Annotated in this window: 53 protein-coding genes and 1 pseudogene (1 of these 54 running past the window's edge); 37 read left to right on the forward strand and 17 right to left on the reverse strand. The window is 70.7% G+C overall.

What is annotated here, in order from left to right:
- The first annotated feature begins 521 nt into the window (after positions 1-521).
- From ACTG9Q_RS21170 to ACTG9Q_RS21195, 6 genes are all read left to right on the forward strand, one after another.
- Positions 522-1,328 carry an AfsA-related hotdog domain-containing protein gene (locus ACTG9Q_RS21170; RefSeq protein ID WP_455574572.1) on the forward strand — a complete coding sequence of 269 codons (807 nt, stop codon included), beginning with the start codon at positions 522-524 and terminating at the stop codon, positions 1,326-1,328.
- Between the two features lie 13 nt (positions 1,329-1,341).
- Positions 1,342-2,010, forward strand: coding sequence for an HAD family hydrolase (locus tag ACTG9Q_RS21175; RefSeq protein WP_455574573.1), 669 nt, complete (start codon positions 1,342-1,344; stop codon positions 2,008-2,010).
- Positions 2,011-2,015: 5 nt separating this feature from the next.
- A complete protein-coding gene (locus ACTG9Q_RS21180) occupies positions 2,016-3,713 on the forward strand; it encodes an acetyl-CoA carboxylase carboxyltransferase subunit alpha (RefSeq protein ID WP_455574758.1) in 1,698 nt (565 codons plus the stop codon).
- A gap of 3 nt (positions 3,714-3,716) precedes the next feature.
- Positions 3,717-4,217: an acetyl-CoA carboxylase biotin carboxyl carrier protein gene (locus tag ACTG9Q_RS21185; protein ID WP_455574574.1), complete on the forward strand. Its 501-nt coding sequence runs from the start codon at positions 3,717-3,719 to the stop codon at positions 4,215-4,217.
- A gap of 8 nt (positions 4,218-4,225) precedes the next feature.
- Positions 4,226-5,602 carry an acetyl-CoA carboxylase biotin carboxylase subunit gene (locus ACTG9Q_RS21190; RefSeq protein WP_455574575.1) on the forward strand — a complete coding sequence of 459 codons (1,377 nt, stop codon included), beginning with the start codon at positions 4,226-4,228 and terminating at the stop codon, positions 5,600-5,602.
- A 247-nt stretch (positions 5,603-5,849) separates the two neighbouring features.
- Entirely contained in the window at positions 5,850-6,251 is a 402-nt protein-coding gene (locus ACTG9Q_RS21195; RefSeq protein ID WP_455574576.1) for an Imm1 family immunity protein, read from the forward strand.
- A 95-nt stretch (positions 6,252-6,346) separates the two neighbouring features.
- Here the strand turns inward: ACTG9Q_RS21195 and ACTG9Q_RS21200 are convergent, their stop codons facing one another.
- From ACTG9Q_RS21200 to ACTG9Q_RS21210, 3 genes are all read right to left on the reverse strand, one after another.
- Positions 6,347-6,940 (reverse strand): hypothetical protein, encoded by a 594-nt coding sequence (locus ACTG9Q_RS21200; RefSeq protein WP_455574577.1) that lies wholly within the window; start codon positions 6,938-6,940, stop codon positions 6,347-6,349.
- On the reverse strand, positions 6,928-7,557 hold the full coding sequence (locus tag ACTG9Q_RS21205) for a NucA/NucB deoxyribonuclease domain-containing protein (RefSeq protein ID WP_455574578.1): 630 nt from the start codon (positions 7,555-7,557) through the stop codon (positions 6,928-6,930). The genes ACTG9Q_RS21200 and ACTG9Q_RS21205 overlap by 13 nt, the downstream gene beginning before the upstream one ends.
- Positions 7,558-7,668: 111 nt before the next feature.
- Complete coding sequence (locus ACTG9Q_RS21210) at positions 7,669-9,372, reverse strand: ElyC/SanA/YdcF family protein (RefSeq protein WP_455574579.1); 1,704 nt, start codon at positions 9,370-9,372, stop codon at positions 7,669-7,671.
- A 318-nt stretch (positions 9,373-9,690) separates the two neighbouring features.
- On the opposite strand from ACTG9Q_RS21210, the gene ACTG9Q_RS21215 reads away from it, so the two are divergent.
- Together ACTG9Q_RS21215 and ACTG9Q_RS21220 are read left to right on the forward strand one after the other, a co-directional pair.
- Positions 9,691-9,888 carry a hypothetical protein gene (locus ACTG9Q_RS21215; protein WP_455574580.1) on the forward strand — a complete coding sequence of 66 codons (198 nt, stop codon included), beginning with the start codon at positions 9,691-9,693 and terminating at the stop codon, positions 9,886-9,888.
- Positions 9,889-10,257: 369 nt separating this feature from the next.
- Positions 10,258-11,076, forward strand: a complete 819-nt coding sequence (locus ACTG9Q_RS21220; protein WP_455574581.1) for a helix-turn-helix domain-containing protein — start codon at positions 10,258-10,260, stop codon at positions 11,074-11,076.
- On the opposite strand, the gene ACTG9Q_RS21225 is transcribed toward ACTG9Q_RS21220, so the two are convergent.
- Positions 11,044-11,829 carry an AfsR/SARP family transcriptional regulator gene (locus ACTG9Q_RS21225; RefSeq protein ID WP_455574582.1) on the reverse strand — a complete coding sequence of 262 codons (786 nt, stop codon included), beginning with the start codon at positions 11,827-11,829 and terminating at the stop codon, positions 11,044-11,046. The genes ACTG9Q_RS21220 and ACTG9Q_RS21225 overlap by 33 nt on opposite strands.
- A 219-nt stretch (positions 11,830-12,048) precedes the next feature.
- Between ACTG9Q_RS21225 and fabI the strand changes: the two genes are divergently transcribed.
- From fabI to ACTG9Q_RS21320, 19 genes and pseudogenes are all read left to right on the forward strand, one after another.
- Complete coding sequence (fabI, locus tag ACTG9Q_RS21230; protein ID WP_455574583.1) at positions 12,049-12,861, forward strand: enoyl-ACP reductase FabI; 813 nt, start codon at positions 12,049-12,051, stop codon at positions 12,859-12,861.
- On the forward strand, positions 12,858-13,328 hold the full coding sequence (locus ACTG9Q_RS21235) for a MaoC family dehydratase (protein ID WP_455574584.1): 471 nt from the start codon (positions 12,858-12,860) through the stop codon (positions 13,326-13,328). Before fabI ends, ACTG9Q_RS21235 begins: the two co-directional genes overlap by 4 nt.
- A complete protein-coding gene (locus tag ACTG9Q_RS21240; RefSeq protein ID WP_455574585.1) occupies positions 13,325-13,903 on the forward strand; it encodes a flavin reductase family protein in 579 nt (192 codons plus the stop codon). The genes ACTG9Q_RS21235 and ACTG9Q_RS21240 overlap by 4 nt, the downstream gene beginning before the upstream one ends.
- On the forward strand, positions 13,900-14,937 hold the full coding sequence (locus ACTG9Q_RS21245; RefSeq protein ID WP_455574586.1) for a beta-ketoacyl-ACP synthase III: 1,038 nt from the start codon (positions 13,900-13,902) through the stop codon (positions 14,935-14,937). Before ACTG9Q_RS21240 ends, ACTG9Q_RS21245 begins: the two co-directional genes overlap by 4 nt.
- An 18-nt stretch (positions 14,938-14,955) precedes the next feature.
- On the forward strand, positions 14,956-16,218 hold the full coding sequence (serS, locus tag ACTG9Q_RS21250) for a serine--tRNA ligase (RefSeq protein ID WP_455574587.1): 1,263 nt from the start codon (positions 14,956-14,958) through the stop codon (positions 16,216-16,218).
- 249 nt (positions 16,219-16,467) lie between these two features.
- A complete protein-coding gene (locus ACTG9Q_RS21255) occupies positions 16,468-17,988 on the forward strand; it encodes a sugar ABC transporter ATP-binding protein (protein WP_455574759.1) in 1,521 nt (506 codons plus the stop codon).
- Complete coding sequence (locus tag ACTG9Q_RS21260) at positions 17,988-18,992, forward strand: ABC transporter permease (RefSeq protein ID WP_455574588.1); 1,005 nt, start codon at positions 17,988-17,990, stop codon at positions 18,990-18,992. Before ACTG9Q_RS21255 ends, ACTG9Q_RS21260 begins: the two co-directional genes overlap by 1 nt.
- A 41-nt stretch (positions 18,993-19,033) precedes the next feature.
- Positions 19,034-20,080: a substrate-binding domain-containing protein gene (locus ACTG9Q_RS21265; RefSeq protein ID WP_455574589.1), complete on the forward strand. Its 1,047-nt coding sequence runs from the start codon at positions 19,034-19,036 to the stop codon at positions 20,078-20,080.
- Positions 20,081-20,121: 41 nt separating this feature from the next.
- A complete protein-coding gene (locus ACTG9Q_RS21270) occupies positions 20,122-21,309 on the forward strand; it encodes a Gfo/Idh/MocA family protein (protein ID WP_455574590.1) in 1,188 nt (395 codons plus the stop codon).
- 153 nt (positions 21,310-21,462) lie between these two features.
- A complete protein-coding gene (locus tag ACTG9Q_RS21275; protein ID WP_455574591.1) occupies positions 21,463-26,610 on the forward strand; it encodes a ThuA domain-containing protein in 5,148 nt (1,715 codons plus the stop codon).
- Between the two features lie 62 nt (positions 26,611-26,672).
- The gene (locus ACTG9Q_RS21280) at positions 26,673-27,839 is read left to right on the forward strand and encodes an inositol-3-phosphate synthase (RefSeq protein WP_455574592.1); all 1,167 of its coding nucleotides are present in this window, start codon (positions 26,673-26,675) and stop codon (positions 27,837-27,839) included.
- Positions 27,836-27,982, forward strand: coding sequence for a hypothetical protein (locus tag ACTG9Q_RS21285; RefSeq protein ID WP_455574593.1), 147 nt, complete (start codon positions 27,836-27,838; stop codon positions 27,980-27,982). Before ACTG9Q_RS21280 ends, ACTG9Q_RS21285 begins: the two co-directional genes overlap by 4 nt.
- Positions 27,979-28,809, forward strand: a complete 831-nt coding sequence (locus tag ACTG9Q_RS21290) for an SCO3242 family prenyltransferase (protein ID WP_455574594.1) — start codon at positions 27,979-27,981, stop codon at positions 28,807-28,809. Before ACTG9Q_RS21285 ends, ACTG9Q_RS21290 begins: the two co-directional genes overlap by 4 nt.
- A complete protein-coding gene (locus ACTG9Q_RS21295) occupies positions 28,806-30,194 on the forward strand; it encodes an EboA domain-containing protein (RefSeq protein ID WP_455574595.1) in 1,389 nt (462 codons plus the stop codon). Before ACTG9Q_RS21290 ends, ACTG9Q_RS21295 begins: the two co-directional genes overlap by 4 nt.
- Positions 30,191-31,048, forward strand: a complete 858-nt coding sequence (locus ACTG9Q_RS21300; RefSeq protein ID WP_455574596.1) for a TatD family hydrolase — start codon at positions 30,191-30,193, stop codon at positions 31,046-31,048. Before ACTG9Q_RS21295 ends, ACTG9Q_RS21300 begins: the two co-directional genes overlap by 4 nt.
- A 124-nt stretch (positions 31,049-31,172) precedes the next feature.
- Positions 31,173-32,177, forward strand: a pseudogene (gene eboE, locus ACTG9Q_RS21305) (metabolite traffic protein EboE); the annotation flags it as partial.
- 287 nt (positions 32,178-32,464) lie between these two features.
- A complete protein-coding gene (locus ACTG9Q_RS21310) occupies positions 32,465-33,817 on the forward strand; it encodes an alkaline phosphatase family protein (protein ID WP_455574597.1) in 1,353 nt (450 codons plus the stop codon).
- The gene (locus tag ACTG9Q_RS21315) at positions 33,814-34,818 is read left to right on the forward strand and encodes a sugar phosphate isomerase/epimerase family protein (protein WP_455574598.1); all 1,005 of its coding nucleotides are present in this window, start codon (positions 33,814-33,816) and stop codon (positions 34,816-34,818) included. Before ACTG9Q_RS21310 ends, ACTG9Q_RS21315 begins: the two co-directional genes overlap by 4 nt.
- Before the next feature lie 12 nt (positions 34,819-34,830).
- Positions 34,831-35,661, forward strand: a complete 831-nt coding sequence (locus ACTG9Q_RS21320) for a sugar phosphate isomerase/epimerase family protein (RefSeq protein WP_455574599.1) — start codon at positions 34,831-34,833, stop codon at positions 35,659-35,661.
- Positions 35,662-35,708: 47 nt separating this feature from the next.
- Here the strand turns inward: ACTG9Q_RS21320 and ACTG9Q_RS21325 are convergent, their stop codons facing one another.
- The 6 genes from ACTG9Q_RS21325 to ACTG9Q_RS21350 all read right to left on the reverse strand — a co-directional run bounded on the left by ACTG9Q_RS21325 (position 35,709) and on the right by ACTG9Q_RS21350 (position 40,305).
- Positions 35,709-36,710, reverse strand: coding sequence for a glycoside hydrolase family 5 protein (locus tag ACTG9Q_RS21325; protein ID WP_455574600.1), 1,002 nt, complete (start codon positions 36,708-36,710; stop codon positions 35,709-35,711).
- Positions 36,711-36,989: 279 nt separating this feature from the next.
- Positions 36,990-38,174 carry an ROK family transcriptional regulator gene (locus ACTG9Q_RS21330; RefSeq protein ID WP_455574601.1) on the reverse strand — a complete coding sequence of 395 codons (1,185 nt, stop codon included), beginning with the start codon at positions 38,172-38,174 and terminating at the stop codon, positions 36,990-36,992.
- A gap of 550 nt (positions 38,175-38,724) precedes the next feature.
- Positions 38,725-38,898 carry a DUF397 domain-containing protein gene (locus ACTG9Q_RS21335; protein WP_455574602.1) on the reverse strand — a complete coding sequence of 58 codons (174 nt, stop codon included), beginning with the start codon at positions 38,896-38,898 and terminating at the stop codon, positions 38,725-38,727.
- Positions 38,899-38,904: 6 nt separating this feature from the next.
- Positions 38,905-39,066, reverse strand: coding sequence for a hypothetical protein (locus ACTG9Q_RS21340; protein WP_455574603.1), 162 nt, complete (start codon positions 39,064-39,066; stop codon positions 38,905-38,907).
- A gap of 207 nt (positions 39,067-39,273) precedes the next feature.
- Positions 39,274-39,447, reverse strand: coding sequence for a DUF397 domain-containing protein (locus ACTG9Q_RS21345; RefSeq protein ID WP_455574604.1), 174 nt, complete (start codon positions 39,445-39,447; stop codon positions 39,274-39,276).
- Positions 39,448-39,453: 6 nt separating this feature from the next.
- Complete coding sequence (locus ACTG9Q_RS21350) at positions 39,454-40,305, reverse strand: helix-turn-helix domain-containing protein (protein ID WP_455574605.1); 852 nt, start codon at positions 40,303-40,305, stop codon at positions 39,454-39,456.
- 219 nt (positions 40,306-40,524) lie between these two features.
- Here ACTG9Q_RS21350 and ACTG9Q_RS21355 point away from each other — a divergent pair, with 219 nt between their 5' ends.
- Entirely contained in the window at positions 40,525-40,815 is a 291-nt protein-coding gene (locus tag ACTG9Q_RS21355) for a hypothetical protein (protein ID WP_455574606.1), read from the forward strand.
- Here ACTG9Q_RS21355 and ACTG9Q_RS21360 read toward each other — a convergent pair.
- The 5 genes from ACTG9Q_RS21360 to ACTG9Q_RS21380 all read right to left on the reverse strand — a co-directional run bounded on the left by ACTG9Q_RS21360 (position 40,787) and on the right by ACTG9Q_RS21380 (position 44,803).
- Positions 40,787-41,566 carry a succinate dehydrogenase iron-sulfur subunit gene (locus ACTG9Q_RS21360; RefSeq protein WP_455574607.1) on the reverse strand — a complete coding sequence of 260 codons (780 nt, stop codon included), beginning with the start codon at positions 41,564-41,566 and terminating at the stop codon, positions 40,787-40,789. The genes ACTG9Q_RS21355 and ACTG9Q_RS21360 overlap by 29 nt on opposite strands.
- The gene (gene sdhA / locus ACTG9Q_RS21365) at positions 41,566-43,317 is read right to left on the reverse strand and encodes a succinate dehydrogenase flavoprotein subunit (protein WP_455574608.1); all 1,752 of its coding nucleotides are present in this window, start codon (positions 43,315-43,317) and stop codon (positions 41,566-41,568) included. The genes ACTG9Q_RS21360 and sdhA overlap by 1 nt, the downstream gene beginning before the upstream one ends.
- Positions 43,318-43,331: 14 nt before the next feature.
- The gene (locus tag ACTG9Q_RS21370) at positions 43,332-43,742 is read right to left on the reverse strand and encodes a succinate dehydrogenase hydrophobic membrane anchor subunit (RefSeq protein WP_455574609.1); all 411 of its coding nucleotides are present in this window, start codon (positions 43,740-43,742) and stop codon (positions 43,332-43,334) included.
- 5 nt (positions 43,743-43,747) lie between these two features.
- Positions 43,748-44,158: a succinate dehydrogenase, cytochrome b556 subunit gene (sdhC, locus tag ACTG9Q_RS21375; RefSeq protein ID WP_455574610.1), complete on the reverse strand. Its 411-nt coding sequence runs from the start codon at positions 44,156-44,158 to the stop codon at positions 43,748-43,750.
- 177 nt (positions 44,159-44,335) lie between these two features.
- A complete protein-coding gene (locus ACTG9Q_RS21380; RefSeq protein ID WP_455574611.1) occupies positions 44,336-44,803 on the reverse strand; it encodes a MarR family winged helix-turn-helix transcriptional regulator in 468 nt (155 codons plus the stop codon).
- Positions 44,804-44,881: 78 nt separating this feature from the next.
- Here ACTG9Q_RS21380 and ACTG9Q_RS21385 point away from each other — a divergent pair, with 78 nt between their 5' ends.
- From ACTG9Q_RS21385 to ACTG9Q_RS21415, 7 genes are all read left to right on the forward strand, one after another.
- Complete coding sequence (locus tag ACTG9Q_RS21385) at positions 44,882-45,250, forward strand: cupin domain-containing protein (RefSeq protein ID WP_455574612.1); 369 nt, start codon at positions 44,882-44,884, stop codon at positions 45,248-45,250.
- Between the two features lie 161 nt (positions 45,251-45,411).
- Positions 45,412-46,461: a BMP family lipoprotein gene (locus tag ACTG9Q_RS21390; RefSeq protein ID WP_455574760.1), complete on the forward strand. Its 1,050-nt coding sequence runs from the start codon at positions 45,412-45,414 to the stop codon at positions 46,459-46,461.
- Between the two features lie 87 nt (positions 46,462-46,548).
- Positions 46,549-48,090, forward strand: coding sequence for an ABC transporter ATP-binding protein (locus ACTG9Q_RS21395; RefSeq protein ID WP_455574613.1), 1,542 nt, complete (start codon positions 46,549-46,551; stop codon positions 48,088-48,090).
- Entirely contained in the window at positions 48,087-49,199 is a 1,113-nt protein-coding gene (locus ACTG9Q_RS21400; RefSeq protein ID WP_455574614.1) for an ABC transporter permease, read from the forward strand. Before ACTG9Q_RS21395 ends, ACTG9Q_RS21400 begins: the two co-directional genes overlap by 4 nt.
- On the forward strand, positions 49,196-50,449 hold the full coding sequence (locus ACTG9Q_RS21405) for an ABC transporter permease (RefSeq protein ID WP_455574615.1): 1,254 nt from the start codon (positions 49,196-49,198) through the stop codon (positions 50,447-50,449). Before ACTG9Q_RS21400 ends, ACTG9Q_RS21405 begins: the two co-directional genes overlap by 4 nt.
- On the forward strand, positions 50,446-50,829 hold the full coding sequence (locus ACTG9Q_RS21410; protein ID WP_455574616.1) for a cytidine deaminase: 384 nt from the start codon (positions 50,446-50,448) through the stop codon (positions 50,827-50,829). The genes ACTG9Q_RS21405 and ACTG9Q_RS21410 overlap by 4 nt, the downstream gene beginning before the upstream one ends.
- Positions 50,830-50,834: 5 nt before the next feature.
- Positions 50,835-52,109: a thymidine phosphorylase gene (locus ACTG9Q_RS21415; RefSeq protein ID WP_455574617.1), complete on the forward strand. Its 1,275-nt coding sequence runs from the start codon at positions 50,835-50,837 to the stop codon at positions 52,107-52,109.
- Between the two features lie 12 nt (positions 52,110-52,121).
- Here the strand turns inward: ACTG9Q_RS21415 and ACTG9Q_RS21420 are convergent, their stop codons facing one another.
- Positions 52,122-52,856 carry a TetR/AcrR family transcriptional regulator gene (locus tag ACTG9Q_RS21420; RefSeq protein WP_455574618.1) on the reverse strand — a complete coding sequence of 245 codons (735 nt, stop codon included), beginning with the start codon at positions 52,854-52,856 and terminating at the stop codon, positions 52,122-52,124.
- 170 nt (positions 52,857-53,026) lie between these two features.
- On the opposite strand from ACTG9Q_RS21420, the gene ACTG9Q_RS21425 reads away from it, so the two are divergent.
- On the forward strand, positions 53,027-54,478 hold the full coding sequence (locus ACTG9Q_RS21425) for an MFS transporter (RefSeq protein ID WP_455574619.1): 1,452 nt from the start codon (positions 53,027-53,029) through the stop codon (positions 54,476-54,478).
- 228 nt (positions 54,479-54,706) lie between these two features.
- Here ACTG9Q_RS21425 and ACTG9Q_RS21430 read toward each other — a convergent pair whose 3' ends face one another.
- Positions 54,707-55,999 carry a hypothetical protein gene (locus ACTG9Q_RS21430; RefSeq protein WP_455574761.1) on the reverse strand — a complete coding sequence of 431 codons (1,293 nt, stop codon included), beginning with the start codon at positions 55,997-55,999 and terminating at the stop codon, positions 54,707-54,709.
- 247 nt (positions 56,000-56,246) lie between these two features.
- On the opposite strand from ACTG9Q_RS21430, the gene ACTG9Q_RS21435 reads away from it, so the two are divergent.
- Positions 56,247-57,098, forward strand: partial view of an adenosine deaminase gene (locus ACTG9Q_RS21435; RefSeq protein WP_455574620.1) — the 5' portion only. The gene runs 243 nt beyond the window's last position; only the first 852 of its 1,095 coding nucleotides appear in the window; its start codon is at positions 56,247-56,249; the stop codon falls past the right edge of the window.

The following is a 57,098-nucleotide window of genomic DNA, read 5'->3' on the forward strand; positions in this document are numbered from 1 at the left end:
GGTGGCGCGAGTGTTCCCCGGGCGTGGCCGTTCGGTGTAAGCTTCCTGAGTCGCGTGAGTAACCTGATGCCGCATGTGGGTACCTGTGTCCGGAAAATGTGAAGGACGCTCATGATACAGCGATCGCGAGGTGCGCGGCGCTCGCGCGCCCGATTACCTGCCCCGGGCGGCCCGGCCGAGCCCGGCTCCGCGTCCACGCTGCCGACAGCCCCCCGCCCCGGTCCGCGCCGCGCCCGTCATCGCCGCGCGGGTCCGGCGCGTGAGGGCGGACGGCCGAATTCCGCCGAACGGCCCAGTGTCAGTAGTCTGACAGAGGGCTGTCTTTCAGGAGTTCGTCAGCGATTTGTCTGGCCGCTAACGATAGTAGAACCCTTGTCCGACAAGGTATGTGGAGGCCGCTGACCCGAGGTGGCGTGCTTGACTTCGAGTACGAGCAGTGGTCATGATTCTGATGCACCTCAGGCACCCGTAGATAAGTTCGAAGTCTGATACAAGCCAGATGCTTGAGACAGGACACTGCCATGGACATCCAGCACCGGCCGACCATCCACCTCGTCGGGGAGCGGTTCGCGACCTTCGGGGCCAACGAGGACGTCGCCACCGTCAACAGATTCATCGGAAACGTCCGCAGCGGCTTATACGACGATCTGCCCCAACCCGTCCGGCTCGCCGTCGGGCAGGGCGTGGACGCCTCCGACTGGGAGGTCGTCGCCGCCGAACTGGCCCGACGCGGCCTGCTGGACCGATTCCGCCTGCCCGCGGTGCCGGTGGTGGTGGCCGCCGCGCTGGTGCACAAGCGTTCTCCGGAGAACGTGATGCTGGCCGACGCCCGCCGCCGCGGTCCGCTGCGGATGGCCGCGCGGCTGTGCCTGTCGGACATGAACGAGATGGTCCAGGACCACGTCACCGGCCAACACGTGGCGGGCATGGTCCTCATCGAGGCCGCCCGCCAGCTGATGCAGCTGGCCAACCACGAGTTCGTGGTCGACGACGACGCGCACGCCTTCGTGCTGTGCTCGCTGGCCGCGTCCTTCGAGGGCTACGTCTTCCCCGTCGGCGTCGACCTCGAGTGCGTGCTGACCCGGCTGGACACCTCCAAGCCCGCCCGGCAGGAGTACACCGCCGAGGTGGTCATCAGCCAGGGCGGGCGCAGCCAGGCCACGATCCGCGCGGAGTACCAGATCGTGCGCGCCCGCACCCTCGCCCGCCAGGAGGCCATGCTCGCGGCCAAGTCCGTCATCGCCGAGCCCGACCTCGCCGTCAACTCGCGGGTGTGCGCGACCCCGGTGGCGCTGCGCACGGGCGAACGCGTCCCCATGAACTCCTGACGTGGCCCCTGACGTGTCCACGAAGCCAGGGGCGGCGTTCTTCGACGTCGACGAGACCCTGATCACCCGCACCAGCGCGATCGACTTCCTGGACCACCGGATGGACCGCTCGCCCGCCGCACGGGCCGCGCTCGCCCCCGCCGCCGCACTGCCCCGGGAGACCGCGGGCCACGCGTACTTCGCCTTGTACGCGGGCCTGCCGGTCGCCGAAGTCGCCGCGCAGGGCAGGGCGTGGTTCGCGGAGGTGGCCGCTGAGCTGTTCCACCCGCCGGTGTTGGCCGAGCTGCGCTCGCACGCCGACCGCGGGAGGCCGGTCGTGCTGGTGTCCGGGTCGTTCGCGGCCTGTGTCGACCCCATCGCCGCCGCCGTCGGCGCGGCCGCGGTGCTGTGCTCGCGGCCGCGGGTCTCCTCTGGCATCTACACAGGACACGTCGACCACATGATGATCGGCGCGGCCAAGGCGGTGGCCGTGCTGGCCTACCTGGAGGCCGCCGGGCTGTCGGCGTCGGCGTCCCACGCCTACGGCGACCACGTCAGCGACCTGCCCATGCTCGCCGCCGTCGGCCATCCCGTCGTCGTCGGCGACGACCCGGGGCTCGCCCACATCCCCGCCCGCAGGTTGCCCGGTGTGGCCCCGCACCGCGACCTGGTGACCCGTTCTCTGACCGCAGGAGCGCCATGACCGACATGCTGAGCAGCGCCGAGGTGATCCGGGCGCGCATCCGCGACGTGCCCGCCGGGACCTGGGTCAAGTGCCCCGGGTGCCGCGCGGGCGTCCACCGCGACCGGCTGGCCCGCCACCAGAACACCTGCCCCGAGTGCGGCCACCACTACCCGCTCAACGCGGGCGAGCGCATCGACCTGCTGGTGGACCCGGACAGCTTCGTCGAGTGCGACGCCGACCTGCGCCCGCTGGACCCGCTGTCGTTCGTGGACAGCAAGTCCTACCCCGAGCGGGTGGCCGACGCGGTCCGCCGCACCGGCCGCCAGGACGCCGCCCGCTGGGGCGCCGCGACGGTCCTCGGCCAGCCGCTGGTGCTGTGCGTGCTGGACTTCGGCTTCATGGGCGGCAGCATGGGCGCCGTCGTCGGGGAGAAGGTCAGCCGCGCCGCCGAGCACGCCCTGCGCACCCGCACGCCGCTGGTCGTGTGCTCGGCCTCGGGCGGGGCGCGGATGCAGGAGGGCGTGTTCTCCCTGCTCCAGATGGCCAAGACCGCCGCGGCCCTGCGCCGCCTCTCCGACGCGGGCGTGCCCTACATCTCCGTGCTGTGCGACCCGGTCTACGGCGGCGTCAGCGCCTCCTTCGCCAGCCTCGGCGACGTCATCGTCGCCGAGCGCGGCGCCCGCGCGGGGTTCGCCGGGCCGACGGTCATCGAGCAGACCATCCGCCAGAAGCTGCCCGCGGGCTTCCAGACCGCCGAGTTCCTCCTGGAGAACGGCCACATCGACGCCGTCGTCGGCCGCTCGGAGCTGCGCCTGACCATCGCCAGGGTCCTGCGCTGGCACGCCGCCTCCGACGCGCCTGTCGAGACCGCCCCCGCCATCGTCCTGCCCGTCCAGGCGGGTGAGCAGCGCTCGGCGTGGGACGTGGTGAAGCTGGCCCGGGACCCCAAGCGGCCGCACCTCGGCGAGTACATCGCCGCGGTGTTCGACGACTTCGTCGAGCTGCGCGGCGACCGGGCCAAGGAGGACGACCCCTCGATCGTCGGCGGGCTCGCGCTGCTCGACGGCGCGCCGGTGGTCGTCGTGGGGCACCGCAAGGGCCGGGGGACCGCGGACGGGGTCGCGCGGAACTTCGGGATGCCGCACCCGGCCGGCTACCGCAAGGCCGCGCGGCTGATGCGCTACGCCGAGCGGTTCGCCACCCCGCTGGTGACCTTCGTGGACACCCCCGGCGCCTACCCCGGCATCCGGGCCGAGCAGGAGAACCAGAGCGGCGCCATCGCCGACAACCTGGCGCTGCTGGCCGGGCTGGAGACGCCGATCGTGTCCATCGTGGTCGGCGAGGGCGGCAGCGGCGGGGCGCTCGCGCTCGGCGTGGCCGACCGGCTGGTCATGCTGGAGAACACCATCTACTCGGTCATCAGTCCCGAGGGCTGCGCGTCGATCCTGTTCAAGGACGCCGGTCGCGCCCCGGAGGCCGCCGAGGCGCTGCGGCTGACCGCCGCCCAGCTCTACGCGGCCGGGGTCGCCGACCGGGTCGTGCCCGAGCCGCCCGGCGGCGCGCAAGCGGACCACGCCGCCACGACGGCGGCCGTGCGGGCGGCGCTGTGCGAAGAACTGGCCCCACTGCGGCAGGTCCCGGTCCGGGAGCTGCTCGACCGCAGGTACCGCAGGCTGCGCTCGGCGGGCACGTTCGCCGGCGCTGACACCGAAAGGCACTGAAACATGTCACCTCTGGACGCGACGGCGCAGCTGACCGAGGTCCCGCGCCTGACCCGGCACGCGGCACCTCGGCCGGACGGGGACCAGGTAGCCGCGGCCCTGGCCGGGGCCGGACAGCTCGCTGACATCCTGCGGCGCACCGGTGTCCAGCGCATCGCGGTCACCGTCGGGGACATCCAGTGGGAGGTCGAGGCGCCCACGACGACCACGGTGGTGACCAGCGCGCCCATCGCCGCCCCCGAGGCGGTCCAGGAGGCCGCCATCGGCCACGACCTCACCGCGCCCCTGGTCGGGGTGTTCTACCGGGCCCCCGGGCCCGGCAAGGCGGCCTACGTCGAGGTCGGGGACAGGGTCGAGACGGGACAGCAGGTGGCCATCGTCGAGGCGATGAAGATGCTCAACGAGGTCGTCGCCGACCGCCCCGGCGTCATCGGCGCGGTGTACCCGGTCGACGGCGACGTCGTGGAGTACGGCCAGCCCCTCTTCCGCATCGACCCGGCCTGAGGCCGGCCATGGTCGACAAGATCCTGGTCTGCAACCGCGGCGAGATCGCCGTGCGGGTCATCCGCGCCTGCCGCGAGCTGGGCATCCCGAGTGTGATCGCCTACTCCGCCGCGGACCGCGAGTCCCGCGCCGTCGCCCTGGCCGACGAGTCGGTGTGCGTCGGGCCCGGCCCGTCGCCGCGCAGCTACCTCAACGTGCCCGCCCTCATCCACGCCGCCGAGAAGACCGGCGCGGACGCCGTGCACCCGGGCTACGGCTTCCTCTCCGAGGACGCCCAGTTCGCCCAGGTGTGCGCCGACCTGGGCATCACCTTCATCGGCCCACCCCCCGACGTGATCACCGCGATGGGCGACAAGACCAACGCCCGCCGCGCGATGGCGCTGGCCGGGCTGCCCCTGCCGCCGGGCAGCGAGCAGCCGCTGACCGGGCCGACCGAGGCGCTGGAGCGCGCCGCCGAGATCGGCTACCCGGTGATCCTGAAGGCGGCGGCGGGCGGCGGCGGCAAGGGCATGAAGGTCGTGCACCGCGCCGAGGACCTGGCCGACGCCCTCGCCGACGTCCAGCAGACCGCCCGCACGATCTTCCTCGACGACCGGGTGTACCTGGAGCGCTTCGTCACCGGCGCCCGCCACGTCGAGGTCCAGATCCTGGGCGACCACCACGGCACCATCGTCCACCTGGGCGAACGCGACTGCTCGATCCAGCGGCGGCAGCAGAAGCTCGTGGAGGAGTCCCCGTCCACGATCCTGACCCCCCGGCTGCGCGCCGAGATCTGCGCCGCCGCGGTCTCCGGCGCCACCGCCGCGGGCTACCGCAGCGCGGGCACCGTGGAGTTCCTGGTCGACCCGGCGGGCGAGTTCTACTTCATGGAGATGAACAGCCGCATCCAGGTCGAGCACCCCGTCACCGAGATGCGCAGCGGCATCGACCTGGTCGCCTGGATGATCCGCGTCGCCTCCGGCGAGCCGCTGGCCTTCAGCCAGGACGACATCACCCTGACGGGCCACGCGATCGAGTGCCGGATCAACTCCGAGGACGCCGCCCGCGACTGGGCGGGCTCCTTCGGCCGCCTCGACCAGTTCGTCCCCCCCGCGGGCCCCGGCGTCCGGGTGGACACCCACGGCTTCCCCGGCTACTCGATCCCCCCGTACTACGACTCACTGCTCGCGAAGGTGATCGTCCACGCGGACTCCCGCGAGGAAGCCCTGGCCCGCATGCAGCGCGCCCTCGCCGAGTTCGACTGCACCGGCGTGTCCACCACCATCGCCTTCCACCAGGAACTGATGTCCCACGCCACCTTCCGCGCGGGCACCCACCGCCTCGACTTCGTGGACCGCTACCTGACCGAATCGGGAACCCTGCGGGAGGAGGCGCCTGTGGACTGACCCTTCGCGGAATTCAATGGGTGACCAGGGCGTGGGAAACCTCCCACGCCCTGGTCTTTTTGCGCGCCATCTTCCGTGGAGAGGGCCAGCGGTATCCGTGCTCAGAAGGCGGCGAGGACAGGGGACGCCGAACGGGTGCTTCTTTGTCGCCTGGCGCTCACAGCAAGCCGCCTCGTTCTACCCTGACAGGAGACCGGCCGGAGATTTGGGCAGCAGAGAAACCGGTCACATCGTTAGCAGGGAAGCAATGGTCGGACTAAAAGTCTGGTACGAGCACCCGGATGACCCGGCCGCTGAGCCGTTCTTCGTCATCGACTCGACGGATGAGCTGAACGCCTTCATCGACCGCGTGCAAGACGAGACAAAAGACCACCGCTGCCCGGCCGCTATCCAGGTCAACATCAACGGCCGCGCTGGCTTCCCCATCCTCGAAGTCGGGATCGGCCAGGAGAAGGGCTTCATGCGCTACTACGCCGACGACGCAGGCAGCACCAAGGGCGACGGCGACCCCAACGACCGCGCCGAGTACATCTACATGAGCCACCTCAGCGTGGTGCCTGCTGATGTCGAGGTGGATATCCATACGGTGCGGCTGGGGCTGGTGGAGTTCCTGGAGACGGGGAAGCGGCCTTCGGTGATCGTGGGCTAAGGGTTTCTCGCCGAGTATCGGTTCGGCCGTGGCGAATGCCAGGAGGATGTACGGCCCGACCAGAGGTGGGCTGAACCGCACACGATGCCCGCCAGCTAAGGAACCCCCGCGCTCTTGACGTCCTTCAGAAGCTCGTCGGGGTCGGGGATACGGTACGTGGGCAGCGGCTCAGCGAACCAGGCCTGTTCAACTTGCACCCCCGAACGCAGTTCGACGGCGGCGAAGCTTGAGGCGTTGGGCCGCTCGATGTCGAACTCCACTTCTGCAACCCAGTCCGGCACGACATCACCGGCCCCACCGGGTTCGCCGACGAGGAACGGATTGAAGTAGGCGACTACCTTGCCATCCTCGGCTTCAACGATCTGGCGCGCACCGGACATGCTCCAGAAGACGCTGAAAAATGTTCCACCTCGCGAAGCGCGCCTCGCGATCTCTGGGACAGCACCCGTCCACCCATTCGGCTCGATCGCCACCGTCGCCCCACAGGCCTCGACAAGTTGCACGCGGCAGTAGGAACCAAAATCTTCGGGCGGCACCCAGGCGTCGTGGTGGGTCAAGATGTGCGGCTCTTGATCCTCAGCCCCGTAGATGCGGGTCACCCTGCTGAACGAGCCCCGCATCACCCCAAGCGTCAGCACCAAGTCGTCATCCTCGTCGGCCCAAGCGTACTTCTCGATCAGCTCCCGCATGATGTCGTGTCCTCAGCGACGTCTTGTCCCTGGTAGGGCTTGATCTCAACCCTACTCGGGTTGCTGATTATCACCAGGAAGTCTTCACCGGCCTTGATCCCCTGCCACCTGGTGGCATTGCCAATAGCTGCGCCTTGACACCTCTGCTCCCTTCTGGGGACCTCCTCGGTTCGGGCGCCTGCGCCACCTTGAATACTCATGGCAAAGGGGTACTCATCACATTCACCGTCCGCGTACTTCTTCACGAATGCGCCACACGCGAGCTTGTAGTTCTGGTCCCGCGGTTTGCTGTTCTTGGTGAGGATGAAGTCTTTTCCTTCGGCCCAAGCGAGCGAGATGTTTCGGGTGATATACGGCATTTTGACCGCATCCATGATGACGACCTTCAGGTCTCCGCACCGCTTCGTGGTCAGTGCCACCGCCGCCGTGCACTGTTCAACCATGGATTCAGCACCACCGGCAACCATGATCGCCGCATCGCCGCTGCCGACGATCACCGGATCGCTGCCGAGTAAACGTTCAGTGGCGTCCATGATCTTCTCGCCCCCGAAGTACGCGACCACCCCTGCGACAAGCACGAGGGGCAACAGTATCCCGCCTTTGGTCTTTGTCGCCATAAACCATCTCTCGTGGTAGTCGTATATCGGGTGACCTATGGGGGCCTCCTTGCTCCCAGTTCGTACCGAAGGCAGCTAGTGCGACAGTGCCCTCTGTCCCGTTGTGTCCTCTTATGTACCAAGCAGGCGGCTGTCAAAACCCGCATCAAGCAAACGGTTGTAGGCGGCCATGACATCAGCAGGCACGTCTTGGGGTGCGGCAAAGCCTAGTTTGGGATACTCGATGATCCGTTGCAGATCACCCACCACCATGTCGGTGACCAGCCGCTCATCGCCGATGGACTTCACGTAGTCCGTGAACGTCAACGGCTCTGAGGTGCACACGACTTCGACGTTTGGCCATGCAAACTGACAGGTGGCGAAGGCGCGGCGTTCCATGTAGGGCTTGGAAATGATCATGATTGTGCGGGGTGCCAAGCCGTGTGTGGCCAGCACCGCCTGCGACAGGGAGATGTTCTCGCCAGTGTTTCCCGCCTTGGGCTCCACCAGGATGGCGCTGTCGGGCACGCCGTTGGACATGGCGTGTTCGCGGTAGTGCACGGCTTCACCGCGCGGGAATCGCTTCGCCGTGGTGGGGCTGTTGCCCCCGCTGAATACCACCAGCGGGAACATGCCTGCCTGGTATAGCTCGGACGTGTACCTGGCCACGCCAAGGTCATGGCTGCCGAGTCCGATGGCCACGTCGCAGGGGTGCAGTTCGTGCCCCATCTGATGGTAGTCCCAGATCAATTCGGCATCTCGCCGGTGATGCTCGGTGATGCCTGTCGGTGTCATAGGGCGTTTCGTCCTCTGCTTGGTGCCGTGTGCCCGTTCGAAGGCGTTGCGGATGCCTTCGATGCTGGCCGATTGGTGTGGCATTCCGTACTCGCTGGCAGTTCCTGCGGCCCGGGTCAGCAATTCGAATCCGCTGTTCGCCGTTGCTTTGTCGGACAATAGTATATGGGCGTGGGCGGTATCCAGGCGGACGCGCTGCATGGGTGAATCCGTCGCGCGCGTGGACAGTGCCACCTCGATGTAGCGCAGAGCGCTGGACAAGTCGCCTGAACTCCGATGTGCCAATGCTAGCTTTTGATGTGCCACTGACCAGTCTGTTGGTTCTTCGAGGTCTTCGAAACTGCGGGTGGCGTCACTCATGACGCGCACGGCGTAGGCGGTATTGCCTTCCTTGGTCAGCGAGGTGCCTACCCACAGTTTGGCGCGGGCGCGGTCACGGCGGTCGAGTCGATCGTCCTCGGCCAGCGCCTCATAGCATTTGGCGGCAGGCTTTAAACGTCCACCCATTTCCTCAATGACCGCCAGCGACAGCTCGGTCTGCGCAGCCCGCCTGGGCACGTCCAACTCTTGAAAGAGTCGCTGCGCCTTGCGGTAGGTCCGCTGTGCGGAAAACGCACCGTGGATGTCTCCTTGGTCGCGCTGCAAGTCCCCTAGTAGCACCAGTGAACGGGCGTGGAGGTACAACCCGTGGTTGTCCAGGCTGTGGGGGTCGAACCGCCGGAGCCAGCGGTCAACCAGGCTGGCCGCGAACGTGAAGTCTTGCCGCGCGAGGCAGGCTGCCGCCCGTCCGAGGTCGTCCGTCCAGGTTTCGTAGTCCCACTCGCGCGGAGCGCGTTGGTAGTAGGCCTTGAGCGGGGCGTTGCCCTCGGCCATCAGCAACAGCTCGAAACGCAGCTTGGCGTCCGCGTCGGCGCGCGAGAGCGCTGTATCCAAGATGGCCTGCTTCTCCGGCCGCGGGGTCGTCTCCGTGCCCAGGGACTCCCACTTGGTCACGGTGCGGATACCGACGCCGAGGTACTCACCAAAGGCGCGGATGCTCATTCGCGTGGCACGGCGAAGTGCTTGTGCTTCCCGACCCGTCCACTGTCGGACTGACGCCACGCTCGGCACCCCCTTCGGTTCCCATGCAACCACGCCACAGGGACGTGGTGCACCACAAGTGCAACGGAAGTGCTACAGCCGTTCGTTCCGCTGCCCAGGGTTCCCTGGCCAAGCTTGTAATACGGCACGCCGACCTACCCCTGCCGCAGCGTGGCGACGGCGCGACCCCAGAGTGGTGGTGAGACGGCCATGGCCGGCAAGAGGGGATGATCAGCAATGAGAGGAAACCGGAACATGTTCACTCGTCATGGGATCGCTGTGAGCGCCTGGGTAGATCTGGACTCGACCTGTGAGATCAAGCCGGAAGTGTGCGGGGAGCAGCTTCAGATCGAGTTCGGGTCGCATGCCGGGTCGTTGGGCATGGTCATCACGGAAGACATGGTGGACAGGTTGGCCGTGGTGTTCGCTGAGGCGAAAGCGCGGCTCCGTGAACTGGATGGCGAGGCTGGGGCGTGACAGCCACGCCCACCGCGTAGCTCGTGTGGCTGGCCAATCCTGACGCCCACACCTGAAGAACTTCGACATCTGACGGGATCGGACACGGCGTGGCCGGGGTGTGGCGACAGCCCCCCGGCCGCGCCGTCACTGTTCGATGGCCTAGACCCCCTACTAGGTAGGGCGATTTGGTCTTAGCGAGTGCTGCTTAGTTGTGGCCGGAGACCGGCGCGGGCGGGCTCGGCGGATGTCGGAAGTGTCGGGCTCTACGCTTACTATCCTTGCCAGCAAAGGAAATCACGCTGTCCAAAGGGTACATGTAGAAGCTGGGGGAAAGGGCGCTTTGTCTACAGGTAGACAAGGTAACCCCCGTAGGGAGGTGGTGTCGGCGTGCGGGTGAGCGTTGGGCCGGTGGTGGCGCGGCGGTTGCTGCGGTACGAGCTGGAGCGGATGTGTGCCAAGGCCGGGGTGACGCATGCCGAGATGGGGGAGCGCCTCGGTGTCTCGCGGGCGTCGTTCACCCAGTTGTTGGCGGGCAAGAACCTGCCGAGCAGACCGGCGTTGGAGGTCATGGCCCAGCACCTCGACGCCGCCCAGCGGCTGCCTCGGCTGGTCGAGCTGCTGGCCGTGGCGCGGCCCAGGACGACGGAGCGGGAGGCCGGGTCGGGGGTGCACGACCACGAGCTGGCCCTCGGGCTGGAGGCGTTCGCCAGGGAGATCGAGGTGTTCGACCCGGCGGCGGTCACCCCGTTGCTCCAGACCGGGGCGTACGCGCGGGAGCTGGTCAGCACCGAGGAGGAGGTGAACGCCCGGCTGCGGCGGCAGGGGACGCTCACCGCCGATGAGCCCGCGGTGCTCCACTTCCTGACCGACGAGCACGCCCTGCGCAGGCGGGTCGGCGGGGACGAGACGATGGCCGAGCAGTGCGACCACCTGCTCGCCATGGTCGCCCGCCCGAACGTCACCGTGCGGGTCATCCCGGTCGCCGGGCCGCCGCCGCTGGTCAGGGCGTTCCAGCTGTTCCGCGCCGACGACCTCACCGTCGCCCACGAGGAGACCAGGCGCTCCGCCTACTACTACGACGACCCCGACGCGGTGGCCGACTACGAGGGCGTGCTCGAGGACCTGCGTGGCCGCGCCCTGGACCCCGAGCAGTCCCGCGAGCTGATCGCGGAGCTAGGAGTGCGCGGGGACCGGCCGTGGCTGTAGCACCGGGTCGTGGGCCAGGATCGCCATCTGGCACTTCTGCAGCACCGGCGAGGGCTCCACACCCAGCTCGTCCATCAGCCGACCGCGCATCCGCTGGTAGGTCGCCAGCGCGTCCCGCTGGCGGCCGCCCCGGTAGAGGGCCACCATCAGCTGCTGGCAGAGCCGCTCGTTCAGCGACTCGCTCTCCACCAGCTCGCTGAGCTCGGCGACGATCTCGTTGTGCCTGCCGATCCGCAGCTCGGCCTCGAACAGCCGCTCCAGCGCCGCGGCGCGGTACTCCTTGTAGCGCACGGCCGCGGCCTGGCAGATGAAGCCGCCCAGGTTGCCGCCGAAGGTCGGCCCGCGCCACAGGGTCAGCGCGTCGCGGAGCTTGGAGATCATCTCCATCGGCGTCAGCGCGGTGTTCGCCCTGACGTCGAGCAGCGCGTGGGTGAACACGTCGGCGTCGACGCTGTCGCCGTTGAGGCAGAGGCGGTAGCCGGAGGGCATGCTCAGGAACCGGCCTGCTCGCTCGTCGGGGTCGACGCTGCGTAAGCGCCTGCGCAGCCGGCTTATGTGAGCCTGTAACGCGTTCTCGGCGTTGCGTGGGGGATTGTGCTCCCACAGCTCACCGATGAGCGAGTCGGTCAGGACCAGGCGGTCGTGGTTGACCAGCAGGGCGGCCAGCAGGGTGCGCTGGAAAGTCCCGTTGATCTCGACTGGTTCCCCCTCTGCCTGCACCTCGATCGGACCGAGGATTCGATAGGTCAGCATGGTCACTCCTGTGGGTGGGCGGGTGCCCTAGCGTTGCAGAATGCTTCCATGAATCAGAACTCTGATGCAAGACGTACTCTGATACTAGACAGGTTCCTCACTCTCGTGTGTGCCGGTTGGCGCAACCGACACCACCTGGTCAGCTCCCCATCAACCGACCGTCAGGACCGACCGTGAGCATCGGTGCGTGCCGAACCGTCCAACCCCGATGAGGTAGCGATGTTCCTTCACGGAAAGCGATTGCTCGTCACCGGAGTGGTGTCGACGAAGTCCATCGCCTACGCGGCCGCCAAGCTGGCGCTCGAGCAGGGCGCCCAGGTCGTGCTGACCGGGTTCGGCCGCGGCCTGCGGATCACCGAGCGCCTCGGCGAGAACCTGGGGGTCGACGTCTACGAGATGGACGTCACCCAGCCCGATCAGGTCGCCGCCGTCGTCACCCGCGTCGAGCAGACCTGGGGCGGGCTCGACGGCGTCCTGCACTCCATCGCCTACGCCCCGGCCGACGCCCTCGACGGCGGGTTCCTCACCGCCGAGTGGGAGCAGGTCGCCACCGCCCTGCACGTCTCCACCTACTCCTACGTCGCCCTCGGGCGCGCCTTCGCCCCGCTGATGACCGGCGGCGGCTCCATCGTCGGCCTGGACTTCGACGCCACCGTCGTCTGGCCGGGCTACGACTGGATGGGCGTGGCCAAGGCGGGCCTGGAGAGCGCCAACCGCTACCTGGCCCACGCCCTGGGCCCGCAGAACATCCGGGTCAACCTGATCGCCTCCGGGCCGCTGCGCACCATCGCGGCCAACGCGATCAAGAGCTTCGGGGTGTTCGAGACCGTCTGGCGCGAGCGCGCCCCGCTGGGCTGGGACGAGGACGACGCCACCCCGGTCGGGCGCGCGGTCTGCGCGCTGTGGTCGGACTGGCTGCCCGCGGTCACCGGCGAGGTCATCCACGTCGACGGCGGTGTGCACGCCGTGGGCGGCACGGTGCCCGCGGTGCCGGTGCCCGAGCAGGTGCGCGAGATCGCGGCGGTCCGGTGAGCATCCCGCTGAGCGAGCTGGCCTCGCACGCGGGCTCGACGCTGGGGACCAGCCAGTGGTACCCGCTGACCGAGCTGTGCGTGCAGCAGTTCGCCGAGGCCACCCAGGACTTCCAGTGGATTCACGTCGACCCGGTGCGCGCCGCGGCGGGCCCGTTCGGCGTGCCGATCGCGCACGGGCTGCTCACGCTGTCGATGCTGCCCGCGATGGTCACCGACACCCTCAGCGTCGACGGCGCCGACCTGGTGCTCAACAAGGGCTTCGACAAGGTGCGCCTGGGCAAGCCGGTGCCGGTGGGCTGCCGGGTCCGCGGCACGGTGAAGCTGGCCGCCGTCCGCCCCCGGCCCAAGGGCTACACCGAGGTCACCCTCGGCGTCTCGGTGGAGGTCGAGGGCCAGAAGGGCGCCGTGCTCACCGCCGAGATGATCTTCCTCTACCACGCCGCGGCCCTGGTGGGCGCCTCGTGATCACCGACGAGATCGCCACCCAGAACCGCGTCGCCCTGCGCAAGCTGGCCTCCGGCGTCGCGGTGCTCACCTTCCGCGACGGCGAGTGCGCCCACGGGGCCACCGTCAGCTCGGTCAGCGCGGTCTCGCGCGACCCGCTGCTGCTGGCCACCTGCCTGCGCCGCGGGTCGCAGTTCGGCGACCTGGTCGGCGAGCCGGGCGCGCGCTTCGCCGTCAACATCCTCACCGCGCGCCAGGCCGCGCTGGCCAGCTGGTTCGCCGACCCGCGCCGCCCGCGCGGGCTCACCCAGTTCGAGTGCGTCGGGTGGTCGGCCGACCCGTTCAGCGGAGCCCCGCTCATCGACGGCTCACTGGCCGCGCTGGGCTGCCAGGTGCGCTCGTTCCTGCCCGCGGGCGATCACCACCTGCTCGTCGCCGAGGTCTTCACCGGCGTGCCCGGCGACGGCCTGCCGCTGCTCAGCTTCGCGGGCCAGCTGCACGACGGCGACCTGCGCAGCCTGCCCGAGCGGCAGGCCCACCCGTACGCCACCGAGGAGGAACCCATGACAGCCAGCTCCGTCGGGGCGCCACGATGACCGCCGCCGTCGTCACCGGGGTGGGGGCCGCCATCCCGCCCCGCGTCGTCACCAACGACGACCTCTGCGCCTACCTCGACACCTCCGACGAGTGGATTCGCTCGCGCACCGGCATCGCCGCGCGCCGCTGGGTCGAGCCGGGGATGTCCACCGGCGACCTGGCCGTGGCCGCGGGCGAGCTGGCGCTGCGCTCGGCGGGCATGGACCGCGTCGACGCCGTCATCGTGGCCACCACCACGCCCGACCGGCTGTGCCCGGCCACCGCGCCGGAGGTCGCCACCCGCCTGGGGATGACCGGGGTGTCCGCGCACGACGTCAACGCGGTGTGCACCGGGTTCCTGTACGGCCTGGCCAGCGCGGTCGGCCTGATCGCGGCGGGCAACGCCGAGACGGTGCTGATGATCGGCGCGGAGACCTTCTCCACCATCCTGGACCCGCAGGACCGCGGCACCGCGGTGATCTTCGCCGACGGCGCGGGCGCCCTGGTGCTGCGCGCGGGCTCGCCGCGGGAGCCCGGCGCGGTCGGGCCGATCGTGCTCGGCAGCGACGGCAGCCTCTCCGACCTCATCCAGATCCCCGCGGGCGGCTCCCGGCAGCGCTCCTCGGGCACGCTGGCCCCGCCGGAGGACTACTTCTTCCAGATGCGCGGGCGCGAGGTGTACCGGCACGCGGTGGAGCGGATGGCGGCCTCTTCGCACGAGGCGATGGCCCGCGCCGGGCTGACCATCTCCGATGTGGACAAGTTCGTGCCGCACCAGGCCAACAACCGGATCTCGGTCGCGGTGGGCGAGCGGCTGGAGATCGGCCCCGACCGGGTGGTGTCCAACGTGGACCACATGGGCAACACTGCGGCGGCCTCGATCGGCGTGCTGCTGGCCGAGGCGTCGGTCGACGGCGACCTGCACGCGGGCGAGCGCCTGCTGCTGACCGCCTTCGGCGGCGGCCTGACCTGGGGCGCGACCACGCTGGTGTGGCCCGCCCTGACCGCGCACATCTCCGTCCTGCCGCGCCCGGTGAGCGCGCTGGCGGGCTGAGGAAAGGACAACCGCGCCGTGCACGACGCCAAGGCACTGACCGAACCGGGGGCCGCGCAGAGCCTGGCCCGCCGCCGCCACGCCCTCGACACCGCCGCGCTGGCCGAGCTGGTCCGCGAGCGCGGCGAGCTGAACGACGTGCTGCAGAAGCTGCGCACCGAGGCCAACCGCCTGGCCAAGGAGGGCCGCACCGGCGGCGAGGCCGTGCGCGAGCGCGCGCGGGAGGTCAAGGAGCAGATCCAGGAGGTGGAGGCCCGCCAGCGGGTCGCGCAGCAGGCGCTCGCCGACTTCCTGATGGTGGTGCCCAACCTGCCCGACGCCGACGCGCCCGACGGGGTGTCCGACACCGACGCCGTCGAGGTGCGCAGGGTAGGCGTGCCCAGGACGTACGACTTCGAGCCCCGCCACCACGCCGACATCGGCGAGTCGACCGGCATCCTGGACCTCGGCAGGGCCGCCAAGCTCTCCGGCGCCCGGTTCTCGGTCGCCGTCGGCGCCGGGGCCGCGCTGGAGCGCGCGCTGGGGGCGTTCTTCCTCGACCTGCACACCACCGAGCACGGCTACACCGAGTACTCGGTTCCGACGCTGGTCAACCGGGAGACGATGACCGGGACCGGCCAGCTGCCGAAGTTCGAGGACGACCTGTTCCGGACCGCGGTGGGCGGGCGCGAGCTGTTCCTGGTGCCCACCGCCGAGGTCCCGCTGACGAACCTGGTGGCCGGGGAGACCCTGGACCTCGCCGCGCTCCCGCTGGCGATGACCGCCCGCACCCAGTGCTTCCGCGCCGAGGCCGGGTCCTACGGCCGGGACACCCGCGGCATCCTGCGGATGCACGAGTTCACGAAGGTGGAGCTGGTCCGCGTCGTCGACCCGGCCCGGTCCCGGGCCGAGCTGGAGCTGATGGTCGGCCACGCCGAGGAGTGCCTCAAGCGCCTCGGCCTGGCCTACCGGGTGGTCGCCCTGGCGGCGGGCGACCTCGGCTTCTCGGCGCGCTACACCTACGACATCGAGGTGTGGCTGCCCGGCCAGCAGCGCTACCGGGAGATCTCCTCCTGCTCGGACACCGGCACGTTCCAGGCCCGGCGCGCGGGCATCCGGTACAAGGGCGGCGGCGCGCGCGGCTTCGCGGCCACCCTCAACGGCTCCGGCCTGCCGGTCGGGCGCACGTTCCTGGCCATCCTGGAGCAGCACCAGAGCGCGGACGGCGGCGTCGACATCCCCGCGGCCCTCGTCCCGTACACGCGCTTCAGCCGCATCAACCCCGACGGCACGACGTCCTGACCCGGATGACGACGGTGTCCGATCAGTGACAGTCACAAACCCGCCATCTTCCAGATACGGCAGGTGTGTGAACAAGTTCGGCCAGCTCCGAGCACACTTTTGCTGAAGCTCGACAAAAGTGAGAGGTGACCACTGCTCCACTCGGACTATTGCGAGCGCTATCCCCCTGGATGAGGCTGCCGGCTGTGAGGTGAGACACCTCGATCAACAGCTCCTCGACGTGGAGGCGATGTGCGGGGTCTGCTCGCGATGACCGGGATCGTCAAGACGTTCCCCGGGGTGCGCGCGCTGGACGGGGTCGACCTGGTGGTCGAGCCCGGGGAGGTGCACTGCCTGCTCGGGCAGAACGGCGCGGGCAAGTCGACCTTGATCAAGGTCCTGGCGGGCGCGCACCAGCCCGACAGCGGCCAGATCCACTGGCGCGGCGAGCCCACCCGGCTCACCTCGCCGGTGGCCGCCCTGCGCCTCGGCGTGGCGACGATGTACCAGGAGCTCGACCTGGTCCCGGGCATCTCGGTGGCGGAGAACATCTTCCTCGGCCACGAGCCCGCCCGGTTCGGCTTCGCCAGCAAGGGGGCCGCGCGGGCGATGACGGCAGCGCTCATGCGCAGGCTCGGCCACCCCGAGATCCACCCCGACCGCGAGGTCGGCACCCTCTCCTCGGCCGGGCAGCAGCTGGTCTCCATGGCCCGCGCGCTGGCCCACGACGCCCGGCTGATCGTGATGGACGAGCCGACCGCGGCGCTGGCCTCCGACGAGGTGGACAACCTCTTCCGCATCGTCGGGGAGCTGACCGCCGACGGCGTCGCCATCGTCTACATCTCCCACCGCCTGGAGGAGATCCGGCGCATCGGCACCCGGGTCACGGTGATCAAGGACGGCCGGACGGTGGCCACCGGGCTGCCCGCCGACACCCCCACCGCCGAGCTGGTCGACCTGATGTCCGGGCGCAAGGTGGAGGCGGTCTTCCCCACCCGCGACACCTCCACGGTGGACAGGTCGCGGGAAGTGCTGACGGTCACCGGGCTGACCCGGCACAAGGAGTTCGCCGACATCAGCTTCACCGTGCACGCCGGGGAGATCGTCGGCATCGCCGGTCTCGTCGGCGCGGGGCGCAGCGAGATCCTGGAGACGGTCTTCGGCGCGCGCAAGGCCGACTCCGGCGTCGTCAGGGTCAACGGCAAGGTCGTCCGGCCCGGCAGCGTCGCCGCGGCGGTCAAGGCGGGCATCGGGCTGGCGCCGGAGGAGCGCAAGAGCCAGGGCCTGCTGCTCGACCTGCCCGTCGCCCACAACGTGACCCTCGCCAGCCTGCCCTTCTACAGCAAGGCGGGCTTCCTCGACCGCGCCCGCGAGCACCGCGACGCGAAGGCCACTTTGGAGCGCCTCGACCTGCGCCCCGCCGACCCGCGCAGGCTCGTGAGCACCTTCTCCGGCGGCAACCAGCAGAAGGCCGTCGTGGCCCGCTGGCTCGTCCGCGGCTGCCGGGTCCTGCTGCTGGACGAGCCCACCCGCGGCGTCGACGTCGGCGCCCGCGCCGAGCTCTACCGGCTCATCCACGAACTGGCCGCCGCGGGAGTCGCGGTGGTCCTGGTGTCCAGCGAGGTGCCAGAGGTGCTCGGTCTCGCCGACCGGGTGCTGGTGCTGCGCGACGGACACGTGGCCGCCGACCGGCCCGCCGCGGACCTCACCGAGGCCGCGGTCCTCGACATCGTCATGGAGGGCAGTGCCGTCTTGGCCGACGACGCCCTGGAACCCGAGGAGGCGATCTGATGGCGGAGAAGACCGCCGTGCGCGCGACGGCACCGCCGCCGGGCGCGCCCGCCAAGCACACCGGCAGGCTCGACCTGCGGCTGGCCGGCCTGCTGGGCGTGCTGGTGCTGCTGTGCGTCGTGGGCTACGCCACCCGCCCGGAGAGCTTCCTGACCGAGGCCAACATCTCCACCATGCTGCGGCTGGCCGCGGCGATCGGCGTGGTCAGCGTCGGCATGACGTTCGTGATCATCAGCGGCGGGATCGACCTGTCCGTCGGCTCGATCGTGGCGCTGGCGAGCGTGTGGACCACCACGGTGGCCACCCAGGCGTACGGCCCGGTCGTCATGGTGCTGTGCGCGCTGCTGGTGGGCCTGGGCTGCGGGATGGTCAACGGGGTCCTGATCTCCTACGGGAAGATCGTGCCCTTCATCGCCACGCTGGCGATGTACGCCTCCGCCCGCGGCCTGGCCGAGCGGCTCTCCGGGCGCCGCACCCGGGTGGTGAGCGAGACCGCGTTCACCGACTTCTTCCGCGGCGCGTTCCTCGGCATCCCGGTGCTGATCTGGATGCTGGCCCTGGTCTTCGCCGTCGGCTGGGTCGTGCTCAACCGCACCACCTTCGGCCGCAGGACCTTCGCCGTGGGCGGCAACGCCGAGGCCGCCCGGCTGGCGGGCATCGACGTCAAGCGGCACACCGCCATGGTCTACGGCATCGCCGGGCTCTGCTGCGGCATCGCCGCGATCATGGTCATCGCCCGCACCACTTCCGGGTCGTCCACCAACGGCATGTTCTACGAGCTCGACGCCATCGCCGCGGTCGTCATCGGCGGCACCCTGCTCAGCGGCGGGCGCGGCACGCTGATCGGCACCCTCATCGGCGTGCTGATCTTCACCGTGCTCAACAGCATCTTCACCCAGAACAACCTCGACACCGACGTCCAGAACATCGCCAAGGGCGTGATCATCGTCGCCGCGGTCCTGCTGCAGCGCACGACCTCCCGCAGGCGCGCCGACACCAGATAGCCCGCACCTCCACCCGCACACCAACACCGCTGGAGTTCGCCATGCCCTCATTCGACCGCCGGAAATTCCTGTGGGGCTCCACCGCCGTGGGCGCCTCGGCCGTCCTCGTCGGCTGCACGTCCAACGAGGCCCCGCAAAACAACACCGCCGCGGTCGCGGGCCAGACCGGGGAGAGCGGCGCCCCCGGCGCCCCGGTCACCATCGGCTTCTCCGCCCCCGCCGCCGACCACGGCTGGATGGCGGCGATGACCAAGAACGCCCGCGCGCAGGCCGAGCAGTTCTCCGAGGTCACCTTCAAGGCCACAGAGGGCACCAACGACGTCAACCAGCAGATCGGCCAGGTCGAGTCGCTCATCAACGACAAGGTCGACGTGCTGGTCATCCTGCCCTTCGACGGCAAGGCGCTCACCGCCGTCGGCCGCCAGGCGATGGACGCGGGCATCCCGGTGATCAACGTCGACCGGATCTTCGACACCGCGCTGGCCTACCGGCTCTGGATCGGCGGCGACAACTACCGCATGGGCGTCAACGCGGGCAACTACATCGCCGAGCAGATGAAGGCCAAGGGCGTGTCCGCCCCGGTCATCGGCGAGGTCGCGGGCATGGACGAGCTGCCGCTGACCCAGGAGCGCAGCAAGGGCTTCGCCGACGCGCTGGCGGGCCACGGCTTCAAGGTGGGCCCCCGGGTCGCCGCGCGGTTCACCCCGGAGACCGGCGAGCAGCAGACCGCGAACCTGCTCCAGGGAGCGTCCAAAATGGACGCCCTGTGGAACCACGACGACGACCAGGGCATCGGGGTGCTCGCCGCCATCGACAGCGCGGCCCGCAAGGAGTTCATCATGGTCGGCGGCGCGGGCTCGAAGAACATGATGGACCTGATCAAGGCCGACTCCGGCGTGGTCAAGGCCACCGTGCTCTACAGCCCGTCGATGGCGTCCTCGGCGATCGCGCTGGCCCGCCTGCTCGGGCAGAGCAAGGGCGTCGCCGACCTCGCCGAGCACGAGGTCCCCGCCTCGATCACCACCTACTCGGCCGTGGTCACCAAGGAGAACGTCGACCAGTACGCCGACGTGGGCTTCGAGTCCTGACCAGGCCACGGGCGGAGTGCGGAGATGACGGAGGGCGAGGGATGAGCGGGGAGATCGGCATCGGGATGATCGGGCACGCGTTCATGGGCGCGGTGCACTCCCAAGCGTGGCGCAGCGTGCACCGGTTCTTCCCGGTGGCGCTGGCGCCGCGGCTGGCGGTGCTCTGCGGTCGCGACGCGGCCCGCACCCGGGACGCGGCGGCGCGGCTGGGCTGGGCGGTGGCCGAGACCGACTGGCGCGCCGCGGTCGCGCGGGATGACGTGCAGTTGGTCGACATCTGCACCCCGGGGGACACCCACGCCGAGATCGCGCTGGCCGCGCTCGCCGCGGGCAAGCACGTGCTGTGCGAGAAGCCGCTGGCCAACTCCGTCGCCGAGGCCGAGGCGATGGCCACGGCAGCGGCCGTGGCGGCCACCAAGGGCGTGCGGTCGATGGTGGCGTTCAACTACCGCCGCGTCCCGGCGCTCGGGCTGGCCAGGCGGCTGGTCGCCGAGGGCAGGCTGGGGCAGATCCGGCACGTGCGCGCGGTGTACCTGCAGGACTGGCTCGCCGACGAGACCGCGCCGATGACGTGGCGGCTGCGCAAGGACAAGGCCGGGTCGGGCTCCCTCGGCGACCTCGGCGCGCACATCGTCGACGCCGCCCAGTGGGTCACCGGGCAGCTGGTCACCGGGGTCTCGGCGATCTCGGAGACGTTCGTGCGCACCCGCCCGTCCGACGACGGGCCCGGCGAGGTGACAGTGGACGACGCCGCGCTGTTCCTGACCCGCTTCTCCGACGGCGCGGTCGGCTCGTTCGAGGCCACCCGCTACGCCCTGGGCCGCAAGAACGCCATGCGCCTGGAGGTCAACGGCAGCCTGGGGAGCATCGCCTTCGACTTCGAGTCGATGAACGAGCTGCGCTTCTACGACGGCGCCGACCCCGGCGCCGAGGCCGGGTTCCGCCGAATCCTGGTCACCGAGGCCGAGCACCCCTACGTCGGCGCGTGGTGGCCGCCGGGGCACCTGCTCGGCTACGAGCACACCTTCACCCACGAGGTCGCCGACCTGCTGGAGGCCATCGCCACCGGGAGCGATCCCGCTCCCGGGTTCGCCGAGGGGCTCCAGGTGCAGCGGGTGCTGGCGGCGGTGGAGGACAGCGCGGCGGCCGGATCGGTGTGGACACCGATCGGGGTGCTGGGCGCGGCGGGCAACGGCCGCGCCGAAATGACCGGGGCAGCTCTGAGCTGACCCTGGGGTGGTGTCGCCTCGGGCGTGCGGGCCAGGGGCGACACCACCTAACCGAGAAAGGATTTCCGCCCTTCCTGGTGTTCCCAATCGCGTGAGAACGAGGAGAGCTTAACTGTGCTAGGCAAGAGAAGTCGCGGTCGACCCCTGACCCGGGTGGGCGCCGTCGCGCTCGCCGTCGCCACCGGCCTCGGCGGCGTGGTGCTCACCGCGACCCCGGCCGCCGCCCACGGCACCCACGTGCTGGTCTTCTCCAAGACCGCCGGGTACCGCCACGACGCCATCCCCGACGGCATCGCCGCCATCACCGAGCTCGGCGCGCAGAACGGCTTCGAGGTCGAGGCGACCGAGGACGCCGCCGCCTTCACCGACGAGAACCTGGCCGGGTACGCCGCCGTCATCTGGCTCTCGACCACCGGCGACGTGCTCAACGAGGCCCAGCAGGCCGCCTTCGAGCGCTACATCGACGGCGGCGGCGGGTACGCGGGCGTGCACGCCGCGGCCGACACCGAGTACAGCTGGCCGTGGTACGGCGAGCTGGTCGGCTCGTACTTCAAGTCCCACCCGCAGATCCAGGAAGCCGACGTCGTCGTCGAGGACCGCGAGCACCCGTCGACGGCGCACCTGCCGGGCACCTGGACGCGCACCGACGAGTGGTACAGCTACCAGTCCAACCCCCGCGGCCGGGTGAAGGTGCTCGCCGCGCTGGACGAGACCAGCTACACCCCCACCGACCCCAGCGGCGACCACCCCATCGTGTGGTGCCAGGGGGTGGGGCAGGGCCGCTCCTGGTACACCGGCATGGGCCACACCAAGGAGTCCTACACCGACGCCGCCTTCCGCGAGCACCTGCTCGGCGGCATCTCCCACGCCGCCGGGATCGCCGAGGCCGACTGCGCCCCCGACCCCGACGCCCCGCCGACCGACGCCGACTTCGACCAGGTGACCCTGGCCCTGGGCTCGGAGAAGACCGGCGAGCCGATCGCGCTGGCCGTGCTGCCCGACCGCAAGGTCGTGCACACCTCCCGCGACGGCCGCGTCTGGCTGACCACCCCGCAGGCCACCACCACCCTGGCAGGCCGGATTCCGGTGTACAACCACGACGAGGACGGCCTGCAGGGCGTCGCCGTCGACCCGGACTTCGCCACCAACCGCTGGCTCTACCTCTACTACGCGCCGCCGCTGGACACCCCCGCGGGCGACGCGCCGACCGACGGAACCGCGGCGGACTTCGCCCCCTTCAAGGGCCACAACCAGCTCTCCCGTTTCACACTGACCACTGACGGCGTGCTCGACACCGCCAGCGAGCAGCAGATCCTGCGCGTGCCCGCCGACCGCGGCATCTGCTGCCACGCGGGCGGCGAGATCGACTTCGACGCGCAGGGCAACCTGTACCTGTCCACAGGGGATGACAGCAACCCGTTCGCCTCCGACGGCTACACCCCGATCGACGAGCGCGCCACCCGCAACCCCGCCTACGACGCGCAGCGCTCCTCGGCCAACACCAACGACCTGCGCGGCAAGATCCTGCGCGTCACGGTCGCCGAGGACGGCAGCTACACCGTCCCGTCGGGCAACCTGTTCGCGCCCGGCACCGACAGGACCAGGCCCGAGATCTACGCCATGGGCTTCCGCAACCCGTTCCGGTTCGCCGTGGACCGGGCCACCGGCTGGGTCCACCTCGGCGACTACGGCCCGGACGCCGGGTCGGCCAACCCCGCCCGCGGCCCCGGCGGCCTCGTCGAGTTCAACCTGATCAAGGAGCCCGGCAACTACGGCTGGCCGTACTGCGTCGGCGACAACACCCCCTACATCGATTACGACTTCGCCTCCGGCGCCTCCGGCGCCTCCGGCGCGCCGTTCGACTGCGCCGCGCCGAAGAACACCAGCCCGAACAACACCGGCCTGGTCGACCTGCCGCCCGCGAAGCCCGCCTGGATTCCCTACGACGGCGCCTCGGTGCCGGAGTTCGGCGGCGGCGGCGAGTCCCCGATGGGCGGGCCGACCTACCACTTCGACCCGGCCAACGAGATGGTCACCAAGTTCCCCGAGTTCTACGACGGCAAGAACTTCGCCTACGAGTGGGACCGCGGCTGGATCAAGACGATCGAGGTCGGACCCAACGGCGAGCGCGGCCCGATCCAGCCCTTCTTCAACTCGATGACGCTGACCCGGCCGATGAACCTGGAGTTCGGCCCGGACGGCTCGCTGTACGTGCTGGACTACGGCAGCGGCTACTTCGGCGGCGCCGCGGACTCGGCGGTCTACCGCATCGACTACACCCGTGGCAACCACACCCCGGTCGCGAAACTGGCCGCGGACAAGACCAGCGGCCCCGCGCCGCTGACGGTCAGCTTCGACCCGGCGGGCACCACCGACGAGGACGGGCCCGAGCTGACCTGGGCGTGGGACTTCGACGGTGACGGCACCACCGACTCCACCGAGGAAGGCCCGGTGTCGCACACCTACGACACCATCGGCCAGTACAGCGCCCGGCTCTCGGTCACCGACCCGACCGGCCTGACCGGCTCGGCCACCGTGGTCGTCAACGTCGGCAACACCGCGCCCACCGTGACGATCACCGCGCCCGCCAACGGGACGGTGTTCACCTTCGGTGACGAGGTGCCCTTCGAGGTCACCGTCAGCGACCCCGAGGACGGCGAGGTCGACTGCTCGAAGGTGACCGTGGAGTACATCCTCGGCCACGACAGCCACGGCCACCCGCTCTCCCGCGAGACCGGCTGCCAGGGCACCATCGCCACCCCGTCGGACGGCGGGCACGGCGCCGACGCCAACATCTTCGGCGTCATCAACGCCTCCTACACCGACGAGGGCGCCCCGGGCGCCACCCCGCTGACCGGCTCGGACGAGATCATCCTGCAGCCCAAGACCAAGCAGGCCGAGTTCTTCACCACCAACAACGGCGTGCAGGTCGTCGAGGCGGGCGGCGCGGTGGGCAACAAGCGCGTCGGCTACATCGACAACGGCGACTGGATCATGTTCGACCCGGTGAACCTCGCCGGGGTCGGCGGAATCGGCTACCGGGTGTCCTCCGGCGGCGCGGGCGGGGTGCTGGAGGTCCGCTCCGGCGCGGTCGACGGCCCGCTGGTGCAGTCGGTCCCGGTCGGCAACACCGGCGGCTGGGACACCTACGCCGACATCCCGGCCGCCCCGATCACCGACCCGGGCGGCACGCACCCGCTCTACCTGGTGTTCAAGGGCTCCGGCTCCGGCGGTCTCTACGACATCGACGAGATCCGCTTCGACACCTCCGGCTCCGTCGGCCCGCGGACGCTGCTGCCCGCGGAGTCCTTCGACACCATGTCCGGCGTCAACCTGTTCGACGACGCCGCCGCGCAGGGCGGCCGCCAGGTCGGCGACGTCGAGGACGGCGACTGGATCGCCTTCGAGGGCGTGGACCTGGCCGACGTCACCGGCCTGGGCTACCGGGTCGCCTCCGACACCCAGGGCGGCACCATCGAGGTGCGCGCCGACGCCCCCGACGGGCCGCTGGTGCAGAGCACCGCGGTGGGCAACACCGGCGGCTGGCGCACCTACGCCAACCTGCCGCCGACCCCGGTCACCGACCCGGGCGGCCCGCGCACGCTGTACTTCGTCTTCCGCGGTGGCGCGGGTCCGCTGTTCGACGTGGACACGATCGTCGTCGAGGGGACGTTGGGGCGCACGTGCGTGCCGAGCACGCCGGAGGCGGGCTACCGCGCCCTCTACAACGGCACCGCGGACAGCCTCGCGGACTGGCGGATGGCCGGGCCGGGGCGCTTCGTCCAGGAGGACAACTGCGCCATCCGCACCGAGGGCGGCCTCGGCCTGCTCTGGTTCCCCGAGGAGTTCAACTCCTACAGCCTGCGGATGGACTGGAAGCTCGCCGGTGACGACAACTCCGGGGTGTTCGTCGGCTTCCCCGACCCGGGGACCGACCCGTGGGTCGCGGTCAACTCCGGCTACGAGATCCAGATCGACCCGACCGACGCCGCCGACCGCACCACCGGCGCGGTCTACTCCTTCCAGTCGGCCGACATCGCCGCCCGCGACGCCGCGCTCAAGCCCGCCGGGCAGTGGAACGCCTACGAGATCACCGTGACCGGCCAGACGATCAAGGTGTTCCTCAACGGCGCGCTGGTCAACGAGTTCACCAGCGCCGACCCGGCCCGCGACCTCACCCAGGGGTACGTCGGCCTGCAGAACCACGGCGTCGGCGACGACGTGTGGTTCCGCAACGTGCGGATCAAGGAGATCGACGCCACCGCGCCGACGACCACGGCGAGCACCGACCCGGCCGCGCCCGCCTCGGGCTGGCACACCACCGCCCCGGTCACGGTGACGCTGTCGGCGAACGAGGATGGCGCGACCACGCGATACCGGGTCGGCGGTGACTGGCTGCCCTACACCGGGCCGTTCACCCTCGGCGAGGGCACGCACGCGGTGGAGTACCGCTCCACCGACGCCGCGGGCAACGTGGAGGCGGTCAAGACCCTCGCGGTCAAGGTCGACACCACCGCGCCGCTGACCACCGCGGAGTTCCCCGGCGACTGGAGCACCGAGGGCGTGTCCGTGGTCCTGACCGCGACCGACGCGGGCTCGGGCCCGGCGGGCACCGAGTGGAGCCTGGACGGCGGGGCGTGGACGGCCTACACCGGACCGGTCGCGGTCTCCGGCGACGGCGAGCACACGCTGCTCTACCGCAGCCGCGACATCGCGGGCAACGCCGAGACGGACAAGGCCGCGACCATCAAGATCGACGCCACGGCGCCGACGCTGGTGGTCTCCGGGATCGCGAGCGGCCGGGTTTACGGCGACGCCACCGACGTGGTGGTGTCGTGGTCCGGTGCGGACGAGACCTCGGGGCTGAAGTCGGTGACGGGCGGTATCGACGGCGCGGCGCTGACCTCCGGCGCCGTGGTCGCCCTGCACACCCTGCCGCTGGGCGTGCACGAGCTCTCCGTGACCGCCGTCGACAACGCGGGCAACCGCACCGTCAGCCGCATCCCCTTCGCCACCACCACGTCACTGCGCGACATCGGCCAGCTCCTCGACCGCTTCCGGGCGAGCAACCGCCTGACCCTGGCGGAGTACCAGGACCTGTCCAAGTCGCTGGCCAAGGCCCGCAAGGCCGAGGCCGCGGGCGACGACGCGAAGGCGGCGCGGGAGCTGGGCGCGTTCAAGAGAGCCGTTTCGAAGGTGACGGACGCGGGCGTGCGGACTGTTCTCGCCAGGGACACCGACCACGTGATCGGCGTCCTGACCGGGTCGGCTGCCAAGGGCAGGAGGTCCGGCCGCAACTGATCGGCACGGCCGGGGGGAGCGCGCACCGCGCTCCCCCCGGCACCGGATGAAAGGGGAAGGCGATGACCGGTGAGCGCACTGGCCTCTGGCTGGTCGGCGCCCGCGGCTCGGTGGCCACGACGGCGGTGTGCGGGCTGGCCGCCTTGCGCGCGGGTCTGGTGCCGCCGACGGGGTGCGTGACCGAACGCCCGGAGTTCGCCGCCGCGCCGCTGCCCGGCTGGGACGAGATCGTCGTCGGCGGGCACGACCTGGTGACGACCTCGTACGAGAAGCGGGCCGAGGACCTGGCCAGGGCGGGCGTCCTTCCCCACCACCTGCTCGCCCCCATCACCGAGGCGCTGCGGGCCGCCGACGCCGAGGTGCGCGACGGCTACCACCCGACGACCCACCGCGGGGCCCAGGACCTCGCCGTGGAGCGCCTGGTGGCCGACCTGGACTCGTTCCGGTCGCGGCACGGGCTGGCCCGGGTGGTCGTGGTGAACGTGGCCTCGACCGAGCCGCCGGTGCCGTCGATCCCCGAGCACGCCTCACTGGACTCGCTGCGCACGGCGCTGGCCGACCCCGCGCTGGCCGTGCTGCCGTCGAGCAGCGTGTCCGCCTACGCCGCCCTGAGCGCCGGGTGCTCCTATGTGGACTTCACCCCGTCGACCGGGGTCGCGATACCCGCCCTGGACGAGCTGGCCCGCCGCCAAGGCGTGCCCTACGCCGGGCGCGACGGCAAGACGGGGGAGACCCTGCTGCGGACCGCGCTCGCCCCGATGTTCACCGACCGGGCGCTGCGGGTGCTGTCCTGGTCGGGGACGAACCTGCTCGGCGGGGGCGACGGCGCCACGCTGGCCGACCCCGCGCACGCGGCGAGCAAGCTGCGCTCGAAGTCCGACGTGCTCTCCGCCCTGCTCGGCGGGCCGATCGCCGCGCCGCTGCACATCGACAACGTCCCCGACCTGGGCGAGCAGAAGATCGCCTGGGACCACGTGTCCTTCGAGGGGTTCCTCGGGGCGCGGATGAGCCTGCAGTTCACCTGGACCGGGCTGGACTCGGCGCTGGCCGCGCCGCTGGTGCTGGACCTGGCCCGGCTGCTCGCCGCCGCGCACTCCCGTGGGATCTCCGGGGTGGTGCCGGAACTGGGGTTCTTCTTCAAGGACCCGCTGGGGTCGACCGAGCACGGCCTGGGCGCGCAGAGCGCCGCGCTGGTGGCGTGGGCCGCGGGCCTGGGAGGTGCCCGGTGAGGGCGTACGTGGAGTTGGTGCGCGCGCCCGCCGCGCTGGAGGACCCGGCCAGGCACGGGTTGGGCGTGCAGGATGTGGCCTTGGTGGACCCGTTGGGCGCGGCGCTGGTGGCGTGGGCCGCGGACTTGGGAGGTGCCCGGTGAGGGCGTACATGGAGCTGGTGCGCGCGCCCGCCGCGCTGACGGTGCTAGGCGACACCGTCGCCGGGGCGGCGTTCGGGCCGGGGCTGGCCGGGCGCCGCGCCCTGCTGCCGCTGGCGTCGGTGGCCTTCTACTGGGCGGGCATGGCGCTCAACGACTGGTCCGACCGGGCCCTGGACGCGGTGGAGCGCCCGGAGCGGCCCATCCCGTCCGGGCGCGTGCGGCCGGAGACGGCGCTGGGGGTCGCCGTCGGTCTCACCGCCGCCGGGCTGGGGTTGGCGGGCGCCGCCGGTCGGCTGCGGGCCGCCGTCCCGCTGGCCGCCGCGGTGTGGGCCTACGACGTGGTGCTGAAGTCGACCGCGGCCGGGCCGCTGGGCATGGCGGCGTGCCGGGCGCTGGACGTGGTCATGGGCGGCGGCCGGGCCGCGCTGCCCGCCGCGCTCGCCGTCGGCGGGCACACGCTGGGGGTGACCGCGCTGTCGCGGGGCGAGGTGCACGGCGGGTCGCAGACCGTGGCGCGCGGCGTGCTCGCCGGGACGCTGGTCTCGGCCGTGGCGGCCGGGGCAGGCCCGGCGCGGTCGTGGCGGCACCGGGCGCTGGGCGTGCTGGGGGCCGCGGCGTACGCCGGGCTCGTCGGGCAGGCGCAGCTGGCGGCGGTGCGCGAGCCGAGCGCCGGGGTCGTCCGGTCGGCGACGCGGGCGGGCATCCACGGGATGGTGCCGCTGCAGTCGGCGCTGGCCGCGCGGGCGGGGTCGCCGGTGGCGGCGCTGGCGGTGGCGTGCGCGCTGCCGCTGGCCCGTCGGCTCGGCAGGAAGGTGGGACCGACATGAGCTTCGACCTGGGGTACGGCACCAACGGGTTCGCCAACCACCGCCTGCACGACGCGCTCGCGGTCATCGCCGACCTGGGCTACACCGGGGTCGCGCTGACCCTGGACCACCACCACCTCGACCCGTACGGGCCGGACCTGGCCGCCGAGGTGGAGCGGACCGCCGCCCGGCTCGACGCGCTCGGGCTGCGGGTGGTCATCGAGACCGGCGCCCGCTACCTGCTCGACCCGACCCGCAAGCACCACCCGACGCTGGTCAGCGACGGCCAGGACGTGCGGGTCGACTTCCTGCTGCGGGCCGCGCGCATCGCCGCGGACCTCGGGGCGGACTGCGTGTCGTTCTGGTCGGGGGTCCTGCCCGCCGACGTGGACCCCACCACCGGCTGGGAGCGCCTGCGCTCCGGGGTGGCCCGGCTGCTGGAGGCCGCGGACGGGCTGGACGTGCCCTTCGGGCTGGAGCCGGAGCCGGGGATGGCCGTGCAGCACCTGGCCGAGGCGCTGCTGCTGCGGACCGAGCTGGGCTCGCCGCGGCTGCTGGGCATCACCCTGGACGTCGGGCACTGCGTCGCCGTCGAGCCCGACGACGCGGCCACGTGCGTGCGGCAGGCGGGGGAGCTGTTGGTCAACGTGCAGCTCGACGACATGGTGCACGGCGTGCACGAGCACCTGGAGTTCGGCACGGGCACCCTGGACCTCTCGGGCACGCTGGCCGCGCTGACCGAGGTCGGCTACGCCGGCCTGGCCGCCGTCGAGCTGCCCCGGCACAGCCACGCCGCCCCGGACGTGGCGCGGCGTTCGATGGCCGCCCTGCGCGCCGCCGCCGACCCGCCGTGGCTGGTCGAGGCCGAGAGCCGGGTGCGCACGGACCCCGCGGCCATCCGCGCGCTGTTCCCCGCCGTCGGCCGGAAGGTGGGCCGGGCGGTGGCGCGTCCCCGGGTGGACCCGCAGGGCCTGGTGCACGGCACGGTCGACGACGCCGCGCGCGCGCGGCTGCTGTCCGCCCTGCCGGACGCGGGCGAGCTGCCCGACCTCTACCGCTACGGCGACGACGCCGAGAAGCGGGGGGTCCTGCGCGGCCTGACCCCGTCGACCGACCCGTCCGTCGGCGTCCCGATCGTGCTGGATGCCTTGCGCACCAACGACGCGCGGCTGGTCGCCGCCGCCCTCGGCCCGTTCGCCGCGGCGCACCTCGACCGCCACTCCTGGCGCCACGGCGTGCTCAAGTGCCTGTTCATGGGCATCCCGCTGCGCTGTGTGTCCCGTTTGGACGATCTGGCCGATGACGAACTGACCCGCATGGTGGCCGACTACGCCGCCGAACGCCAGGCCGCGGGACGTCCCGTCCCGGTCGACGCCACCGACCTGCTGGAGAGGGCCCGCCGGTGAGGATTTTCGACCCGCACATCCACATGACCTCGCGCACCACCGACGACTACGAGGCCATGCGCGCCGCGGGCGTGCGCGCGCTGGTGGAGCCCGCGTTCTGGCTGGGCCAGCCCCGCACGAGCGCGGCGTCCTTCGCCGACTACTTCGACGCCTTGATCGGCTGGGAGCGCTTCCGCGCCGCCCAGTTCGGCATCCGCCACCACTGCGCGATCGCGCTGAACCCCAAGGAAGCCAACGACCCCCGCTGCGTCCCCGTGCTGGAACTGCTGCCCCGCTATCTGGCCAAGGACGGCGTCGTCGCCGTCGGCGAGGTGGGCTACGACTCCATGACCCCGGAGGAGGACACCGCCTTCGCCCAGCAACTGGCCATGGCCGTCGAGTTCGACCTCCCGGCACTGGTCCACACCCCGCACCGCGACAAGGCCGCGGGCACCGCCCGCACCCTCGCCGTGGTCCGCGAGTCCGGCCTGCCCGCGTCCCGGGTGGCCGTCGACCACCTCAACGAGGTCACGGTCAAGGCGGTCAAGGACTCCGGCTGCTGGATGGGCTTCTCCATCTACCCGGACACCAAGATGGACGAAACCCGCATGGTGGCCATCCTCCGCGAGTACGGCACGGACCGAATGCTGGTCAACTCCGCCGCCGACTGGGGCCGCTCCGACCCCCTGAAGACCCGCAGCACCGCCGAGGCGATGCTGGCCGCGGGCTTCACTGAGTCCGATGTGGACAAGGTGCTGTGGCAGAACCCCGTGGACTTCTACGGCCAAAGCGGCAGACTGGTCTTGGACGAGCTATCCGACACCACCCCGGCCACCTTCTCCGGCAACTCCATCCTGCGCGGCGGTACCCAGTGACCCGTTTCCATTGTCGCGGGCGACTTCGTCCTGTGTGGTGGTGCTCAGTGACTTTGTCTTACTACTCAATTGGGGTTGTCGCGGGCACATTACCCGGTATGTCCACTCTTTATGGCGGTGCCCGGTGACGCTGTCCTACTGCACCAACGTCCACCCGGCCGAGACCGTCGCGGGCATCGTCGAGCAGCTCGACCGCTACAGCGTCCCCGTCCGTGAGCGGCTCGGCGTCGACCGCTTGGGCCTGGGTCTGTGGCTGTCGGCCCCCGCGGCCCGCCACCTGGCTTCCGACCCGGCCGCCAGACGCCGCTTCCGCGGTGAACTCGACGCCCGCGGCCTGGTGGTCCCCACCCTGAACGCCTTCCCGTACCGGGGTTTCCACGAACCGGTGGTCAAGCACTCGGTCTACCACCCCAACTGGACGGAGAAGGCCCGCCTCGACTACACCCGCGACTGTGCCACCGTCCTGGCGGCCCTGCTCCCGGACGACGTCGAGTACGGCAGCATCTCCACCCTGCCCTTGGGCTGGCGCACCGAGTGGACCACCGCCGACGACGGCCGCGCCACCGCCGCCCTGTCCGACCTGACCGAGTACCTGACCACCCTGGCCCGTCCCATCCGCATCGCCGTGGAACCCGAACCCGGCTGCGTCCTGGACACCATGGCCGACGCCATCACCTGGCTCGCGGGCCGCGTCGACCCCGACCACATCGGCGTCTGCCTCGACACCTGCCACCTGGCCGTCTCCTTCGCCGACCCGGCCGAGACCGTCAAGGCCATCACCGCCGCGGGCCTGCAGGTCTTCAAGGTCCAAGCCTCAGCCGCCCTGCAAGCCCCCCCAGGCCACCACGAAGCCCTCGCCCGCTTCATCGAACCCCGCTACCTGCACCAGGTCCGTGCCCAAACCCCGGACGGCACCATCCACGCCACCGACGACCTCCCCGCCGCCTACACCGACCTCCCCACCCCCACCCCCTGGCGCGTCCACTTCCACGTCCCGCTGCACGCCCACCCCGAACCCCCCTTGACCACCACCACCGACATCCTCCGCACCACCATGGCCACCCTGACCTCCGCGGGCCTACACCCCCACGTAGAGGTGGAGACCTACACCTGGACCGTCCTCCCCCAAACCCCCACCAACCCGCTCGAAAACCCTTCCACCCCAACGCAAAACCCCTCATCTCCAACCCAAAACCCCGCTCGCGACACCGCCCTGAGCCCCAACAAACAGCCCCCGCCACTCCCAGGGGGGACGGCCCCTGGCCAGTCTACTGCCACCCCCACCCCCCAATCGGGTGAACTCGGTCCGCTGTGGACAACTCAGGCGCCGGTGGACAATCGCGGCGACGACGCGCTGGTACATGGTATTGCGGCCGAGCTGCGCTGGGCAGCCGACCACCTCGAAGGAGTGCGACTGTGAAGCCGCTCGTGGTCATCGACGTGGTCGGCATGACGCCCGCGCTGCTGCCGCACATGCCCAACCTGGCCAAGCTCGGCTGGCAAGCTGAGCTCGGCACCGTGCTGCCCGCGGTCACGTGCAGCGTGCAGTCGACGTTCCTCACCGGGCTGATGCCCAACCAGCACGGCATCGTCGGCAACGGCTGGTACTTCCGCGACCTCGGCGAGGTCTTCCTGTGGCGCCAGCACAACCGCCTCGTGCAGGGGGAGAAGGTCTGGGAGACCGCCCGCCGCGCCAAGCCTGACTACAAGGCGGCCAACATCTGCTGGTGGTACGCCATGGGCGCCAGCACCGACATCACCGTCACCCCGCGGCCCATCTACCACGCCGACGGCCGCAAGTCCCCCGACGCCTACGTGCGCCCGCCCGCCTACCACGACGAGCTGACCCGCGAACTCGGCGAGTTCCCCCTGTTCCAGTACTGGGGCCCCACCGCGGCGCTGGCCTCCAGCGAGTGGATCGTCAAGGCCGCCCTCAAGACCTTCCGCGACCACCGCCCCGACCTGCTCCTGGTCTACGTCCCCCACCTGGACTACGACCTGCAGCGCCACGGCCCCAACTCGCCGCAGGCCAAGGCCGCCGCCCGGGAGATCGACAGCACCCTCAAGCCGCTGCTGGACATCGACGCCACCATCGTCGCCCTCTCCGAGTACGGCATCACCGAGGCCAGGCGCCCCGTCGACATCAACCGCGCCCTGCGCTCGGCCAAGCACCTGGAGGTCTACACCCAGGCGGGCATGGAGTACCTGGACCCCTGGACCTCCACCGCCTTCGCCGTCGCCGACCACCAGGTCGCCCACATCTACACCGACCAGCCCGCCAAGATCAAGGACCTGGTCGCCCAGCTCGACGGCGTCGACGAGGTGCTCGACCGCGACGAGCAGGCCCGCTACGGCCTCGACCACGAGCGCGGCGGCGACCTCGTCGCCATCGCCGAGCCCGACGCCTGGTTCACCTACTACTACTGGCTCGACGACGCCAAGGCGCCGGACTTCGCGCGCGGCGTGGAGATCCACCGCAAACCCGGCTACGACCCGGCGGAGCTGTTCTTCAACCCCGGCGACCCGTTCGTCAAGGCCAAGGCCGCGGCGAACCTGGCGCGCAAGAAGCTCGGGCTGCGCTACGCCATGAACGTCGTCCCGCTCGACCCCGCACCCGTCCGCGGCACGCACGGCAGGCTGCCCGACAGCCCCGCCGACGGCCCTGTCCTGCTCTGCAACGACCCGACCGCGGCGACAGACCGTCTACAAGCGACTGACGTCCGCGACCTGCTGCTCACTCTTCAGGGCCTGAAAGGAAACCCGCGATGAGCCGACCGATCACCCTGTTCACCGGCCAGTGGGCCGACCTGCCGTTCGCCGAGGTCTGCGCGCTCGCCGCGAAGTGGGGCTACGACGGCCTGGAGATCGCCTGCTCCGGCGACCACTTCGAGGTCGACAAGGCCCTCACCGACGAGGACTACGTCCCGGCGAAGCTCGCCCAGCTCGCCGAGCACGGTCTCAAGGTGTGGACGATCTCCAACCACTTGGTGGGCCAAGCCGTCTGCGACGACCCGATCGACTTCCGCCACCGCGACATCCTCCCCGCCCGCATCTGGGGCGACGGCGAGCCCGAGGGCGTCCGGCGGCGCGCCGCGCAGGAGATGGCCGACACCGCCCGCGCCGCGGCGAAACTGGGCGTGGACACCGTCGTCGGGTTCACCGGGTCCAAGACCTGGAAGTACGTCGCCATGTTCCCCCCGGTCTCGCAGGCGGTGATCGACGACGGCTACGCCGACTTCGCCGAGCGCTGGAACCCCATCCTGGACGTCTTCGACGAGGTCGGCGTCCGCTTCGCCCACGAGGTGCACCCCTCGGAGATCGCCTACGACTACTGGACGACGCGCCGCGCGCTCGACGAGATCGGCAACCGCGCCGCCTTCGGCCTCAACTGGGACCCGTCGCACTTCGTCTGGCAGGACCTCGACCCGGTCGCCTTCATCCTCGACTTCGCCGACCGCATCTACCACGTCGACTGCAAGGACACCAAGAAGCGCTTCGACGGCCGCAACGGCCGCCTCGGCTCCCACCTGGCGTGGGCGAACCCCCGCCGCGGCTGGGACTTCGTCTCCACCGGACACGGCGACGTCCCCTGGGAGCAGTGCTTCCGCGCCCTCAACGCCATTGGCTACAGCGGCCCGATCTCGGTGGAGTGGGAGGACGCGGGCATGGACCGCCTGCGCGGCGCCGAGGAAGCCCTCGGCTTCATCCGCGGCCTGCAGTTCGACCCGCCGACGACCTCGTTCGACGCCGCCTTCGCCACAGAACGCTGAAGGAGAACTGCCATGACCACCCGTCGCACCTTCCTGCGCGGCACCGCGATCGGCGCCGCGGCCATCGGCGCGGCCGCCGCGCTGCCCGGCACCGCGGGAGCCCACCGCTCGAACTCCGGCCGGGTGCCGAGGAACGCCATCAGCATCCAGCTCTACACCCTGCGCGACCTCATCGGCGACGAGCCGGAGCCGGTGCTGTCCGCCCTGGCCGACATCGGCTACCGCAAGGTCGAGCTGGCCGGGTTCTACGGCCGCTCGGCCCGGGAGATGGCCGCCATCCTGCGCCGCCACCACCTGCACGCCACCTCCACCCACACCAGCCTCGACGGCGACCTCGACCAGGCCATCGCCGACGCCCGGGTCTTGGGCCACAAGTACCTCGTGGTGCCGTGGGTCAACTACGACACGATCGGCCAGTGGGCCGCCTTCGCCGACCGGCTGGAGGCCGCGGGCAAGGTGCTGCGCCGCGTCGGCCTGCAGGCGGGCTACCACAACCACGCCCACGAATTCGCCGTGGTGGAAGGAAAGCGCCCGTTCGACGTCATCGCCGAGCGCACCACCGCCCGCAACGTCCACTTCGAACTCGACCTGTACTGGGCGGTGACCGGCAACGTCGACCCGATCCGGCTGTTCTGGGACCACCTGCCGCGCGTGCGCCAGTACCACGTCAAGGACCGGGCGCCCGACGGCGGTTTCGCCGACCTGGGCACCGGCACCATCGACTTCGCCCGCATCTTCGCCAAGACCTGGGTGAACGAGTACATCGTGGAGAACGACCAGCCCGCCGACGCCTTGGTCACCGCCGAGGTCGGCTACAACTACCTTCGCGACCTGCGCTGGTAGCACCCCGGCGACCCGCGGCGGTGGTCGACCGCCGCGGGTCCTCCCCTTCAGAACTGGTCGGGGGTGGCGATGCGGGCGCGAACCCAGACGCCGGACTCCTTGAGGTTGCCGAAGGCGCCCGCCGAACAGCTGCCGGTGCGCAGGACGGCGCCGGAGCGGAAGTCGTCGGAGAAGTTCCAGTTCACCCAGCTGATCTTCTTGGCGGCCATGAGGTCGATGTAGCGCTGGGCCATGGCGAAGTCGTTGGGGCCGTCGCCGCTGTACTCCTGGGTGCCGAATTCGGTGACGAAGATCGGCAGGCGGTCGGCGGCGCGGCTCAGCGCCTGCAGGTACCAGTCGCGGTGGGAGGCGGCGTAGAAGTGGAAGACGTACATCACATTGGCGGCGCGGACGGGCGCGTTGACGATGTCGGCCTCGGTGCGGCCCTCGGACAGGCCCAGTGACGACCAGGCGGCGGTGCCGACCAGGATCGGGGTCTCGGGGTCGTGGCTGCGGATGGTCGGGATGAGCTCCTCGGCGTAGGCGCGGATGCGCGACCAGGCCACCCCGCTGGGCTCGTTGGCGATCTCGTAGAGCAGGTTCCGCTTGCCGTTGTGCCGCTGGGCGATCTCGGTGAAGAACGTCCGGGCGCGGGCGAGGTTGTAGTACGGGTCGCCGGGGGAGAGCATGTGCCAGTCGACGATGACGTACATCCCGCGAGCGGTGGCCTTGTCGATGAGGGTGTGGACGAGGTCGGTGTAGAAGCGCGGGTTGGTCTCGTAGCCGCCTTCCTGCACGTAGGTCGAGACCCGGATGACGTCGGCCGTCCAGTCACGGGAGAGGACGTCGAGGGAGGCGTCGGTGAGGCAGTGCCGGTACCACTGCGTGCCGTGGCTGCTCATCCCCCGCAACTGGATGGCCCGCCCGCTCTCGTTGCACAGCTTCACCCCGCACACCCGCAACTGCCCGTTCGCCGCCACCGGCGACACCGCGCCTTCCGCCGCCTGCGGAACCATGAGTCCGGCGACAGCGGTCAACAGCACCACCAGGGACACCCGCCACCTGCGCATATGGCCCTCCGAATCAATGGATAGGAAACCTGACTAACAATTAATTGGTAAGGACCATTCGCCACCCGTCAACCCCGACCACCCGTTCAGCCGAACGATCTGTCGAGCATCGAGGAGACCCCGCCCGCGCACGGCTCCCCCGATGGCCGCTGACGGGCGCGGAACGACACCGTCGAGCAGGGACCGCCGACAAGGGCGCATCCGCTGGCGAGGTACTTCGGCCGCCAGTCGAGGAGGAGCCAGCCGGGGTGCAACTTTTCTCCGGTGAGAAAACTCTGGTCAGCGGCCGTCGAGGAGGGTGGCCCACAGGCGGTCGCGGGCCGCCTCGGTGGCGCCGAGCAGCACAGCGTCGCCCTCGACGCCGCTCGGGACGACGTCGGTCCGCAGCACCGACAGGTCACGCAGCGCTGAGCGGACCGCCCGGCACAGGAGCAGCCCGCCCGCCCGGCCGACCTCGCCCGACACCACGACCACCGGCGGCTCCACCACCGCCACCACCGCCGCCACCCCACGCGCCACCCGCTGCCCCAGGTGGGTCAGGAACCGCCACCCGGGGTCGCGCGAGTCGGCGCCCGCGCCCCGGTCGGCGAGGTGGACGGGCATGTCCGCAGGCAAGGGCGAGACCGGCTGGTACGCGCACACCCGCGCGACGGCGGCGCTCCCGGTCTCGGCGTCCACCCCGTGCCGCGCGGCCAGCTCGCGCACCGCCGCCCCGCCGACCGAGGCGTGGAAGTCCCCCGACGGCCCCACCGGCAGGTACCCGATCTCCCCGGCCCCGCCGCGCGCCCCCCGCACCAGCCGCCCGTCCAAGACCACCGCCAACCCCAGCCCTTCCTCCCCGAGCCACAACAGCGCGAACGACCCCACCCCCCGGGCCGCCCGCTCCGCCACCGCCGCCAGGTTCACGTCGTTGTCCACCTCGACAGCAGCCCGCAAACGCTTGCCCAGTGCCTGACCCACGCCCGGCCGGTCCCACCCCGCCACATCCACCAACCGCACGACGTCACCAGCCGGGTCGTACGCGCCCGGCACCGCGACCTGCACCACCCCCACCCGCGACACCGCGACGTGCCCCCGCCGCGCCGCCGCCTTCACCACCTCCGCCACGTCCCGCACCGGGTCCCCACTCGCGCGCCCCTCCGCCGCCCCGCGCACCACCCCGGTAACGTCGCACACCACCGCCGCGATCGAGGAGTCCCCCGCCCGCACCGACACCGCCGCCGCGAACCCCGCGTCCGGCTCGACCGAGTAGATCTCCGCGTTCGGCCCCGGCCTGCCACTGGTCCGCCCGCTGACCCGCACCAGCCCATCGGCGTCGAGCCGCCGCAACACCTCCGACGTCGTCGGCTTCGCCAACCCGGTCAGCCCCCGCAACTGCGCCCGCGTCAACGCCCCCCGCTCCAGCAACAGCCGCAACACCGCCGCGTCGTTGATCGACCGCAACAGCCGCGCCGAACCCGCCACCAGAGCCCCTCCACACCGACGTCGACCGACCGCACAGAGCGTAGCCGCCGATCAACCGGTGGCGGCGGCGGCGAACTTCCGCCACACCACATCGTGGGAGTCCCGCACAGACCGTCGAAAGTCGCCGAGACCGGCCCCGAACCCTTTCCTGGGATTCACCCGGTCTGTCGACGGGTGGGACGTGGACGAGATGCACCGGGTGGCGAGTCTCGCCCCACACCATGTCGACGGTGACCGGCTCCTGCACACCGACCTGCACGGGCACCAGTTCATCCTCGGTGCCGCTGGGGAAGTACATGTCATCGACTGGGGGTGGCCCGCGTCGGGTGCACCGTGGGTCGATGCGGCCTTTCTGGGAATCCGCCTGGTCGAATCCGGGCACGACCCGCGCGAGGCGATGCGCTGGGCGCGCTCGTTGTCGTGCATGACCGGCGTTGAGACCGAGTCGATCAGGTCATTCGCCGCGTACGTCTCGGGACTGTGGACCTACCGGGCTGTCAGTGAGCCCTCGGTGGGTGCCATGCGGCCCGTGATTTCACCGGGTTCGCGGTCAGCGCGTCGTGATCGACAGGAACGTCCGCCACGCCTGATCAGGCAGGCGAAGGATCTTGTCGGGGGCTCCCTTGGTGTCGCGGACGAGAGGGGTCGAGCCGTCCCACGCGAGTTCGACGCAGGCGGATTCGGTCGCGCTGAAGCTCGACTTGCGCCAGGTGGGATCGGTCAAGGCCGGTCACTCCCTCTCGTAGCGCGCAGCCATATCCATGACAAGGTCAGCGGACTGTGCCTGGTCGAGCGCGATGGCGATCATCCTAGCAATGGCGTCCACGTACGGAATCACATCCGACGGCTCGTCGAGGAACAGGCCGGACCGAAGTTGCTCCACATGGACCACCGGTCCACCTTGTTAAACTTGATCAGCGCGAATGCCCGTTGACGCCTCCGTGGTCGAACGGGATGACGTGCAGGTTCACCTGGCGCCGCTCTGCCATCTCGATAGTCGCGTACGTCTCGGGGTTGTGGGACCTACCGGGCTGTCAGTGAGCCGTCGGCGGTGCCATGCGACGGGCTCTGGCGGCCCGTGACTTCGCCGGGTTCGCGGTCAGCGCGTCGTGATCGACAGGAACGTCCGCCACGCCTGCTTGGGCAGGCGAAGGATCTTGTCGGGGGCTCCCTTGGTGTCGCGGACGAGAGGGGCCGAGCCGTCCCACGCGAGTTCGACGCAGTTGGACTCGGTGCCGCTGAAGCTCGACTTGCGCCAGGCGCGGTCGTTCATTGCCGGTCACTCCCTCTCGTAGCGCGCGGCCATGTCCACGATGAGATCGGCGGACTGTGCTTGGTCGAGCGCGATGGCGGTCATCCTAGCAACGGCATCCGCGTATGGGATCACGTCCGATGGCTCGTCGAGGAACAGGCCGGATCGCAGGTGTTCCAGGTGAACCACCGGTCCGCCCTGTTTGAACTTGATCAGCGCGAATGCCCCGTTGACGCCTGCGTGGCCTCCGTGGTCGAACGGGATGACGTGCAGGTTCACCTGGGGCCGCTCAGCCATCTCGACCAGGTGTCGCAACTGCTCGACCATCACTCGTTTCCCGCCGATACGGCGGTGCAGCACGGCTTCATCGATGATCGCGGTGATGGTGGGCGGAACGGGGCGGTCGAGTAGTTCCTGTCGTTCCAGTCGAAGGCTGACGCGCGGTTCGATCTGATGGGCGGCGACACCGCCGGAGTTCATCATCGCCCGGATGTAGCCGGGTGTCTGCAGGAGCCCTGGCATCAGGACCAGTGCGGCGTCGGTGATCCCGGTGGCCTCGGACTCGTACTGGGCGAGAGTCGTCGCCTGGATTGGCACGGCTTCGCTGTACCGGGTTTCCAGCCAGTTCGAGCGGTCCCGGTCGTGGGCCATCGCGATCAGGCGCTTGCGGTCTTCGCCCGTGACGCCGCAGACGGCGAGGAATGTCGCGACCTCTTCGGGCGAGGTGTGGCGCTTGCCGGTTTCGGTGCGGCTGACCACTGACTGCGACCAACCGAGCTTCTCAGCTATCGCTGTAGTGGTCAGGCCAGTCGCCTTGCGCGCCGCGCGCAGACCGGCGGCCAGGCCGCGCGCCTGTGGCTTGGGTCGGGACTTTGGCACCGGAACCTCCTGTCACCGCAGCGTAGTCGATCCACTTCGCTGTGTTGCGAACACTCGAACGAGACTCTAGGCTATTTTATGTCGAATAGATCAGACGCCTGGAGGGTCATCGTGAATTTTGCGAACTTTCTCTACCGCATCTCACCCTGTGGCTGTGCTCAGCGGCCGTTCTGGGAGCTGATCGCGTCCCAGCCGGTGGAGCTCCACTCGGAGCTGACCATGATCGATCCTCGTGTCCACCAGGCCATTGAGGACATGCGGGCGTGGGGGACCTCGCTGCTGGCCGACCGGCCCGACGAGTACCAGCTCTACCTGATCACGCTTGGATCAGTGGACGAGTACGGCCAGGTGGACCAGGCCATCGCCGAGGAGTACCGGGTGCGCAACGACGGCGACGACCTCGACACCGGCGTGGCCATGACCTACCCGTACGCACTGAGGCCGTGCCCCGAAAGGGACACGGCCTCAGTGATGGTGGACGTCAGCGGCGGAACAGGAGGGCGCGCTTGACTTCCTGGATGGCCTTGGTGACCTGGATGCCCCGGGGGCAGGCGTCGGTGCAGTTGAAGGTGGTGCGGCAGCGCCAGACGCCTTCGGCGTCGTTGAGGATGTCGAGGCGTTCCTGGGCGCCTTCGTCGCGGCTGTCGAAGATGAAGCGGTGGGCGTTGACGATGGCGGCGGGGCCGAAGTAGCTGCCCTCGGTCCAGAACACCGGGCACGACGTCGTGCAGCAGGCGCAGAGGATGCACTTGGTGGTGTCGTCGAAGCGCTCGCGGTCGGCGGCGGACTGGATGCGCTCGCGGGTGGGCTCGTTGCCGTAGGTGATGAGGAACGGCTTGACCGCGCGGAACGCCTCCATGAAGGGTTCCATGTCCACCAGCAGGTCTTTGTGGACAGGCAGGCCCTTGATGGGCGAGACCGTGATGGTGGTGTGCTTGTCCTTGCGCGCCAACAGGTCCTTCACCAGCACCTTGCACGCCAGCCGGTTCACGCCGTTGATCTGCATGGCGTCCGAGCCGCAGATGCCGTGGGCGCAGGAGCGGCGGAAGGTCAGGCTGCCGTCGATGTACCACTTGACGTAGTGCAGCAGGTTCAGCACGCGGTCGGTGGGCAGGGCGGGCACGCCGAAGGACTGCCAGCTCGGCTCGCTGTCGGTCTCCGGGTTGAACCGCAGCACCCGCAGGGTGACGGTGACGGCGCCCTCGGGCACCGGCGGCATGGTGCCGCGGGTGCCGGTCTGCTCAGCTGTCGCAGCGGTCATCAGTACTTGCGCTCCATCGGCTTGTACCGGGTGAAGGTCACCGGCTTGTAGTCAAGGCGGATGTCCGACTTCAGGCCGTCGCCCTGCTTGTAGAACATGCTGTGGCGCATGAAGTTCGTGTCGTCGCGGTGCGGGTAGTCCTCGCGGGCGTGCCCGCCGCGGGACTCCTTGCGCTCCAGGGCGCCGACGACCAGGACCTCGGCCAGCTCCAGCAGGAAGCCCAGCTCGACGGCCTCCAGCAGGTCGGTGTTGAACCGCTTGCCCTTGTCCTGCACCGAGACGTTGGCGTAGCGGTCCTTGAGCGCCTGCACGTCGTGCAGCGCCTGCTTCAGCGTCTCCTCGGTGCGGTACACCGACGCGTTGGCGTCCATTGTGGCCTGCAGCTCGGTGCGGATGTCGGCGATGCGCTCGTGGCCGTGCTCGGAGAGCAGGTGGGCGACCTGGGACTCGACCACCGTGGCAGGCGAGTCCGGAAGGTCCACATGCGACCGGCCGGCGGCGTACTCCGCCGCGGCCAGCCCGGCCCTGCGGCCGAAGACGTTGATGTCCAGCAGCGAGTTCGTCCCCAGCCGGTTCGCCCCGTGCACCGACACGCACGCGCACTCACCGGCTGCGTAGAGGCCCGGGACGACGTGGTCGTTGTCCCGCAGCACCTCGCCGTGGATGTTGGTCGGGATGCCGCCCATGGCGTAGTGCGCCGTCGGGTACACCGGCACCGGCTCGGTCACCGGGTCGACCGCGAGGTACGTCCGGGCGAACTCGGTGATGTCGGGCAGCTTGGTCTCCAGGACCTCGGCGCCCAGGTGCGTGCAGTCCAGCAGCACGTAGTCCTTGTTCGGCCCCGCGCCGCGGCCTTCCAGCACCTCAAGGGCCATCGACCGGGCGACGATGTCGCGCGGCGCCAGGTCCTTGATGGTCGGGGCGTAGCGCTCCATGAACCGCTCGCCGGAGGCGTTGCGCAGGATCGCGCCCTCGCCGCGGGCGCCCTCGGTCAGCAGGATGCCCAGGCCCGCCAGGCCGGTTGGGTGGAACTGGTAGAACTCCATGTCCTCCAAGGGAAGGCCCTTGCGGAAGACGATGCCCATGCCGTCGCCGGTCAGGGTGTGGGCGTTGGAGGTGGTCTTGAAGACCTTGCCGAACCCGCCGGTGGCGAAGACGACCGCCTTGGCCTGGAACACGTGGATCTCGCCGGTGGCCAGCTCGTAGGCCACCGCGCCGGTGCAGACCGGGCCGTCCTCGGTCTCGGTGAGGCAGATGTCGAGGACGTAGAACTCGTTGAAGAACTCGATGCCGTGCTTGACGCAGTTCTGGTACAGCGTCTGCAGGATCATGTGGCCGGTGCGGTCGGCGGCGTAGCAGGCGCGGCGCACGGCGGCCTCGCCGTGGTTGCGGGTGTGCCCGCCGAAGCGGCGCTGGTCGATCCGGCCCTCGGGCGTGCGGTTGAACGGCAGGCCCATCTTCTCCAGGTCGAGGACGGCGTCGATGGCCTCCTTCGCCATGATCTCCGCGGCGTCCTGGTCGACCAGGTAGTCACCGCCCTTGATCGTGTCGAAGGTGTGCCACTCCCAGTTGTCCTCTTCGACGTTGGCCAGCGCGGCGCACATCCCGCCCTGCGCGGCGCCGGTGTGCGAGCGCGTCGGGTAGAGCTTGGTGAGGACGGCGGTGCGGGTGCGCTGCCCCGCCTCGATGGCCGCGCGCATGCCCGCGCCACCCGCGCCGACGATGATCACGTCGTACTTGTGGAACTGCATGTCGTGTCGCTTCCTTAGTCGGCGCGGATGTTCGGGTCGAACGTGAAGACCACGTACGTGCCCAGGGCGAGGATCAGCACCATCGAGACGTAGAGCATGATCTTCAGCCAGAACCGCGTCGAGTCCTTGCGGGCGTAGTCGTTGATGATCGTGCGCAGGCCGTTGCCGCCGTGGATCTCGGCGAGCCAGAGCATCGACAGGTCCCAGAACTGCCAGAACGGGCTGGACCAGCGGCCCGCGACGAAGGCGAAGTTGATGCGGTGCACCCCGTCGTCGAGGATGTTCATGATGAACAGGTGCCCGAGCACCAGCACCACGAGCGCCATCCCGGAGATGCGCATGAACAGCCAGGAGACCAGCTCGAAGTTGCCGCGCCGGGCGGCGGGCCGCCGGGGGCTGCGGGGCTTGTCCAAAGCCAGTGTCATCGTGCTCAGCCCCCGAACATCTCAGTGACAGTGCGGTGGACCATGAAGTAGGTGCCGGGGATCATCACCAGCACCCAGATCCCGAGGATCGCCCACAGCATCTGCTTCTGGTAGCGCGCGCCCTTGCCCCAGAAGTCGACCAGCATGACGCGGATGCCGTTGAGCGCGTGGTACAGCACCGCCCCGACGAGGCCGACCTCCAGCAGGTTCACCACCGGGGTCTTGTAGGTCTCGATGATCTCGTCGTATGCGCTCGGCGACACCCGCACCAGGGCGGTGTCGAGCACGTGCGCGAACAGGAAGAAGAAGGTGAGCACCCCGGTGATCCGGTGGGCCACCCACGACCACATGCCGGGGTCGCCGCGGTACAGCGTCCCGCGGGACACCGCTTTCCCGGTGGTGACCGAGTCGGACATCGGTTACCGGCCTCCAACGTCATTGATGTCGGCGCGCGCGATGCGGCGTCGAACTCCATGCCCACGGGCATTGACCCATCGGATGCTAGCCCTCAGGGCAGGCGCTCATGTAACGCGCGCTTCCCCGCTGTGACCGACGACGCACGCGCACCGCGCTCCCATCGCGACAGTGAGGTCTCACCAGATCGGGCGCAGTGGCGGGGGCCGGTCCCCGGCCAGCGCGCGGATCACCCTGGTCAGGTCCCCGCGCAGCGCGTCGAGGTCGCCGCCCGCGCGCTCGGCCAACTCCGCTTCCAGCGCGCGCATCGTGTTGCCCGCCACGATCAGGTGATCCCGCGCACGCCCGGTCAGCTCGACCAGTTTTCGACGTCCGCCTGCCGGATGCTGCACCCGCCGCACGTACCCCTTGCATTCGAGCTCGTCGACGATCTGCCCGGCCGCCTGCTTGGTGACGCCGAGCACCTGGGCCAGTTCGGTGCTGGTCGCCCCGCCGTGGCGCAGGGCCTGGAAGACGAGCCCGTGCACCGGCCGCAGCTCGGTGTGGCCTGCCGCGTCGAGCCTGCCGACGAACTCGCCGAGCACGAGTTGGAAGGCCATCCCGAGCAGGAAGGTCAGCTCGGTGCGGGCCAGCGGGTCCTCGCTCATGGCCCTCATCTTGACGGGTCGAGTGACAAGGCGCTTTACTCGCACTGAGTAAAGCAACTTTACATCAAGGAGGACCCCGTGCCCGTCGTCCGCGAGACCGAGGAGCGCACCACCGCCACCCCCAACGCGACCATGTACGGCCTGGCCGCGCCCAGCGTCGGCGCCGCCGAGCTGAGCACCTGGCGCGTGCGGATGCCCGCGGGCAACGCGGGCCCCGAACACGTCATCGACCGCGAGCAGGTGTTCATGCCGGTCAGCGGGTCCGTCGAGGTCATCGTCGACGGAGTCGCCGAGACCTGCGCCGCGGGCGAGGCCGCCGTGCTGCCCGCCGGGGCGACCCGGCGGATCAGGGCGATCGAGGACGTCGTCGCGCTGGTCGCCATGCCCGCGGGCGCGCTCGTGCGCGCGGCCGACCGGGGGCCGGGCCCACTGCCCTGGGCGGTGTAGCGGGCGCTGTGGACGGTCCCGGGCGTCCGATCGCACGTCAACGATTGGGTCACGGCCCGCCTCCGGGATGAAGTCCACTCGTACCTGCGGGTACGGTTCCGCGAATAGCAACCGCGACCCGGTCACCCCGGGCGTCTCGGAAGGAGAAACCCTTGCGTCGAATGCGAGGAGTTCGACTTGCCGCCGGGCTGTTCGCGCTGGGCCTCGGCCTGGCGTCCTGCGCGTCGGACACCCAGCAGCCCGGTGGTGACGGGGCCACCTCGGGCGCGCCCGCGGCCTCCACCGTCAAGGTCGGCCTGGCCTATGACATCGGCGGACGCGGGGACCAGTCCTTCAACGACTCCGCGGCCCGCGGGCTCGACAAGGCCAAGTCCGAGTTCGGCATCGAGGTCACCGAGCTGGAGGCCGCCGCCGGGGAGACCGACGCGCAGAAGGAAGACCGCCTGCGCCAGCTCGCCGAGGGTGGCTACAACGTCATCATCGCCGTCGGCTTTGCCTACGCCCCGCCGCTGGCCAAGGCCGCCCCGGACTACCCGGACGTGAAGTTCGCGCTGATCGACAGCGAGGACGCCACCGGCGAGAACATCGCCAACCTGACCTTCGCCGAGGAGCAGGGCTCGTTCCTGGTCGGCGTGGCCGCCGCGCTCAAGAGCAAGACCGGCAACGTCGGCTTCATCGGCGGCGTCAACACCCCGCTGATCCAGAAGTTCGAGGCGGGCTTCGAGCAGGGCGTCAAGGCCGTCAAGCCGGACGCCACGGTGCAGGTCAAGTACCTGACCCAGCCGCCGGACTTCACCGGCTTCAACGACCCGGCCAAGGGCGAGACCGCGGCCAACGGCATGTTCGACGCGGGCGCCGACGTGGTCTACGCCGCGGCGGGCGGCTCCGGCAACGGCGCCTTCAAGGCCGCCAAGGCCAAGGGCAAGATGGGCATCGGCGTCGACTCCGACCAGTACAACCTGCCCGGCCTGCAGGACGTCAAGGACGTCATCATCACCTCGATGCTCAAGCAGGTCGACGTGGCGGTCTACGACTTCATCAAGTCGGTCAAGGAAGACGCCTTCAAGGCGGGTCCGAAGGTCTACGACCTCGCCGCGGGCGGCGTGGACTACTCCACGAGCGGCGGCATGATCGACGACATCAAGCCGCAGATCGACGAGTACAAGCAGAAGATCGTTTCCGGGGAGACCAAGGTCTCCGTGGAGAAGTAGGCACCTCCCGCCTCGAACGGACCCGGGTGAGTCGCGCGAGCGGCCCCGGGTCCTTTCGCTCCCCTGCCACCAACTTAGGATGCGGCCGTGTCAGAGCCACCGGGCGGCGACCCCGCCCTCGCCGTCGAGCTGACCGGGATCACCAAGCGGTTTCCCGGCGTCGTCGCCAACTCCGATGTGAACATCGCCGTCCGCGCGGGCACGGTGCACGCGCTGGTCGGGGAGAACGGGGCGGGCAAGTCCACGCTCATGAAGATCCTCTACGGGATGCAGCGCCCGGACGAGGGCACCATCGCCGTGAACGGGTCCACTGTGGACTTCCACACCCCCGCGGACGCGATCAAAGCGGGGATCGGCATGGTGCACCAGCACTTCATGCTCGCCGACAACCTGACCGTGCTGGAGAACGTCGTCCTCGGCGACGAGCCGCGCGCGGGCCTCGGCCTGGACTTCGCCGCGGCGCGCAGGCGGATCAGGGAGATCTCCGACTCCTACGGCCTCGGCGTCGAACCCGACCGGCTGGTCGACGAGCTCGGCGTCGGCGAGCGCCAGCGGGTGGAGATCCTCAAGGTCCTCTACCGCGGCGCGCGCATCCTGATCCTGGACGAGCCGACCGCCGTGCTGGTCCCGCAGGAAGTGGACGAGCTCTTCGGCAACCTGCGCGACCTCAAGGCCGAGGGCCTGACGATCCTGTTCATCTCCCACAAGCTCGACGAGGTGCTCTCCGTCGCCGACGACATCACCGTCATGCGCCGCGGCACCACCGTGGCCAGCGTCTCGCCCCAGGAGACCACCGCGCGCAACCTCGCCGAGCTGATGGTGGGCAGCGCGCTGCCGGTGCCGGAGCTGCGCGAGTCCACGGTGACCGACCGCCCGGTGCTGACGGTGCGCGACCTGACGCTGACCGGCGCGGACGGCCGCAAGGTGCTCGAAGGCATCTCCTTCACCATCCACGCCGGTGAGGTGCTGGGCATCGCGGGCGTGGAGGGCAACGGGCAGGCCGAGCTGGTCGAGAGCCTGATGGGCATTCGCAGGCCGGACCGCGGAACCGTGCACCTGGCCGACGCCGACATCACCGGCGCGCCCACCAAGGCCCGGCGCGCGGCGGGCATGGGCTACATCCCCGAGGACCGCCACCGCCAGGGCGTGCTGCTGGAGGCCACCCTCTGGGAGAACCGCGTCCTCGGCCACCAGGGCAGCAAGCCCAACGCCCGCGGCCCGCTGCTGGACCGCCGCGGCGCCCGCGCCGACACCGAGCGCATCGTCGCCGAGTACGACGTGCGCACGCCGGGCATCGACGTGCACGCCTCGGCCCTGTCCGGCGGCAACCAGCAGAAGCTGATCGTCGGGCGGGAGATGTCGGGCAACCCCGTCGTGCTCATCGCCTCGCACCCCACGCGCGGGGTGGACGTCGGCGCGCAGGCCGCGATCTGGGACCACATCCGCCGCGCCCGCGCCGAGCACCTGGCCGTGCTGCTCATCTCCGCCGACCTCGACGAGCTGATCGGCATGTCCGACACCCTGGCCGTGATCCTGCGCGGCCGCCTCGTCGCCGACTACGACCCCGCGACCGTCACCCCCCAGGACCTGGGCTCGGCGATGACCGGCGCCGGGAGGGATGCCGAATGAGGACCCTGTCCGCGCGGTCGGTCCTGCTGGGACTGGCCGCCCCGCTCGGGGCACTGCTGTTCTCGGTGCTCGTGTGCGCGGTGATCCTGGTGGTGTCCGGGCACTCGCCGGTGACCACTGTGGACTCGATGGTGGCCGCGGCGCAGCGCCCGCGCACCTCGATCAACTCGATCAACAGCGCGATGCAGTACTACCTCGCCGCGGTCGCGGTGGCCGTCGGCTTCCGGATGAAGCTGTTCAACATCGGCGTCGACGGGCAGTACCGGCTGGCGGCGATGCTGTCCGCGGCGCTGGCCGGGGCGGCGTTCATGGAGTCGCTGCCCTCGGTCGTGCGGGTGGCCATGACCATCGTCGCGGCCATGCTGGTCGGCGCGGTCTGGGCCGGGATCGCCGCGTTCCTGAAGGTGACCCGCGGCGTCAGCGAGGTGATCTCCACGATCATGCTCAACGCCATCGCCACCTACCTGGTGTCCTACCTGCTCAACCCGGCGCGGCTGGCCCAGGACGTGCCCGGCTCCAACAACATCGGCACCGTGCCGATCACCGAGGGCGGGCAGGTGCCCGGCATCGAGATCCCCGGGTCCACCTCGGCGCTGTTCGGGCTGGTGTTCCTGGCCGCGGCCGTCGGCGTGGGCTACTGGTTCCTGTTCTCCCGCACCCGCCTCGGGTTCGAGATCAAGGCGACCGGGCTCAGCGAGTCCGCCGCCGTGGCCAGCGGGGTCAGCGTCAAGAAGATGGTGCTGGTCTCGATGCTGATGTCCGGGGCGGTGGCGGGCCTGATCGGGATGCCGCAGCTGCTGGGCTCCTCGCACGCGTACTCGCTGGACTTCCCGCCGGGCATCGGGTTCATCGGCATCGCGGTCGCGCTGCTCGGCCGCAACCACCCCATCGGCATGGCGTTCGCCGCGCTGCTGTGGGGGTTCCTGGACAACTCCTCGACCTCGCTGGACGTCTCCGGCGTGCCGCGCGAGATCGTGCTGATCATGCAGGGCGTCGTCGTGCTGTCCGTCGTCGTGGCCTACGAGCTGGTCCGCCGCTACCGCGTCCGCGCCGAGCAACGCGACGTCGGCAAGGCGCTGGGCACGACCAAGGTGGGGGTGTCGGCATGAGCGGGGGACTGAACGTGGACGTGCGGACCGCGCCGCAGGCGAAGCGGTCCAAGCGCTCGGCGATGACCGTGGCCCTGATCGCGCTGGGCGCGCTGCTGGTGCTCTCCGCGGTCCGGGTGATCACCGGGGCGGGCGACCTGACCTCGACCGGCAGCGTGCAGGCCGCGCTGACCGCGGCCGTGCCGATCGCGATGGCCGCGCTGGCGGGCATGTGGGCCGAGCGCGCGGGCGTGATCAACATCGGTCTTGAGGGCATGATGGTGCTGGGCACCTTCGGCGCCGGGTACGCGGGCTACCAGTGGGGTCCGTGGGCGGGCGTGGTGTTCGGCCTGCTGCTGGGCGTGCTCGGCGGCGCGCTGCACGCGGTGGCCACGGTGACCTTCGGCGTCGACCACATCATCTCCGGTGTCGCGATCAACCTGCTGGCCCCGGGCGCGGCGCTGTTCCTGTCCAAGCAGTTCTTCTCCGACGCCCCCGGCGGCGGGCAGAAGCAGTCCCCCCGGATCGAGGACGCCGAGAAGGTGTCCATCCCCGGCCTGCCGGACCTGCTGGGCTCCATCGAGGCCAAGGGCTGGTTCTTCGTCTCCGACCTGGCGGGCATCCTGCGCGGGCTGACCACGCAGGTGTCGCTGCTGACGATCCTGGCCGTGCTGCTGATCGTCGGCTCGGGCTACGTGCTGTGGAAGACGCCGTTCGGGCTGCGGCTGCGCTCGTGCGGCGAGGCGCCGATCGCGGGGGAGTCCCTCGGGGTCAACATCTACAAGTACAAGTACATCGCGGTCGTCGCCTCCGGGGCCTTCGCCGGGCTCGGCGGGGCGATCCTGGCGGTCACCTCGGGGCAGTTCCGCGACGGGCAGACCGGTGGGCGCGGCTTCATCGGCCTGGCCGCGATGATCTTCGGCAACTGGCGGCCCGGCGGGCTGGCCACCGGCGCCGGGCTGTTCGGCTACACCGACGCGCTGGCCCTGCGCGGCTCGCTCGCCGTGCACGCCTTGTTGCTGCTGCTGGCGATCGCGCTGGTGGCGGTCGCGGTGTGGCAGTACCGGCTGGGCGCGCCCGTGCTCTCCGGTGTCTCCGCGGTGATCGGGGTGCTGTTCGGCTGGTGGTACTTCAGCAGCGACGGCATCCCGCCGGAGCTGGTCGGGGCCGCGCCGTACGTGGTGACGATCCTGGTGCTGGCGCTGGCCTCGCAGCGGTTGCGCGCGCCGCGCGCCATCGGCGAGGTCTACCGGCGGGGGCAGGGCAAGTGACCGACTGGGACGCGCTGCGCGCCGCGGCCGTCTCGGCCGCCGCGCTGGCCTACTGCCCGTACTCCGGGCTCCAGGTCGGCGCGGCGGCCCTGGTAGACGACGGGCGAGTGGTGACCGGGTGCAACGTCGAGAACGCCTCCTACGGCGTCGGGCTGTGCGCCGAGTGCGCGCTGGCCGGTCAGCTGCGGCTGACCGGCGGCGGCAGGCTGGTCGCGCTGGCGTGCCGCAGCGGCACGGGCGAGCTGCTCATGCCGTGCGGGCGCTGCCGCCAAGTGATCTACGAGCTGGGCGGTCCCGACTGCCTGGTCGACACCCCGTCCGGCCCGCTGCCGATGTCGCGAGTCCTGCCTGATGCGTTCGGTCCCGAACAGCTACCGTGACCGCCGTGCACACCGCTGTAGACATCATCCGCGCCAAGCGCGACGGCGCTCGCCTGACCGACGAGCAGATCGACTGGGTCATCGACGGCTACACCCGGGGCGCCGTCGCCGAGGAGCAGATGTCGGCGCTGGCCATGGCGGTCTACCTCAACGGGATGAGCGCGGCCGAGACCGCCCGCTGGACCGCGGCGATGATCGCCTCGGGGGAGACGCTGGACCTGCGGGTCGACCGGCCCACTGTGGACAAGCACTCCACCGGCGGTGTCGGCGACAAGATCACGCTGCCGCTGGCGCCGCTGGTGGCCGCGTGCGGGGCGGCGGTGCCGCAGCTCTCCGGGCGGGGCCTCGGGCACACCGGCGGGACCCTGGACAAGCTGGAGGCCATCCCCGGCTGGCGCGCCCGACTGTCCACTTCGGAGATCATGGCGCAGCTGGACTCCGTCGGCGCGGTGGTGTGCGCGGCGACGGAGGGCCTGGCCCCGGCCGACCGCAAGCTGTACGCGCTGCGCGACGTCACCGGGACGGTGGAGTCCATCCCGCTGATCGCCAGCTCGATCATGAGCAAGAAGATCGCCGAGGGCGCCGACGCGCTGGTGCTGGACGTCAAGTGCGGGTCCGGGGCGTTCATGAAGACGCGCGCGGACGCCTCCGCGCTGGCCTCGGCCCTGGTGGACATCGGCGTGGCGCACGGGTTGAAGGTCTCCGCGCTGATCACGGACATGTCGGTCCCGCTGGGACGGGCGGTCGGCAACGCCGTGGAGATCGCCGAATCGGTGGAGGTCCTGCGCGGCGGCGGCCCGGCCGACGTGGTCGAGCTGACGGTGGCGCTGGCCCGCGAGATGCTGGCCCTGGCCGGCCTGTCCGATGTGGACCCGGCCGCGGTGCTCGCCTCGGGCGAGGCGTACGCGGTGTGGGAGCGCATGATCCGCGCCCAGGGCGGCGACCCGGACGCTCCGTTGCCCTCGGCGTCGCACGTGCACACCGTGACCGCGTCCGCCGACGGCGTGCTGGCCTCCCTGGACGCCTACGCGGTCGGTGTCGCCGCCTGGCGCCTGGGCGCCGGGCGGGCCCGCAAGGAGGACCCGGTGCAGGCCGCCGCGGGCGTCATCTGCCTGGCCAAGCCCGGCGACGCCGTGCGCGCGGGCGAGCCCGTCCTGGAGCTGCGCACCGACACCCCGGACGCCGTCGCGGGCGCCTTGGCGGCCCTGGAAGGCGCCTTTCGGATCGCCGACTCGGCGCCGTCACCCGGCCCGCTGGTGCTGGAAACCGTGCGCGGCTGACGCCGAACACCGTTATTCGGTCGATGCCCGCGCCTGGGTGAAGTGCTCGATGCCGTCGAGGATGCGCTCGAGGCCGAAGGTGAAGTCGGCGTCGGGCTCCTCGTCCTCGTCGGTGAAGACGCCCGCGCTGATCAGCTTGGACAGCTCGGGGTAGCTCGCCGGGCGGACCAGGCGGGCCAGGAGACCGCCGTAGTGGACCATCATGGCGGTGGAGTCGTCGTTGTGGGCGGCGAGGTCGGCGTCCAGCGTGGCGGCGTTGCGGACGTAGCCGCTGAGCAGCAGGACCACGGACAGCTTCTCGCCGGGCGTCAGGTTGGTGTCCACCATGGCGCGCAGGCCCGATTCCAGCCACAGCAACTGGTTCGGGGTCGCGGGCGGGCCGGTGATCGGGACCTGCAGAACCCACGGGTGGGCGCGCAGCATGGCCAGGTACGTCCACGCCCACTCGGCCAGGCCGGTGCGCCAGTGGTCGGTGGCGATGACGGGGGGCTCGCCGCCCGCGCCCTCGATCATCAGGACGATCAGCTCGTCCTTGGACTCGACGTAGCGGTAGAGGGACATGGGCTTGGTGCCCAGCTCGGCGGCGATCCGGCTCATCGACAGGGCGGCCAGCCCCTCGGCGTCGGCCAGGGCGACCGCCGCGGCGACGATGCCCGCCCGGGTCAGGCCGGGCTTGGGGCCGCGGCTGGGCCGCTCCCGCAGGCCCCACGCCGCGGCGAGGTAGCCGGGCAGTTCGCTCTCACTCATATGGACCGCAGTCTAGTCGCGGGTTGACTCCCCGCCGCTTCACTGCGTATAACCTACGCGGTAGTGCGTAGGCGATACGCAGTTAGAGGGGGTTCGTCATGAACGTTCGCGCCGGACGGCGGGAGTGGGCCGGGTTGGCCGTCCTGGTCCTGCCGTGTCTGCTGATTTCCATGGACATCAGTGTCCTGTTCTTCGCCCTGCCCTTCATCAGCGCCGACCTGGGGCCCAGTGGCACCGAGCAGCTGTGGATCATGGACGCCTACGGCTTCACGCTGGCGGGCGCGCTGATCACGATGGGCGCGGTGGGGGACCGCATCGGGCGGCGCAGGCTGCTGTTCGTCGGGGCGGCGGCCTTCAGCGCCGCCTCGGTCGCCGCGGCGTACGCGCCGACGGCGGAGCTGCTGATCGTCTCCCGCGGCCTGCTGGGGCTGGCGGGCGCGACGCTGATGCCGTCCACCCTGTCGCTGATCCGCACCCTGTTCCCCGACGACGCCCAGCGCAAGACCGCCATCGCGGCCTGGACCGGCGGCGTGACCGCCGGGGCGTTCCTCGGCCCGATCGTCGGCGGGCTGCTGCTGGAGTTCTTCTGGTGGGGCTCGGCGTTCCTGATCAACCTGCCCGCGATGGCGCTGCTGCTGGTGCTCGGCCCGATCCTGCTGCCGGAGTCGGTGTCGCCGCCCTCGGGCCGCTTCGACTACCCCGGCGCGGTGCTCTCGGCGGCCGCCGTCCTCGGCGCGGTGTACGGGATGAAGAAGCTCGCGGTGGAGGGGGTCGAGGCGCTGCCCGCCGCGGCGCTGGTCGCCGGGCTGGCGCTGGGGGTGGTGTTCGTCCGCAGGCAGCGGCGCGTCGAGCACCCGCTGCTGGACCTGACGCTGTTCCGGGACCGCACGTTCGGCGCGTCCGTCGGGATCAACGTGGTGGCGATGTTCTGCTTCATCGGGATCACCCTGTTCACCAACCAGTACATCCAGCTGGTGCTGGGGATGCGGCCGTTCGAGGCGGCGCTGTGGTCGCTGGCGGTGGTGCCGGTCATCGGGGTCGCCATGACGGTCTCGGCGGTCCTGGCGCAGAAGGTCCGCGTCGCGCCGCTGGTGGCCGCCGGGCTCGTCGTGCTGGCCTCGGGCTTCGTGGTCGTGTCCTTTGTGGAGGTATCGTCGTCGCTGCTGGTCGTGCTCATCGGCTCCGGCCTGGTGGGCGCGGGTGTCCTGGCGACGACGATGCTGACCGGCGACCGCATCCTCACCTCCGCGCCGCCGGAGCGGGCGGGCGCGGCCTCGGCGATCGCGGAGACGGGCACCGAGCTGGGCGCCGCGCTGGGCATGGCCGTGCTGGGCACGGTCGGCGCGGCGGTGTACTACCGGCAGATGGCCGACGCCGTCACCGGCCTGCCCGCCGAAGCGGCCGATGCCGCGCGGGACACGCTGGGCGGCGCCACGGCGGTCGCCGGGACCCTGCCCGACGGCGGCCCGCTGCTCGCCGCTGCCCGCGAGGCGTTCACCGACGGGCTCACGACGACCGCGCTCGCCGGGGCGGCCCTGGTCCTGCTCCTCGTGGTGCCCGCGTACCGAGCGCTGCGCGGAGTGCCCGCGCCGGTCAAGACAAAGGAACCGGCACAGCCCTGAGCGCCGGTCAGAACCGGAAACGGTGCTGCTCTGGGTGCCGGGTCAGAACGAAGGAACGGCGCTGACCTGAGTGCCCGCGCTGGACGGGACGGCGGGACTCGCACTGCTCTGGGTGCTGGTCTCGCCGTGCCGCCCGCCGTGTGGCCATCGCCGTCGTGGTGCGCGAGAGGGGCGCGTTCCCGTGGGAACGCGCCCCTCTCGGCAGTGCGGCTGTGTCAGGCGGCTGTGTTACGCGCCAGCGGCGATGTCGTTGCTGTCCTCGGACTCGTCCTCGCGCTTGTCGATGGCCTTGGTGGGCTTGCTGCCGTTGGTGCGGCGGCGCGGGCTCTGGCGGGGGAGGGTGGTCGGCGGGGGCGGGGCGGACTGGCCGCCGCCCATCATCAGCTCGGCGAAGGTGGCCATCGCCTCGTCCAGGTGCCCGCCGATCTCGCGGACCGACTGCTCGTTGCTCCTGCGCACCAGCGACTCCACCGACGTCGAGTCCGGCTGCTTGTGCAGCGTGGCGTCGACCTTGCTGAACTCCTGGCGGATCGTGCCGCTCAGCTCGCCGATCTTGCCGGTGAAGCCGTCCTCCACCGCGTCGATGCGGGTGGCCATCTCGTCCAGGCGGCTGGTGACCCGCTCGAGGCGCTGGGCGAGGGACTCCAGCCGGTCGCTGGCGTCGACGGTCTCCTGGGTCTCCCGCAGCGCCTCGCGCAGGGCGTTGGTGGCCTGGTCCAGCTTGCCGTGCACGGCGTCGCGGCTCTCGCCGAGCGAGGAGCCCAGCGAGGCGCGGGTGTCCTCCAGCGCGGCGGCGGCGGTGTCGAGCTTGGCGTGCAGGGTGTCGTTGGCCTCGCCGACGCGGGCCTCGACCGACGTGGTCGCCTCGGTCAGCTTGGTCTGCGCGTCGGACACCCGGCCGGTGACGGCGTCGGTGCCTGCGGCGACCTTGCCGCTCACCGCGTCGCCGGTCTCGGTGACCAGGCGGGCCAGGGCGTCCTTGGTGCCGTCGAGGTGCTCGTGCACGCCCTCGTCGACCTCGTCGAGCCGACCGCGCAGCGCGGTCTCCATGATGTCCACGCGCTCGCGCACCGGGCCGTGGACGGCGCTGGGCAGCTGCTCCAGCCTGCCGTCCTGCTTGTCCAGGTGGTGGTCGAGCTCGTCGATGCGGCGGTGGATGTTGGAGAGCTTGTCCTCCAGGCCGTCCATCCGCCCCGCGACGCCCTCGAAGCGGCCCGCGACGCCGTCCAGGCGGCCGTCGAGCTGGGCGAACGGGGTCGCCAGCTTGTCGACGATGCTCTCGACGGCCCTGCCGATCGAGGCGATGGCCGCGTCCTGGGCCTCCAGCTTGCGCAGCGCGGCGTCCAGGCGCTCGGCCAGCACCGTGGTCTCCGAGCGGTCGGGCATCTCCGACAGCCGCTTGCGCACAGCCCCGATCGACTCCAGGGGCGACAGCCGCGCGTGGATCTCGTCCAGTGCGTCGAAGATCTGCTGCTGTTCGCTCTCACGGATCTCGGCCGCGCGCGTGAGCATATTGCGCATCCGGTCGAACGACACCGTGTGGTTGTTTTCGTTCACGGAGGTGACCTTCGTCCTGGGGAGGGGATGTGGAGACGAGAGGCAGCCTAACCACTGGGGGAAGTCGTCCCTACACCACCCGTTGTGGTTGCCGGGTTCGTGACACGCTTAGTTGAGCCGTTCGGCGCATCATTCCCGACGCTTGCGTCCACCTTACGTGATCAGGCTGCTACCCGATCGGGTAACGCCCAGCGGTGAGTACCGTGTTGACATGTCGACCCCGCTCACCGCGGACACGATCCGCCAAGCTCCCAAAGTCCTGCTGCACGACCACCTCGACGGGGGCCTGCGGCCCGCGACCGTCCTGGAACTGGCCGACGCCTGCGGCTACCGTGACCTGCCCCATGATGACGCCACCCGCCTCGGCCAGTGGTTCCGCGACTCGGCCGACTCCGGCTCGCTGGAGCGCTACCTGGAGGGCTTCGCCCATACCTGCGGGGTGATGCAGGACGAGTCCGCCCTGGTCAGGGTGGCCGCCGAGTGCGTGGAGGACCTCGCGGCCGACGGGGTCGTCTACGCCGAGGTCCGCTACGCGCCGGAGTTGTTCACCGCCAACGGCCTGGGCCTCGACCGGATCGTGGAGGCCGTCCAGGAGGGCTTCCGGGAGGGCGAGCGCCGGGTCGCGGCGGCGGGCAGGCGCATCAGGGTCGGGACGCTGCTGTGCGCGATGCGCCAGAACGCCCGCTCGCTGGAGATCGCCGAGCTGGCCGTGCGCTACCGCGACGCGGGCGTGGTCGGCTTCGACATCGCCGGGCCGGAGGCGGGCTTCCCGCCCACCCGCAACCTCGACGCCTTCGAGTACCTGCGCCAGCAGAACGCGCACTTCACCATCCACGCCGGTGAGGCGTTCGGCCTGCCGTCGATCTGGGAGGCCCTGCAGCACTGCGGCGCCGAGCGCCTGGGCCACGGCGTGCGGATCGTCGACGACATCAAGGTCGACGCCGACGGGACGGTGCACCTGGGCAGGCTGGCGAGCTACGTCCGCGACCGCCGCATCCCGCTGGAGATGTGCCCCACGTCCAACATTCAGACGGGCGCGGCGACCACGATCAAAGACCACCCG

It is taken from the genome of Actinokineospora lacus (assembly GCF_053813445.1).

Coding starts and splice junctions, on each gene's coding strand:
- ACTG9Q_RS21185 (WP_455574574.1), top strand. CDS start 3,717: ATGTCACCTCTGGACGCGACGGCGCAGCTGACCGAGGTCCCGCGCCTG.
- ACTG9Q_RS21180 (WP_455574758.1), top strand. CDS start 2,016: ATGCTGAGCAGCGCCGAGGTGATCCGGGCGCGCATCCGCGACGTGCCC.
- ACTG9Q_RS21345 (WP_455574604.1), bottom strand. CDS start 39,447: ATGAACGACCGCGCCTGGCGCAAGTCGAGCTTCAGCGGCACCGAGTCC.
- ACTG9Q_RS21295 (WP_455574595.1), top strand. CDS start 28,806: ATGAGCTTCGACCTGGGGTACGGCACCAACGGGTTCGCCAACCACCGC.
- ACTG9Q_RS21355 (WP_455574606.1), top strand. CDS start 40,525: ATGATCGATCCTCGTGTCCACCAGGCCATTGAGGACATGCGGGCGTGG.
- ACTG9Q_RS21255 (WP_455574759.1), top strand. CDS start 16,468: ATGACCGGGATCGTCAAGACGTTCCCCGGGGTGCGCGCGCTGGACGGG.
- ACTG9Q_RS21200 (WP_455574577.1), bottom strand. CDS start 6,940: ATGCGGGAGCTGATCGAGAAGTACGCTTGGGCCGACGAGGATGACGAC.
- fabI (WP_455574583.1), top strand. CDS start 12,049: ATGTTCCTTCACGGAAAGCGATTGCTCGTCACCGGAGTGGTGTCGACG.
- ACTG9Q_RS21400 (WP_455574614.1), top strand. CDS start 48,087: ATGAGGACCCTGTCCGCGCGGTCGGTCCTGCTGGGACTGGCCGCCCCG.
- ACTG9Q_RS21380 (WP_455574611.1), bottom strand. CDS start 44,803: ATGAGCGAGGACCCGCTGGCCCGCACCGAGCTGACCTTCCTGCTCGGG.
- ACTG9Q_RS21270 (WP_455574590.1), top strand. CDS start 20,122: ATGAGCGGGGAGATCGGCATCGGGATGATCGGGCACGCGTTCATGGGC.
- ACTG9Q_RS21420 (WP_455574618.1), bottom strand. CDS start 52,856: ATGAGTGAGAGCGAACTGCCCGGCTACCTCGCCGCGGCGTGGGGCCTG.
- ACTG9Q_RS21280 (WP_455574592.1), top strand. CDS start 26,673: ATGACCGGTGAGCGCACTGGCCTCTGGCTGGTCGGCGCCCGCGGCTCG.
- ACTG9Q_RS21390 (WP_455574760.1), top strand. CDS start 45,412: ATGCGAGGAGTTCGACTTGCCGCCGGGCTGTTCGCGCTGGGCCTCGGC.
- sdhC (WP_455574610.1), bottom strand. CDS start 44,158: ATGTCCGACTCGGTCACCACCGGGAAAGCGGTGTCCCGCGGGACGCTG.
- ACTG9Q_RS21170 (WP_455574572.1), top strand. CDS start 522: ATGGACATCCAGCACCGGCCGACCATCCACCTCGTCGGGGAGCGGTTC.
- ACTG9Q_RS21195 (WP_455574576.1), top strand. CDS start 5,850: ATGGTCGGACTAAAAGTCTGGTACGAGCACCCGGATGACCCGGCCGCT.
- ACTG9Q_RS21405 (WP_455574615.1), top strand. CDS start 49,196: ATGAGCGGGGGACTGAACGTGGACGTGCGGACCGCGCCGCAGGCGAAG.
- ACTG9Q_RS21370 (WP_455574609.1), bottom strand. CDS start 43,742: ATGACACTGGCTTTGGACAAGCCCCGCAGCCCCCGGCGGCCCGCCGCC.
- ACTG9Q_RS21245 (WP_455574586.1), top strand. CDS start 13,900: ATGACCGCCGCCGTCGTCACCGGGGTGGGGGCCGCCATCCCGCCCCGC.
- ACTG9Q_RS21205 (WP_455574578.1), bottom strand. CDS start 7,557: ATGGCGACAAAGACCAAAGGCGGGATACTGTTGCCCCTCGTGCTTGTC.
- ACTG9Q_RS21315 (WP_455574598.1), top strand. CDS start 33,814: ATGAGCCGACCGATCACCCTGTTCACCGGCCAGTGGGCCGACCTGCCG.
- ACTG9Q_RS21425 (WP_455574619.1), top strand. CDS start 53,027: ATGGACATCAGTGTCCTGTTCTTCGCCCTGCCCTTCATCAGCGCCGAC.
- ACTG9Q_RS21225 (WP_455574582.1), bottom strand. CDS start 11,829: ATGCTGACCTATCGAATCCTCGGTCCGATCGAGGTGCAGGCAGAGGGG.
- ACTG9Q_RS21325 (WP_455574600.1), bottom strand. CDS start 36,710: ATGCGCAGGTGGCGGGTGTCCCTGGTGGTGCTGTTGACCGCTGTCGCC.
- ACTG9Q_RS21210 (WP_455574579.1), bottom strand. CDS start 9,372: ATGAGCATCCGCGCCTTTGGTGAGTACCTCGGCGTCGGTATCCGCACC.
- ACTG9Q_RS21260 (WP_455574588.1), top strand. CDS start 17,988: ATGGCGGAGAAGACCGCCGTGCGCGCGACGGCACCGCCGCCGGGCGCG.
- ACTG9Q_RS21190 (WP_455574575.1), top strand. CDS start 4,226: ATGGTCGACAAGATCCTGGTCTGCAACCGCGGCGAGATCGCCGTGCGG.
- ACTG9Q_RS21265 (WP_455574589.1), top strand. CDS start 19,034: ATGCCCTCATTCGACCGCCGGAAATTCCTGTGGGGCTCCACCGCCGTG.
- ACTG9Q_RS21430 (WP_455574761.1), bottom strand. CDS start 55,999: ATGCGCAATATGCTCACGCGCGCGGCCGAGATCCGTGAGAGCGAACAG.
- ACTG9Q_RS21320 (WP_455574599.1), top strand. CDS start 34,831: ATGACCACCCGTCGCACCTTCCTGCGCGGCACCGCGATCGGCGCCGCG.
- sdhA (WP_455574608.1), bottom strand. CDS start 43,317: ATGCAGTTCCACAAGTACGACGTGATCATCGTCGGCGCGGGTGGCGCG.
- ACTG9Q_RS21360 (WP_455574607.1), bottom strand. CDS start 41,566: ATGACCGCTGCGACAGCTGAGCAGACCGGCACCCGCGGCACCATGCCG.